We start from the raw sequence: 57,671 nt of genomic DNA on the forward strand, positions 1-57,671 counted from the left end.
AATGAGCCGTTCTGGTCAAATCCCATAGGGACGTCGGAATGACGTTCATCTCGAACAGATATGCGCTTGGAAAGGCAACCAGCCTTCCCGGCACGCCTATCCGTCCGATCTGTTTGCCCTTCCGGCGCCTCGAAGGTGCGGTTAGTGGGTCCTGACCCTAGGGTCAGGACCCATTAAGCTCTGGCTTCGGCATAATCGATCAGCGCCTCGAGCATGGATCGGGCGCGCTGAAGCTGATCAAGGCTCACAAATTCATCGGGCTTATGGGCCTGTTCGATGGAACCGGGGCCGATGACGATGGCCGGAATACCGGAAACCTTCTGAAACAGCCCGGCTTCGGTGGTAAACGATACCGCATGGCTTTCATTGGCCCCGATCAAACGCCGCATCAGTTTTTCCGCATCCTCTGAGCCATCGGCCTCAAGGGATGGCGCGCGGGCGATCTGCTCGAAGCTTATCTCCGCCTCGGGCGCGGTGGCCTGCAATCTTGGCAGAATGATCTTTTGCGCATGGCTTTTCACGCGATCCAGAATCTGATCGGGATCGATGCCGGGCAGCGGGCGAAATTCCCAATCGATCACCGCCCGATCAGCAATGATATTGACCGCCGCCCCGCCGGTCATGCGTCCGGCATTGATGCTGGTGAAAGGCGGCTCGAACCGGGCATCTTGATGTGCGCGCAGTTCCTGCGCCAAAGCATCGAGATAGCCAAGAAAGGCTCCCGCCGCGAAAAGGGCGTTGGCCCCCTCATCGGGGAGGCTGGAATGGGCGGCCCTGCCGATGATCGTGGTGCGCTCCACACAAATACCCTTATGGGCGGTCACCAGCTTCATATCCGTAGGCTCGCCGATCAGGGCAAAGCGTGGCTTGATCGGCAGATGGGCCAGATGATCGACCAAAGAGCGCACCCCGGCGCAGCCCACTTCCTCGTCATAAGACAAGGCGATATGCACCGGCATGGCCAAATCCGCCCGGGCCAGCCGGGGGAGAAGGGCGAGCACAAGGCCGATGAAGCCTTTCATATCGCACGCCCCGCGCCCATAAAGCCGCCCATCGCGCAGTTCGGCCGCAAAAGGATCGCTGGACCAATTCTGGCCCGCCACCGGCACCACATCGCTATGGCCCGAAAGCAGGATGCCCGGCCGATCATCCGGGCCGATGCTGGCCAAAAGATTGGCTTTGGTACCATCCTCATTTGCAAAAAGCTGTGCGGTGATCCCATGTTCGGCCAACAGCTCGCGCACATAAGCGATCAGGTCCAGATTGCTGTTCTGGCTGATGGTGGGAAAAGCGATCAGATTTTTGATGATCGAGAGGCTCGCATCCATTGATTGCACGGGGGAATCCTTGGGCTTTGGGGCATCCATAAAGCTAACATGCCAGTGCCTTTCATGGTGCGCAATGGGCGCGCAATAAGCGCGCAACGATTGACGCTTGATTTCGCCCCGCGTCGGCCCTAGTTTCCTGTCCAGCCTGATGCGGGTGTAGCTCAATGGTAGAGCTCTTGCTTCCCAAGCAAGTGACGAGGGTTCGATTCCCTTCACCCGCTCCATGCTCATCATGGCCACGCATTAATGAGTCATGGCGCAGCCTGTGACCGCTGGCCAGTTTTCCTTTTCACATCTATATTTGCGTTTTGAATAAGCCTGCTGCCTGTGGCAGTCTGCCCGCCAATGGTTTATCGGGGGTTTATCGGGGCTTTATCGGGGCTTTGCCTCTGGTTTAAATGAAAGGCTGCATCCTTCCATGTCTGTTCGCAATGCCGCTGCCGTCATTCTTGCTGCAGGCAAGGGAACGAGAATGAAATCGCGTCGTCACAAGGTTCTGCACCCCATTGGCGGGCGGGCGATGATCGATCATATCTTTGATCGATTGGCGGACATCAGTGTCGCGCGGCAGATTCTGGTCGTGGGATCGGATCGCCAGCAGCTTGAAGCCGCGATGGCGGGCCGGAAGGTGGATTTTGCGGTGCAGGAACCCCAATTGGGCACCGGCCATGCGGTGATGCAGGCCCTGCCCGCCCTTGCTGGCCATCAGGGTCCGGTTCTGGTGCTTTATGGCGATACGCCTTTGATCCGATCTGAAACTTTGGCTTTGATGCTGGCACAGATCGGGGATCGGAAATCCGCAGGCCCGGGCCTTGTGGTGCTGGGATTTCGCCCCGAAGATCCCGGAGCTTATGGCCGCCTTGTCACCGATGATGACGGCAATCTTTTGCGGATTGTGGAATATAAGGATGCCAGCCCTGCCGAACGGGCGATTGGCCTGTGCAATTCAGGGGTGATGGCCTTTGATGGGGCGCTTTTACCCCGGCTTTTGCAGCCCCTGCGCAATGACAATGCCAAGGGGGAATATTATCTCACTGATACGGTGGCGATTGCCCGGGATCTGGGGGTGAAAGCGGCGGTGATCGAAGCCCCGGCCGATGATCTTTTGGGCGTGAATGATCGTGCTGATCTGGCCATGGCGGAAGCCGTGTTTCAAAAACGGATGCGCCGGGCGGCCATGGCGGCGGGGGCCACGCTGATCGCCCCGGATACGGTTTATTTCAGCCATGATACCAAGCTGGGCCGCGATGTGCTGATCGAGCCGCAGGTGATTTTCGGCCCCCATGTAGAGATCGAGGATGATGCGATCATCCGCGCTTTTTCCCATATCGAAGGGGCGAAGATCGCCACGAAAGCCGTGGTGGGCCCCTATGCCCGCCTGCGCCCGGGGGCCGATATCGGCAAGGGGGTGAAGATTGGCAATTTCGTGGAAATCAAAAATGCCCGGCTCGATGAAGGGGCAAAAGCCAGCCATTTAAGCTATATCGGCGATGCCACCATCGGGCCGCGCGTGAATATCGGCGCAGGCACCATTTTTTGCAATTATGATGGTTTCGCCAAATTCCACACCAGCATCGGAGCCGATAGCTTCATCGGATCAAACAGCGCCCTTGTGGCCCCCTTGCATATTGGCGAAGGGGCGATCATCGGGGCGGGCAGCGTGATCAGCCGCGCTGTGGATGATGGCGATCTGGCGCTTGCCCGGGCCGAGCAGACCAGCCGCCCCGGCTGGGCGAAAAAATTCCGGGCCCGCAAAAGCCGCCCGAAATCGGCCCCAAAAATCGATCATGACGATCATAAATCGCGCTGAAGGCGGATCAGGCTTCCAGGACAAGAACAAGGGACGGCAATATGTGCGGAATTATTGGGATCGTGGGGCTAAGGCCGGTTGCAGGCCGCTTGATGGATGCCTTGCGCAGGCTGGAATATCGCGGCTATGACAGTGCCGGGATCGCCCTTATCCAAGACGGCCGGATCGCCCGGCGTCGGGCCAGCGGCAAGCTCGATCAGCTTGATGCCCTGCTCGCCCGCGATCCCCTTGATGGCCTGATCGGGATCGGCCATACCCGCTGGGCTACCCATGGCGAGCCCTCAACCGCCAATGCCCATCCCCATATCGGCAGGCATGTGGCGGTGGTGCACAATGGCATCATCGAGAATTTCAAGGCCCTGCGCGAAGAGCTGATCGCCGCGGGCCATCAGTTTACCAGCGAAACCGATACCGAAGTGATCGCCCATCTGCTGAGCGATCATCTTGCCGCAGGGATAGAACCGCGATTGGCGGTGAAACAGACCCTTGATCGTCTTGAAGGGGCTTTTGCCCTTGCCATTCTGATCGATGGCAAGGATCGCCTGATGTATGGCGCCCGGCGCGGCAGTCCTTTGGTTGTGGGGCTGGCGGATGGGGAATGCTTTTTGGGATCGGATGCCATTGCACTGGCCGGGCTGTGCAACCGCATCTGCTATCTGGAGGAAGGCGATTGGGCCGAGCTTCATGGCGATCATTTTGCCTTATTCGATGCCGCAGGCGATCCGGTGGAACGACCTTTGGTCCACTCATCGGTTTCGGGCGTGATGGTGGACAAGGGCAATCACCGCCATTTCATGCTGAAGGAAATATACGAACAACCCACCGTGGTGGGGCAAACCCTTGGCAGCTATCTTGATCCTCTGGCGGAAACGGTGACGGTGCCGGGCCTGTGTTTCGATCCCAAAGCCCTGAGCCGGATCACCCTCATTGCCTGTGGCACCAGCTATTATGCGGCGATGATCGCACAATATTGGCTGGAACATTATGCCAAAATTCCGGTGACCGTGGATATCGCATCGGAATTTCGCTATCGCCAGCCGGTGATGACCAGGGGCGGCCTGTCGCTCTTTATCTCGCAATCGGGGGAAACCGCCGATACCCTGGCAGCCCTGCGCCATTGCAAGGCCGAGGGCCAGATCACGGCCACCATCGTCAATGTGGCGCAATCCACCATGGCGCGGGAAGCGGATATGGTGTTTCCCACCCATGCCGGGCCGGAAATCGGGGTGGCCAGCACCAAGGCCTTCACCTGCCAGCTTGCGGTTTTAGCAGCGCTGAGCATCGCCTTTGGGGTGGCCCGGGGCCATATCGATCAGACGGAACAGGCGGCTCTGGTGCGGGTGCTCAATGAAATTCCCTCGCGCATGTCGGAAGCCCTGCAGGCGGAACAACAGGTGGCTAGCCATGCCGCCGATCTTTCCCGGGCGCGGGATGTGCTGTATCTGGGGCGCGGTGCTGATTATCCCCTCGCCCTTGAAGGGGCGCTGAAGCTGAAGGAAATCAGCTATATTCATGCCGAAGGCTATGCTGCGGGCGAAATCAAGCACGGCCCGATTGCGCTCATCGATCCCAATGTTCCGGTGATCGTCATCGCCCCCAAAGGGCCACTGTTTGAAAAAACGATCTCGAACATGGAAGAAGTGATCGCCCGGGGCGGCAAGGTCATTTTGATGAGCTGCAAGGAGGGAATCGCAAGCCAGGGCCGAACCGCAGGCAACAGCATCGAAATGCCGGCGGTGCATCCTTTGGCATCGCCCCTTGTTTATGCCATTCCCGTGCAGCTTTTGGCCTATCATACCGCCGTTTTAAAAGGCACCGATGTGGATCAGCCCCGCAATCTGGCCAAATCGGTGACGGTTGAGTGATCTTTTTTCCCGCACAACTGCAACGGATAGGCCGCAATCAAATGAAATAAACACTGGACAGTTGCACGAATCCTTATAATTCTTACCCGCAGGGGGTGCATTTTTTGCATCGCCCCAAATGGCACCGCTTGTGCCTTTTGGCCCGGATTAGGGCCTTGTTGGTGGGAAGGGATTTTCTGTTGCGGATCATGTCGGTCATTGGCACGCGCCCCGAAGCGATCAAGATGGCGCCATTGATTGCATCGATCCAGACTCGGGCGGATTTTGAGCATTGCCTGTGCCTGAGCGGCCAGCATCGCGATCTGGTCCACCCGGTTTTGGCGCAATTCGGGATCAGCGCGGATCATGATCTCGAGGTCATGTCTGCCGATCAAAGCCTCACAAGCCTTGGGGCTGCGATTCTGGAAGGAATTGGCGCGATGATCCAAATCGAACAGCCCGATTGGATGATTGTGCAGGGCGATACCAGCACGAGCTTTGCCGCGGCCCTGGCCGCCTTTTATGCACATATTCCGCTTTTGCATCTGGAAGCGGGCCTGCGCAGTGGGGATCGGCTGGATCCCTGGCCCGAAGAATCCCACCGCAAGATGATCGCGCCTTTGGCCCATCTCCATGCGGTGCACACCTTGGCGGCCCAAAAAAATCTGGAACGCGAAGGGATCGATCCCCGCAGCATCCTGATCAGCGGCAATAGCGGGATCGATGCGGTGCAGCAGATGTGCACCCGCCTTGATCGCGATGAGGCGCTGGCCGCCCAGGCACAGGCGCTGCTGCGCATCATGCCACAAGGTCGGCGGTTGATTTATGTCACCTGCCATCGCCGGGAAAAGCGCTGGATCAGGCTGAAGGCCCTGAGCCGGGCTTTGGTAAGGCTGGCCGCGCGGGGGGATGTAGAGATTATCGTCAGTGTGCATCCTTCGCCCGAAATCGATCATCTGATGCGCACATCTTTGGCGGATGTGGCGCATGTGCATCTTTTAAATCCGCTGGATTATGCCAGCTCCATCCATTTGCTGCGGCAGGCGCATTTCGTGATTTCAGATAGCGGCGGGATGCAGGAAGAAGCGCCCTATCTCGGGAAACCCATCCTTGTTTTGCGCGAAAGCACGGAACGACAGGAAGCGGTGGATGCCGGAGCGGCAATTCTGGTTGGGCATTCCGAACAGCGCATCCATGCCGAAGCCTGCCGCCTGCTCGATCATCCGGCCCATTATGCAGGCATGGCCCGGCGGCGGACTTTATTTGGCGATGGCCACGCCTCAGAACGGATCATTGATCGCATCGCCGGAATGATGACCGATGCATGGGTGCCGGAAACCTACCACGCCGAAAGCGGCTGATGGCGGGTTGTGCGGCCCGGTGCCAAAGCGCCGGGACTTTCGATGAGACAGCGATACTATGCGTGGCGCAGAGGCGAGAAGTGCTTCCGCGTCAGGGCTTCTTACGCCCTGACGCTCTTGTGAGGCATCGCCCGAAAGAATGGATCGAAATACAGACCTCATTAAAATACAGACCTCATTAAAATGCGTGACGGTAGAGTTAGGCTCTAGGCAGAAAGGAAAAGCCTAAAACACAAAGTAGTACAAAAATAAGGCCCTTGATCTGAGGACTCCTTGGCTCCACGCCGCACACTTCCGTGACAAAATGCTCACAATTTTGCAAAAATAGACGATAGGGGCGGCCAATCCGTTGGCGTGCCCTTTGAACAATCTCATATGGAGGAAGATTGCCATCAATACCATGCCTTGTAATCGGCAATCCTTCTGAAAATTCTCCTACTGAGCTTTCCACCACCTTTTCTTGTCGTTTTGAAGCATGAATGACAGTGCCGCGTTCACTGACAATTCCAAAGTGCTGATATCCCGGGAAGAACCAAGCCGAAACGACTTCGCCAACGGAGTAAGTTGATATCATTCATAAGTTCCTTTATAATCTGAAATATGATAGCAATTCAAAATTATATATATAATTCAAAATGAATGCAAATGGTTTTTCACACGCTACGACCTTTTCAATGATCATAGCCCAATTGCTGGCTTTAGAATGTCAGAATAAGGGACTGACATTAAAAGATTTTTTTGAAAAAAGCGGGATCAGCCAGCCGACATGGTCGCGGATCATGCGTGGTCAGTCGAAGATGAGTTTGGAGGATTTAAAAAACGGTTGTGATTCTCTCGAACTGCAAATGTCTATGATTATTGACAGGGCAGAGACCATCGCAAAACAGCTGCCGAAGGAAGATGTGAAAATCGTAAATCCCAAGGATATCCAAGCCGATCAGAATAATGGCGATCTCACCAAATTCGTTCTTGCATCAGCCGCATTGGCTTTTCTGATCTCCAAGCTGATGAAATGATGGCATCCGATTGGAGTGATAGGACCACCTTAGCGTTACAGGACGGATCATAACAGCGTGCATAAGGTACCTTGCTCATGTGCTACCCATCAAAAGCAAACGGACCCGGCCCATGGCGGCGGGTCCGCCATATTGGACTTGGGCTAAAGGTCAGCCGCGCTCGAATTTCTTGAATTTCAGGCGATGGGGGGTTGCAGCTTCATCGCCCAGGCGGCGTTTGCGGTCGGCTTCATAGGCTTCGAAATTGCCCTCGAACCATTCCACATGGCTATCGCCTTCAAAAGCAAGGATATGGGTGGCAAGGCGATCGAGGAAGAAGCGATCATGGCTGATGACCACGGCGCATCCCGCGAAATTTTCCAGCGCTTCTTCCAAAGCCCGCAGGGTTTCCACATCCAGATCATTGGTCGGCTCATCCAGCAGCAAAACATTGCCGCCCTTGCGCAGCATTTTGGCCAGATGCACGCGATTGCGCTCCCCGCCCGAAAGCAGGCCAACCTTTTTTTGCTGATCGGCGCCCTTGAAATTGAAGGCCCCCACATAGGAACGCGTGGGAATTTCGGTCTTGCCGAAATAAAATATATCATCACCGCCGGAAATTTCCTGCCACACGGTTTGATTGGCATCCAAAGCATCGCGGCTTTGATCCACATAGCCAAGCTGCACGGTTTCGCCGATGGAAATGGTTCCGGCATCCGGTGTTTCTTCGCCGGTGATCAGCTTGAACAGGGTGGTTTTACCGGCACCATTGGGGCCGATGATCCCCACAATTCCGCCGGGCGGCAGGGAAAAGCTGAGATCTTCATAAAGCAGGCGATCCCCAAAGGCTTTGGAAACGCCATTAAATTCAATGACATTGCTGCCAAGCCGGGTGGGCGGCTGCATCTTGATCTGGGCCGTGCCCGAAAGCTTTTCCTGCTGTTCTTGCAGCATTTCATCATAGGCCCTGATGCGCGCCTTCGATTTCGCCTGCCGGGCTTTGGGGCTGGATCTGATCCATTCCAGCTCTTTTGCCAAAGCCTTGTCCTTGGCTTCTTCCTTGCGCTCTTCCAGCGCCAGCCGCTTTTGCTTGGCTTCCAGCCATTGGGAATAATTGCCCTCGAAAGGAATGCCATGGCCGCGATCGAGTTCAAGCACCCAGCCCACCACATTATCGAGGAAATAGCGATCATGGGTTACCAGCACCACGGTGCCTTTATATTCCTGCAAGAAGCGTTCGAGCCAGGCCACTGATTCGGCATCCAGATGATTGGTCGGCTCATCCAGCATCAAAAGATCGGGCTTTTCCAGCAACAGGCGGCACAGGGCCACCCGCCGCCGTTCGCCACCGGAAAGGGTGGCGATATCGGCATCGCCCGGCGGGCAGCGCAGGGCATCCATGGCAATCTCGACCTGATTATCGAGTTCCCACAGATTGCCGGCATCGATTTCATCCTGCAGGCGGGCCATTTCATCGGCCACATCATCGGAATAATCGGCCAAAATCTCGTTATAGCGATCAAGAATGGCCTGTTGCGCCGCCACCCCATCACGCACATTGCCCAAAACATCCTTGGCCGGATCAAGCTGAGGTTCCTGGCTCAGATAGCCGGTGCGAATCCCCTCGGCGGCCCAGGCTTCGCCGGTAAAATCCTTGTCGATGCCCGACATGATCCGCATCAGGGTCGATTTCCCCGAGCCATTGACGCCGATCACCGCGATTTTCACGCCGGGAAGGAAATTGAGATGAATATCCTTCAGCACATGGCGGCCACCGGGATATTTCTTGTTGAGTCCTTGCATGTGGAAAACATACTGAACCATGAGACGCACCGAACCTTTCAAAGACAGGGATTTGATGCGCTCCATAGCGCACTCGCGCGGGTGACGCAATCAGCAGGCTTGGCGGATGGATGAACTGCGGCTAGTCTTTCGCACATATTTTGATGATGGAGAGGCATGAGATGAGATTTGCGATGCGGGCCAAGGCCTTGATGACGGCAGCTTTTCTGGCTGTCGGTGTTGATAGCTCCGAAGGCGCTTGGGCGCAGGATTATGTGGTGGCCGAAACCCCTGCCACGCTGATCAAACAGGTGGAAACGCTGCGGACGGCGGGGCTTCATGATCGCATGGGCTATGAGATCATCGAATCTCTGACCACTGAAATCGGCCCGCGTTTGGCGGGGAGCGCGCGGGAAGCCGCCGCCCAGGATTGGGCCGTGGCGAAATTAAAGGCGCTGGGTTTCAGCAATATCCAGGTCGAGCCTTTTGAAATGGAAGGCTGGGCGCGCGGGATCGAAACCGCCCATGTGGTGGGAGCGGCAGCGCAGCCCCTGACGATCACCACATTGGGGGGATCGGTTGCCACCCCGGATGGCGGGATCACCGCTGAAGTGGCGCGTTTTGACGATCTTTATCAGCTTGAAGCCGCGCCCGATGGCAGCCTTGATGGCAAAATCGTGTTCATCGATCTCAAAATGTATAAAACGCAGGATGGATCGAGCTATGGCAACACCAATTATATTCGTGGCAATACGCCCTCCGTTGCGGCCAGAAAAGGCGCGGTGGCCACGTTGATCCGATCCGTGGGCACCGATAGCCACCGCTTTCCCCATACCGGCGGCACCCGCTATGCCGATGATGTGCCCGCCATTCCCGCTGCCGCCTTGTCCAATCCCGATGCCGATCAGTTAAGCCGCCTTTTGGAACGCGGGCCGGTGAGCATCAAGCTTGAGATGACCCCGAAAAGCTTAGGAACGGTGACATCAGGCAATGTGATTGCCGATATCATGGGATCGGAAAAGCCCGAGGAGGTCGTTGTGATCGGCGGCCACCTCGATAGCTGGGATCTGGGCACCGGGGCCATCGATGATGGGGCCGGCATCGGCATCACCATGGCGGCGGCGAAGCGGATCTTGGACCTTGGCATTGCCCCCAGACGCACCATTCGCCTAATTTTATGGGGGGCCGAGGAAGTAGGGCTTTTAGGGGCGCGGGCCTATGCCAAGGCCCATGCGGATGAACTGGCCAATCATGTGATCGCGGCGGAATCCGATTTTGGAGCGGGCCGCATCTGGCGGTTTGAAAGCCGGGTGGGCGCGGAAGATCTGCCCTTTATCCGGGCCATTCACCGGCAATTGCGGCCTTTGGGCATTGGCATGGGGGCGAATGAAGCGGGCGGTGGCCCCGATGTGATCCCCTTGCGCCAAGCCGGGGTGCCGGTGGTGAGCCTGACCCAGGATGGCAGCGATTATTTCGATCTGCACCACACCGCAGATGATACCTTTGATAAGATCGAACTCGACAATATTCAGCAGAATATCGCCGCCTATGCCGTTTTCACATGGATGGCGGCCAATCTGGATGTGGATTTCCGCCCGGATGCTGAACAGCCCTGAACAGCCTTGACGCATAAAAAGCCCGGCAGAAGGATCTGCCGGGCTTTTGGCGGTTTTTTTCGAGCGCGAAGTTGAAACCGGCTCAGCCGATTTCCACCAGTTCCAGTTCGAAATTCAGATCATGGCCGGCCAAAGGATGATTGGCATCCAAGGTGATTTTTTCTTCGCTCACCTTAACGATCATCATTTCAACCTGCTGGCCTTCTTTGGTGGTGCCGGTAACGCGCATCCCTTCTTCGGGGGTCATTTCAGCGGGAAACTGATCGGGCGGAACCGCGAACACCAGATCATCACGGCGGGGGCCATAGGCCTCATCGGCGGGAATGGTGACCTGTTTCGTTTCGCCGGCGGCCATGCCTTCGATCGCGGTTTCAAAGCCAGCGATCACCTGTTGCTTGCCAAGCTCGAAAGCAATGGGTTCGCGCTCGCGCGAGCTATCGAATTGCTGGCCGCTGTTTAATGTGCCGGTATAATGAACCTTGACGGTGTCACCCGTGCTTGCCGTGGACAATATTTCTCTCCTGATCGATCAGTGGGCGTGTTTCATGATGAATATCACAGCCCGAAGGTCGTGCCTTCGCCCCGAAATGTCAATGCATGTGGCAAAATTTTGCCATCCTTGCACTGTTTCATGCCGCCATGGGGTCAATCCTCGGCCCCATGGGGCCAATTTTCAGCAGCGGGAGGCGTTTTCCCTAAAATCAGATCAGCGGCCTTTTCCCCGATCATGATCGCCGGGGCATTGGTATTGCCGGAAACAAGGCGCGGCATGATCGAGGCATCGGCAACCCGCAGGCCATCCACCCCCTTCACCTTCAGATCGGGGGTGCAGACGGCGCGTGGATCATCCGCCCGGCCCATGGCGCAGGTGCCCACCGGGTGATAGATGGTGGTGCCGCTTTCCCTGGCAAAGGCGAGCAATTCGGCGGCACTGCGGGCCTGAGCGCCGGGATCGCGTTCCTTTTCCACAAAAGGCGCCATGGCGGGCTGCGCCATGATCGCCCGCACCATCAAAAGCGCGTCCACCATCAGCTTTTGATCGCTCAGGGCTTCCAGATAATTGGGGGTGATATCGGGATAATGGCGCGGATCGGGCGATTTCAGATGAACCGACCCCCGGCTTTCGGGGCGCAGCACACAGCCGCCCAAAGTCAGCCCCGGGTCCTGATCGAAAATCAATTCGTTGTTTTTATAGGCTTCGCCATCCAAAGTGGCGGGGGTGGCATGGAATTGCAGATCAGGCCACTGTAAGTCTGGCCGGCTGCGGGCAAAGGCGGTGACATGTGCCGGACCGATTGACATCATCCCATCCCGATGCCGCCAATAACGCCACAGCGCCCCCAAAAGCGGCAGGCCCCGGGCCATGGCATTGATCGATGGCGTTCCCGGAACGAATTGAAAGCTTAGGGCCGCATTATAATGATCTTGCAGATTTTCCCCCACCCCCGGCAGATCGCACAAGAGATCGATGCCTTGCGCCTTCAACCTTTGGGCATCGCCAATGCCCGAAAGCTCCAGCAGATGGGGGGAATTGACCGTGCCCGCCGATACAATCACGTCCCTATCGGCGGCGGCATCGATCAGCTTGTGGCCAATGGCATAGCGCACCCCGGTGATCTTGCGCCCCTGCGCTAAAAGCCTGTGCACCAAAGCGCCGGTTTTGATCAGCAGATTGGGTCTAATCGCTGCCTGTTTTAAAAAGCTGCGCGCGGTTGACATCCGCCTGCCCTGATCGATAGTGAATTGGCACAGCCCCGCGCCCACTTGCCGACCATCATTGAAATCATCGAGCAGGGGCAGGCCATAATCCGCGCACGCCTCAAGCAAAACCCGCGACATGGGATGAACATAAGCCGGTTCACGCACCGGCAGCGGCCCGCCTGTAGCATGGCCGGGTTTGGCCCCATGCTCATAATCTTCGGATCGCATGAAATAGGGCAGCACATCTGCCGCCCCCCAGCCCGTGCAGCCCAATTGCCGCCAGCCATCATAATCACCGGGATTGCCGCGAATATAGATCATCGCATTGATCGATGATGACCCCCCCAAGGCCTTGCCACGCGGCCATTTATGGATGCGATCATGGGTATGGCGATCCGGCACGGTGGGAAATTGCCAATTATAGCGGGTGGATTTCAAGGTGACGGCATAGCCCAAAGGCATGTGGAAAAAGGGATTGCTGTCCTTTGGCCCGGCTTCCAGCAAAAGCACCTTATGGGCGGGATTTTCGCTCAACCGATTGGCCAGCACGCAGCCTGCCGATCCTGCCCCTATGATGATGAAATCAAAATGGTCCATGATCATCCCCCCTTCCTGTTTTCACCGCCGCACAAGCTCCAGCGGAAGGCCGCATTTCGGCTTGGTCAGGGGCATGATCTGGAATTCGGCCTGATAATCGGGACGATCAAGCCTGATGCGCCAATGACGCAGCAGATGAAACAGGATGATCTTGGCCTGCATGGTGGCGAAATGCAGCCCCAAACACATATGCGCCCCGCCGCCAAAAGGCACATAGGCATATTTATGGCGTTCGCGCACCCCGCCTTCATCGGAAAAGCGCATGGGATCAAAGCGTTCGGGATCGGGCCATAAGCTGCGCATCCGATGCACGAAGGTGGGGGAAATGCCCACCAATGTGCCCTTGGGGATTTCATAGCCGCCAAAGTCCACATCCTTGATGGTCATTCTTGGCAGGGCAGGCACCGGGGCATTCAGGCGCATGGCTTCCTTGAAGGCATGATCCACCAGTTCCAGCCTGCCCAGATCCTCATGATCGAGATGATCGGTGCCAAGGCCGGCGCACTCATCGGCCAGCCTGTCTTGCCAATCGGGGTTTCGCCCCAATTCATAGATTAAGGTGGTCACCGATGAGGTGATGGTATCATGGGCGGCCATCCACAGAAAATTCATGTGATCGATGATCTGCTGATCGCTGAAACCTTCGCCCTTTTCATCCGTGGCATTGCATAAAAGGCTGAAGGTATCCGATCCCGATGTGCCCCGCCTTTGGGGGATCAGGCGGCCAAAAAATGTGCCCATCGCCCGCCGCCCGGCCACCCCCCGACCATATAAAGTGCCGGGCAAAGGATAGCGAAACATCGCCATCGAAGCCGCCACCATATCGGAAAGCGCTTTATTCACCGCCGCCGCTTCCGCGCCCGGCGCCATCCCTAAAAAAACATCACTGGCCATATCAAGGCTCAGGGTTTTGATGGCATCATAAAACAAAAACCGCCCACCCTTGCCCCATTGATCGATGCGCTGGGGAATACCCGCATTGAGCCGGGTGCAATAATGGCGCATGGCCGGGGTTTTAAAGGCGACCCCCATGATTTTGCGATGGGCGCGATGAACATCGAAATCGAGCAGCATCAGGCCGCGCGGGAACAGATCCTTTAAAAACAGCATCCAGCCCTGTTCCGATGACAGGGCCTTGTCGCGGTCGAGGAAAAAGAATTCATTGGCCTCAGGGCCGATCAGCGAAACCTGATCGCGAAAAAGGATATGATGGCGATAAACCGGGCCATAGCGATCCAGCATCCGCTGCGTATAGGCGCGGGGATCGCGAAAATCTTCCAAGGTATTGCCCAGAATGGGCCAGCCTTTTTCGCCGGGGATGTGATCGAGCCGACCGGCTTTCGATGGTCGCCGCAGCTTTGCAGGGAGACTGGCCATAAAAGGATCTTTCGCAATGAAACCCGATCCCACTATACGCGCTTCCGCCGCTGCCCTCAGCCACCAGAACCGGCGTGATCAAGGGGCGGGCGCTTTCACCGAAACCGGCATCACACAGCGCGGTCGGCATCGAGCGCCAAAGCCAAAGCCCCCAAGGGGCCGGCGCGTTCCCCAAGGCCGGGGGGCATGATCACATCCACCAGATCGCCATCATGGGGCGGATTGGTGAGATAACCATTGAGCCGGGCTTTGGTTTGAGCGCGCAGGGCTTCAAACAGGCTGGCGCGTTTCATCACCCCACCCCCCAGCAAAATCCGCCGGGTGGACTGCATCAGGATCAGATTGGTGGTGAGCACCGACAAATAACCCGCCTCCATCGTCCAGGCGGGATGATCGGCGGATAAAGCCTGTGCAGGCGTTCCCCAGCGGGCTTCAATCGCCGGCCCACAGGCCAATCCTTCAAGGCAATCGCCATGAAAGGGGCAATGGCCTTCATAAGGATCGCTCGTAAGATCATGGGGAACCGGGATATGGCCCAATTCACCATGCATCACCCCGTGCACCAAAGCCCCGCCCGAAACGATACCGCCACCGATGCCCGTGCCAACAGTGATATAGGCATAATCCGAAAGGCCCTGCGCCGCCCCCCAGCGCCCTTCCGCCAAAGCCGCGCCATTCACATCAGTATCGAAAACCACCGGCACCCCCAGCCCGGCCTTGATCGCACCGGCCAGATCGGTGCCGGTCCAGCCCGGCTTGGGGGTTTTGAGCACATGGCCCCAATGGGGGGAATGGGGATTGATATCCACCGGCCCGAAACTTGCCAGCCCCACCCGTGCCAAAGGCCCAAGCTGGGAGTGATAGCCTTCAAAAAAGGCGAGAATATCGGGAATGGTTTCATCCGGCCTGCGCGTGGGCAATTCGATCTGGGCGCGAATATCATCCGGGCCTTTGCCGATCAGGCAGATGATCTTGGTGCCCCCGGCCTCGATCGCCCCATAAAGCGCGCTATCCGTCATGCGTTCGTCTCCTCAAGCCAATGGCAAGCATAAGGGGCCAGCACCAGATCGTCGAGCCCATCAAACCGGCTTTGGCTCAAGCGGTCTTTTAAGGGAAAGCGAAAGCGCGCGGCGATCACCTCATCAGCGGTGATGATCTGAGGGCTGGCGCTGAAATTGGCCAGTAAAAGCAGCCGCCCCCGCGCGCCCGAACGCCGCATCACGAAAATATGGGGATTGGCTGCCGACAAAGGCCGCGAAGGCGTATCCCCATGAAGGGCAGGAAAATCCGCCCGGCAATCGATCAGATGGCGGATCGTGCTATAGATCCTGTGGGTGAGGCTGCCCTTTTCATGGCGTTCATCGGCCTTGGCCCAATCCATGGTTGGGCGATGCAGCCAGCGGGTATCGGCGGCTTTTTGCGGATCGCCCTCGAAACTGTGATCATTGAGCATCCCCAATTCATCGCCCATATAAAGCAGCGGAATGCCGCCAAAAGCAAAGATGATGCTGTGCAGCAGGCTGATCCGGGCCATAGCCTGCGTGATGGCCTGATCATTGCCCGCATCACATGCCGATTCCAGCCCGGCGAGGGACGCGAGCATCCCCGATGTGCCATGCACCGCGCGATCTTCGCCGGTTTGAAAGGATTGCCCCCGGGCAAAGCTGTTGGCGCTGCGACCGGCATAAAAATCCGATAAAAAGCGCACATGATCACTGGGGCCATCCCCTTGCCGTTCCACATCCAGCACCGGCCAGCCAATATCATCATGGCAGCGCACATAGGTGATCCAGCTTGTATTGGCGGGCGGCGATGGCATCCGGCGCAACATGCGGGTGAGCCGGTCAGCCCGGCCTTCCGCCAAAGCCGACCACAGCAAAACCATCAGGGTATTGTGATAGCCAAGCTGACATTCCTTGCCGGCATGGGCCCCTTCCCCCAGATAGGCGGTGAGATGTTCGGGGGCAACGATGGCTTCCGCCTTCAGCGCCAGCGCCGGAGCCGCGATCCGCAATAAAGCGCGAAAGGCCCGCAAAAGCTGATGCGCCTGTGGCTGATTGCGGCAATCCGTGCCCATGGCTTTCCACATGAAGGCCACGGAATCAAGGCGCAGCACCTCGACCCCGCGATTGGCAAGCTGCAGCATGATGCGCAGCATCTCGGCAAAAACCGCAGGATTGCTGTAATTCAGATCCCATTGATAGGGATAAAAGGTTGTCCATACCCAGCGATCCATTTGTGGGATATGGGTGAAATTCCCCGGCGCATTGATGGGAAAAACCTCATCAAGGCTCTGCTCATAAAGATCGGGCAGGCGGCGATCGGGAAAGCAATGATAATAGGCCTGATAGTGCGGATCGCCTGCCTTGGCCGCCTTCGCCCAGGCATGGCTGTCGGCGGTGTGATTGAGCGCCAGATCGCTGACAAGGCTGATGCCGCGATCCCGGCAGGCGGCCGCCAGCCTTTCCAGATCGGCCATGGTGCCCAGGCGGGGATCGATCATTTCATAATCCTCCACCGCATAGCCGCCATCATTTTCCCCGGCACAGGGCTTGGTGATGGGCATCAGATGCAGATAGGTGATCCCCATGTCTGCCAGATAATCAAGGCGATCCGCCACCCCGGCCAAAGTGCCGCCAAAGCGATCAGCATAGGCGGAATAGCCCATCATATGGGGCTTTTGGAACCAATCGGGGATATGCACCCTTTGCTGATCCAGCTTTTTGAGATCATCGGGCCGGGCGGCAAAGCCTTCGGCGATGATGTCGTAAAAGCGTGAAAGCCAATCATCATAATCGGGCTGCTGGCCGTAAAGCGCAAACAGGGCTTCTTCGGCATCTGAGGTAAAGAGTTCGGCCCGGATGGCAAACAAATCCCGATCACCTGCGGGCTGCTGATCGAGAAGGGGATGATGCACTATGGATTGGGAAAAAGACATGATCGATCCGTGTTGCCTTTTCGGGCGAACGCCCTCTTACAAGAATAAGAGCCGCAATCACAAGATCTCAAGGAGCCCAAGTGATTGCGGCTGACACGCATGTTGATCCTAGAAGCTATAACGCAAAGAAACCGAAGCCGTGCGGCCATTGATGGCCCGAGCCCGGATGATATTCTGCGCATTCGGGATGATCGATCCTTCTTCGGCTTCCGTGACCCCCAATGTATCGAACATATTGTTGATATTGGCGGAAATCAAAAGGCCATTCATGATTTCATAATTGGCAAAGAAATTCACCTGCGCATAGCCCGGCAGCTTCAATTCATTGTTGAATTGGGCAAATGAGCTGGTGGTGCCAATGATATTGGCGCCGATTGAAAAGCCATAATCAGTGTAGGATGGGGTGACCTGATAGATCAGATCCGCCTGCCTGCGCGGGATATTGCCCACCAATTCGGGTGAGAGATTATCCTCGATGATATCGGCATCGGTCCATGTCAAACCGGCGGTGATGTCGAACGGCCCATAGCTATAGGCGCCTTCCAGTTCCACCCCATAAGCGCGATATTTACGATCGATGAAGGTGAGGCGGGTGACCTCGAAATTCTGCTCTTCGGTTTTGGCATAAAAGAAGGTGCCGAAAAGATTAAGCCCACCCGTGCGCAATTTCACCCCGGCTTCGGTTTGTTTCACCGTATCCACCGCCGCATCCTGATCCAGAAGCGAGCCATCGGCCCCAATCGCCGGACCAAACAGCAGGCGATCGGCATTGGCGCTGCCGCCCCGGCTATAGCGGGCGAAAACCGCCAGATCATCATTCAAAAGATAATTGGCGCCAAAGGTGTAGGACGCAAAATCATAAGTATAATCAACCGGCGAGGGATTGGCCGTATCCACGAACGAGACATTTTCTTCAGGCCCGGTGATTTCACCATCATTGGTGATATCGAAGGGCCGTTGGACCGTGCCCGCAAAGGTGCCAGAGGCATCGCCAAAGGTCCAGCGCAGGCTGGCATCAAGGGTCAGATCCTCGATCACCCAGGATGCCGAGGCATAAGGCGAATCGGTATCATAATCGGTATTGAACGCCCGTGTGCAACAGCCGCCAAAGGGATCGCCGAAATTGGTTTGACCATTGAGGGTTTGGGCCACGCCATTGGCATCAAAAACATCGAGAAGGGCCGCTTCATCGCCTTTCACTTCCATCAGGAAGGAATTCCAGACCCAATCCATATCGATGTTCTGATTGGCCTTATAATAGCCGAATGTCAGATCAACAATACCGGCCTCATTGAAATCAAAGGATTTCTGAAGCCGCAGATCATTGGCGAAATTATTTAAATTATTCACATCCACATCAAAAAGCGCAATCTGCATGGCCAGACCATTGCCATTGAGCCCCGCGGGATTGCTGATCACCTGCCCCCCATTGGGGCCATTGGCAAAAGCAAGGGTTGCCCCGGCACCGCCAAATTGCTGGGCAATTGATGAGGCACTTCCAACCGTTGCCGGAAAGGGTGCGGTAAAGCTGCCGGAATTATCGGCATAGCGGCCCTTATTGCTGATCCGCCAATCATCGATCAGATCGAATTCAAACTCGATCCCCACGGCAGTGCTGAGAGAACGCAAACCATCGGTCACATCAAAGGTGCGGCGGTTGTTTTCCCCATCGAGCCCCGCACCGGTCAAAAGAAAAGGCGTGTGGGGGGTATCGGATTTGATGTTGAAATTTGCAACCGATTGGAAATTTGGGCTGCTATTGGTACCAGTCGCCAGCAAAGGCATGGGGAGGAAGGTGGTTTCCCGATCATTCAGATGCTTGAAAAAAAGGCGCACATAGCCATTATCGAAATCTTTGGTGATATTCGCCTTGATCTGCCCGCCATCATCGCCATTGAAGCCGGTATCGCGGGTGCCTTCACCCACCCGGTAAAAGCCGCCCACATGGAATCTGAGATCATCGGCCAAAGGCCCGCCATATTCAAAATCGATCTGGGTGCGATCAAAGCCGACGCCACGGGTGATCCCCACCGATCCGCCCTCAACATCCCCGGTTTTGCTGATCATATTGATCACGCCGCCCGGTGAATTCTGGGCAAAGGTGGAAGCCGAACCCCCCCGAATGGCCTGGATTTGCTGGATCGTACTATCGGCCTTCAGAAAATTATCGGCATTGCCAAAAGCAATATCGCCAAATTGCAAAACCGGCAGGCCATCTTCTTGTAAGGAGAGGAATTTTGCACCGCCCGTGGAGATGGGCAGGCCGCGCACGGCGATATTGGCATTACCGCCCCCGCCCGAGCTTTCAGATCGGATACCGGGGATATTGCGGAAAATTTCCGCGGTGGAGCGCGGTGCGAAATTGCGAATCTCTTCGGCGCTCAAAGAACTGGTGGAGACCGATGTGGTCATTTTGGTGCCACTGATGGGCACCGCTGTGACAACGATTTCCTCAAGCATCCCCACCCTTTGGGGGCGTGCGTCATTTCCTGCTTCATCATTATTTTCGGTTTGCCCAAAGGCCGGAAAGGCGGCCATGGCAAAGCCCGCTGCCGACAGCATCAGGGCTTGTTTGATATATCCTGGCATCATTTGATCTCCCCAAAGGTGATAAGGGCAAGGCATCCGTTTGGCCCGGCCGATCTGTTATCCTTAAAGCGCAGGATGGCTTCTTATGCGCTGCTTGCCTGTGCTTCTCTGAGCGGATCATGCATAAACTTGCAATCGATTGCAATAACATATCGACAGTGAAATGCAGTTTTAACGCACCAAAATACGCCAAAAACCCTTGATGTGGCTTAGGCGTCAGCCTTCGGGATGCTGTGCCGCAGTGCGAAAAGCTTCGCTGGAAAGCCTTTCGATTTCAGCCCAATTTTCATGCTGCACTGCACTTTTCGGGGCGATCCAGCTCCCCCCCACGCACAGCACATTGGGCAGGTTCAAATAATCGGCGGCTTTTGCCAGACCAATGCCGCCGGTGGGGCAAAACCGCACATCGGGAAAGGGGCCGAAGAAGTTTTTCACCGCCTGAACGCCCCCCGATGATTCGGCGGGAAAGAATTTCAAATGATCAAAGCCATGATCATTGGCGGCCATGATCTCTGATGCCGTGGCAATGCCCGGCAGCAAAGGCACGCTGGATCGCCGGGCGGCTTTGGCGAGATCGGCGGTGAGCCCGGGGCTGACCGCAAAGCGCACGCCTGCCTGCTCCACCCGGGCGAGATCATCAATCGTGCGGATCGTACCCGCGCCGATGATGGCCTCGGGCACAGAGCGGATCATCTGCTCGATAGCCAAAAGCGCCACATCGGTCCGCAAGGTGATTTCCAGAACCTTCAGGCCGCCCGCGACAAGGGCCTGCGCCAAAGGCACCGCCTGTTCGATCTTATCGATGGCAAGAACCGGGATTACCGGCGCAGTGGTCATGATGGTGTGAAGTGCAGATGACATGGGCTGAAGCCTTTGCAAAGATTGATCGCGATCAGGATAAGATGAAGGATGCGCCTTCTTCGGCGGTGTTGACGGCATGACGTGCCGCGCCGAAAAGATCACGGCCCATGCCAAATCGATTGCCCGTAAGATCGGGCCGGGTGATCGGGCGGGCCAGCAATTCGGCCTCGCTGATCTCCACATCAAGGCGACCGGCTTCAGCATCCAGATTGATGATATCGCCATCCCGGATCCGGGCAATGGGCCCTTCATCCAGCGCTTCGGGGGTGAGATGAATGGCGGCCGGAACCTTGCCCGAAGCCCCCGACATGCGCCCATCAGTGATCAGCGCCACTTTATAGCCCCGCTCCTGCAAAAGCCCCAGAACCGGGGTCATTTTATGCAATTCCGGCATCCCATTGGCGCGTGGCCCCTGATAGCGCACCACGGCCACGAAATCGCGCTCCAATTCGCCGCGTTTGAAGGCCTCGCCCAGTTCATTTTGATGATGAAACACCCGCGCCGGAGCCTTCACGGCGCGATGTTCGGGTGCCACAGCCGACACCTTGATCACACTGCGCCCCAGATTGCCCTGCACCAGAACCAGCCCGCCAGTGGCGCTGAAGGGATTATCCACGCCGCGCAACACATCAGGGTCGCCGCTTTTGAGGGGGGCCGGTTTGAACACCAGCTTATCGCCATCCAGCATCGGTTCACAGGCATGCTGCGACAGCGGTACCCCATGGATGGTTTCGATATCGCCATGCAAAAGCCCGGCATCCACCAGTTCCCGAATCAAAAAGCCGATGCCGCCTGCAGCATGGAAATGATTCACATCCGCCGAGCCATTGGGATAAATCCGGGTGAGCAAGGGCACCACGGCAGACAGATCGGCAAAATCGGTCCAGTTGAGTTCGATCCCCGCCGCCCGGGCAATCGCCACCAGATGCAAAGTGTGATTGGTGGAGCCACCGGTGGCCATCAGCCCCACAATGGCATTGACGATGGCCCGTTCATCAATCACCCGTCCCAAGGGCGTATAGGCATTGCCCAAAGCGGTGATCGCCGCCGCCCGCCGCGCTGTTTGGGCGGTGAGGGCATCGCGCAATTTGGTATTGGGATGGATGAAGGCCGATCCGGGCAGATGCACGCCCATCATTTCCATCATCATCTGATTGGAATTGGCGGTGCCATAAAAGGTGCAGGTGCCGGGGCTGTGATAGGATTGGGATTCGGCTTCCAGCAGATCGTCGCGGGTGGCTTTGCCCTCGGCATAAAGACCGCGAATGCGCGATTTTTCGTTATTGGGCAGGCCCGAAGGCATCGGCCCCCCCGGCACGAAAATGGTGGGGAGATGCCCAAAGCTCAGGGCTCCGATCATCAGGCCGGGCACGATCTTGTCGCAAATCCCCAGCGCCAAAACGCTATCAAACATATTATGCGACAAGGCAATGGCCGTGGCCTGGGCAATGATATCGCGCGAAAACAGCGAGAGTTCCATGCCATCCTGACCTTGGGTGACGCCATCGCACATGGCGGGCACGCCGCCCGCAAATTGCGCCGTTGCCCCCACTTCGCGGGCTGCCAGCTTGATCAGATTGGGAAAGCGCTGATAGGGCTGATGCGCTGAGAGCATATCATTATAAGACGAGACAATAGCGATATTGGGGCTTTGATCCGCCTTCAGGGCGGGCTTGTCTTCTTCTGCGGCGGCAAAGCCATGGGCCAGATTGCCACATGATAAGGTGCCGCGATTGGGGCCCTGCTGGCGCGCCGCCTCGATCCGTTCGAGATAATCGGTGCGGCGATCAAGGCTGCGCTCACGAATACGGGTCGTTACCTCTTGTAATGTATCATGCACCATCTCTCTCCTTCGTCACTGTTTTACGATCGAAGCGCGGCAGGAAATACCGCCTTCAAGGCACGTTTCCGGCTGCACCGGCGAATAAATGCCATAAGCCTTGGGCAAGGGGCGCGTGCCATCCGGCTCGAAGCCGAAATTCACATAAATCTGCGCCAGACTCATGCCCAGAAATCCGCCGCCCATCATCACCGCCAGATCGGCGCGCTCCACCAGGCTTTGCCGGATATCGGGCTGATAAGCCTTATCCCCGGTGATTGTCAGATGCGCGGCAAAGGCGCTATTGGCGGTCCAGCCGGTTTCATGATCCAAAGATAATCCCAAAAAGCCCAGCAGATCGCCCTTCTTACCATTGGCCAAAGGCACCAGAGCCCAATCGGCAGGAGCCTGTGTCGCTTCGCTTTCCGGCGCAGTGCGGCGCAGGGTGATGGTAATTTGCAAAGGCGGAAACACCAGCGGCCATTGGGCTTCCGGTAAAGGCTCCAGCGTCCCTTTTAGATCGGTTTCGGGCACAGATGCACTTTGCGCCAAAGCCAAAGATGCCATGAAACAGGCCAAGAGGATCGAACCCCAGCATAAGGGCGAGGCCGCCCCAAACGGCCCGAAGCGATCCTGTTTCAACCACATCACCTGCGTTAAACCTGTCAAAAGAGCCTCCACCCTAAGCCGGGGCAGCCATATGATTACGGCCTGCCGTCTTGTCGCCACCCATCATAAGCCCTCAAGGCGCCCAATGCACCTCAACAGGCACGCGGTTCTGCTGCAAAATGGCGCGGATGGGCATGGCCGCTTGATCATTGCCGGCCAGCGCCCGTTCATAGGTGGCGCGCTTATCATCCCCATTGATCATCAAAAGGATGAGATGGCTGTTCAATAAAGCCGACACGGTCAAAGACATGCGATCATAGGGAGCATCCTTGGGCAGCGTTCCGGGGGTGATGGCCCGAACGCGGGCCGGGCCTTCCGGATCAAGGGCTGCGGAAAGCGCGGCAGAGCCGGGAAAAAGCGACGCCGTGTGCCCATCATTCCCCATCCCCAAGAGCACAAGAGCCGCAGGCCAGGGAAAAGCCCGCAGGCGATCTTCGATCAAAGCTTCGCCGCCTTTGGCTTGGGGGTCATCGGTCACAAGGCTGATGAAGCGCGCATTTTGCGCTGCATTGTGCAAAAGATCGGCCCGCACCAGCCGTTCATTGCTGGCTTCATGATCGGGGGGCACCCAGCGATCATCGGCAAGGGTGAGGGTGATTTTTTCCCATGCGATCCTCTGATCCTTCAGGGCAGCAAACAAGGGCTTCGGGGTGCCGCCACCCGAAAGGATCAGGCCCGCCGCATTCCGCGTTTCAAGCGCTTCAGCCATGCGCATCGCCACCCGGCCCGCCAAAGCCCGGCCCATGCTGGCGCGATCTTCATAAGCCGTGAAAAGGGGTTCAATCATGCCAGCTATGTCCATAGCGTTCGGTGAGCGCCACAGAGGCCGATGGCCCCCAGCTTCCAGCCGCATAGGGCTTGGGCTTTTGCCCCAATTCCCGCCAGCCTTCGGCGATCTGATCCACCCATTTCCAGGCCGCTTCGGTTTCATCGCGGCGCACGAACAAAGTGCTGTTGGCATTCAACACATCGAGCAAAAGCCGTTCATAAGCGATCCGCCGCCGCCGCGAACGCGCTTCATCCGACATCGAGAGATCAAGGGAGACTTCCTGCAATTTCATGCCATCGCGCCCGAGCCCGGGCACTTTATTCATCATCAAAAGCTTGATCGTTTCTTCAGGCTGCAAACGAATGATCAGCTTATTGGACTGCAAAGTGAGATTGCTTTCTTCAGGGAAGATGGAATGGGGCACATCCTTGAACTGAATGAAAATTTCGCTATAGCGATAAGGAAGCCGCTTCCCCGTGCGCAGATAGAAAGGCACCCCCCGCCAGCGCCAATTATCGATATCGGCGCGCAGAGATATAAAGGTTTCGGTGGTGCTTTCGCCCTCGCCTTCCTCGAAATAGCCGGGTACGGCTTTGCCATCCACAGCGCCTGCGGTATATTGGCCGCAAACGGTTTTGAGCGCATTTTCCTGCTTGCTGATCGGCCGCAAAGACCGCAAAACCTTCAGCTTTTCATCGCGCACGGCATCGGCATCAAGAGAAGTGGGCGGCTCCATCGCCACCAGACACAAAAGCTGCAACAGGTGATTTTGCAGCATATCGCGCAGGGCGCCCGAATCATTATAATAAGACCAGCGACCCTCAACCCCCACGGTTTCTGAAACGGTGATCTGCACCTGTTCAATGCCATTGGCATTCCACAAGGGCTCGAGCAGGGAATTGGCAAACCGCAAAGCAATCAGATTTTGCACCGTTTCCTTACCCAGATAATGATCGATGCGATAAATCCGGCTTTCCGGGAAAACCGCCCCCACCGCATCATTCACCGCCCTGCACGATGTCAGATCATGGCCGATGGGCTTTTCCAAAACCACCCGGCTTTGGGGCCCGGCCAGATCATGCGCTTTTAATTGGGCGCACAGATCGCCATAAAAGCGCGGCGCGGTTGAGAAATAAAAGACCGCTTCGCTGCCATCCCTGATGCGCAAGGCAGCGGCCAGAGCCTCAAAACCGCTGCCATCGGTGGCATCCACCGACTTATAATCGACCTTTTGGGCAAAACGATCCCAAACATCGGCATCATAATATTTTTTGGGAATATGGCTTTTCAGGCGCTTATGCACCTCATCCAAAAAGGCATCGCGGCTCAGATCGCCCCGCGCTGCGCCAATGATCCTTGCATCATCAGCAAGATAGCCATCGGCTTCTAAAAAATAAAGAGAGGGAAAAAGCATCCGCATGGCCAGATCGCCGGTGCCGCCAAAAATGATCAGATCCGTGGGGCGGCCAGTGCCGGAACGGGATGTGCTATCAGCCTGCATAAATCTATCCTGCATTCGTCTCAGGGTTTTGGATCAACGGATCAGCGAAGATCATTGTCGCCAGAAAAGGCATTTAAGGGATTTTCAGCCATAAAAGAAGCGTTTGCAGCTTGCTTATGACATAAAATCTCTGATATGTGTATTACAATCGATTGCAAGATCAAGCACAGTCTTGTGAAGGTCTGTCTGATACTGACCGATCTGCGCATAATGCAAATTTTTGCGAATAATGCAAAAAAATGACTGGAACGTCGGTGTGCAGTGCCTGTAGCGTTTCGTTGCAGGCTATATAATCGACCTGTTGCCGCTTTGGCCTCGTCTAATTTGGCCCGGTAAGACTTTGGGGAGTGATATGGAACTGGGTATCTCGCTTCATCCGATCGATATCGGATTGTTGGTTGCGTATTTCGTGATCGCCATTTCCCTAGGGATTTGGTACGGGCGCAAGCATGAAACTGCCAGTGATTTCTTTCTGGCCGGTCGCGGCATGCTCTGGCCGATTATCGGGCTTTCGCTGTTTGCCTCGAATATTTCCAGCACCACTCTCGTCGGCCTTGCCGGATCGGCTTATTCCACCGGCATATCGGTGTTTAATTATGAATGGATGGCGGCGGTCGTTCTGGTGGTTTTTGCCGTGTTTTTCCTGCCGGCCATTTTGCGCTCGCAGGTCTATACGATGCCGGAATTTCTATCAAAACGCTTTGATAACCGGGCGCGCACCTATTTCTCGCTGCTCACTTTGTTTTTGAATATCGTCGTCGATACTGCGGGTGGGCTGTTTGCCGGGGCGCTTTTATTGCAGATGATGTTTCCCCAGCTCGATATCTGGACCACGGTCACCGTTCTGGCTGTGGCGGCGGGCATTTATACCATTGCCGGGGGGTTGGCGGCGGTGATGCTCACCGATGCCATCCAAGCGGTGTTGCTGGTCTTCGGGTCTGTTTTAATTACCATTTTTGCCCTTGATCAGGTGGGGGGATGGTCGGCGGTGCTGGCGGCGGTTCCAGCGGAAAAGCTTAGCCTTATCCGCCCGATCGGTGATCCCGGCGTGCCCTGGCCGGGGCTGATTACGGGCGTGTTTTTACTGGGCTTTTATTTCTGGTGCACCAATCAGTTCATGGTGCAAAGGCTGCTGGCAGCAAAAAATATCCATCATGGCCGCTGGGGGGCCTTGTTTGCCGGTTTGTTAAAGCTCCCGGTTTTGTTCATCATGGTCATTCCCGGCACCATTGCCATTCTGCTCTATCCCGATCTGGAAGATCCCAATCTGGTTTATCCCACCATGCTGGTGGATCTTTTGCCGGTCGGGATTCTGGGATTGGTATTGGCGGGTTTCGTAGCCGCCCTGATGAGCCAGATCGACAGCACGCTCAATTCCGCCTCAACCCTTGTGGTGATGGATTTCGTGCGCCGTATTCGCCCTGATCTCAATTCCCATCAATTGATGCGGGCCGGGCAGATTTCCACCTTTGTTTTTATGGTTCTGGCGGTTTTATGGGCACCGCAGATCGCCCGCTTTCAATCGATTTTTGAATATCTGCAAGCGGTTCTGGCTTATACTGTCCCGCCGATCGTGGCGATGTTCGTGTTCGGGGTTTTGTGGAAACGGGCGAATGCCTCGGGGGGTTTTGCATCGCTGGTCGTCGGCGGGCTGGCGGGGGCCGCTTTTTTCATTGTCAATGAAGTTGTGCTCGATGCCCCGGCCATCGGCTTTCTTTATGTGGCCCCGATCCTGTTTGTGCTCTCGAGCATCGTTTTAGTGATTGGCAGCCTTTTGACCCCGGCTCCGGCTTTGGAGAAAACCGAAGGTTTGATGTGGACCCCGGCCACCTGGCATGAAGAATCGGCTGATCTGGCGGGCTTGCCATGGTGGCAGAATTATCGCGTTCTTTCGGTGGGCCTGCTGGCCATCACGGCGGTGATCGTGATCAGCTTCTGGTAGGATCAGGGCTTGGCACCGCAAGAACCGCGGATCACCAGTTCGGGGGTCAGCATCACCGGGGCGGTGGCTTCGCCAGCGATTTTCGCCATCATCAGATCCACCAGAAAACGCCCCCCCTGCACGATATGCTGGCGAATGGTGGTGATCGGCGGATTATACCATGTGGCCAGGGCGATATCGTCAAACCCGATGATCGAAAGATCGCGCGGCACACTGATGCCCTGTTCCTGCAGGGTTTTGATCGCTGCCATCGCCAGCACATCGCTGGCCGCAACGATGCCATCCGGGGCCAGCCCGGATCGGGTCATATCGGCAATCACCCGATGGGCATCTTCGCGGGTGAAGCGGCTATCCAGCACCAATTGGGGATCGGCTTCCAAACCAGCGGCATCGAGCGCCGCCAGATAGCCCTGATAGCGCAAATCCACCTCGGGCCAATCGCGATGCCCCATGAAGGCAATATGGCGGCGGCCCTGATCAATCAGATGTCGGGTCGCCATCATACCCCCCGCCAGATTATCGCAGCCCACCGTGGTATAGCGCTGATCAGGAAGCCGCCCCCCCCAAACCACCATGGGCGCCCCGCTATCGGCCATCTTGTTCAGGGTTTGATGCTGGGTGGATTGGCCGATGATGATGGTGCCATCGGCGCGGCCATTATCCAAAGCCATGGCCGACCATTTGGGATTGGTGGCATCGGCGCGGCTGAGCAACAGATCAAAACCCCGGGCATTCAATGCATCGGCGATGGCCCCCAGCAATTCCATGAAAAACGGATCGGAAATCGGCTGTTGCTGAATGGCATCGATAGGGATGACAACGGCAATGGTGCCGGTGCGCTTCAAGCGAAAATTACGCGCCTGTTCATTCACCACATAATGATTTTGCCGGGCGATCTTGCGGATGCGATCTTTGGTTTTGGCATTAACCAGCGGGCTATCGGCCAAAGCGCGCGAGACCGTGGATTCCGAAACTCCGGCAAGCCGGGCAATATCCGCCATATTGAGATTATCGGATCGGGACAGATTCTTGAGGGACGTCATCGGGCGGTATCCTGATACAGAAAGCGGGTCACGGGAAGTGCCGCCACCCGCCGGACGCTCAAAAGGCATGACCTCCGAAAAGCGGCGGCCATGCCTTTTTTTCCTCAGTTTTTCGGCTTGATGAATTTCAAGGTCATGCGATCCGATTCGCCAATGGCGGCATTGCGGCGGCGTTCTTCATCGCTGTTCACCCGCAAAACCGGCGGCAGCCCCCACACCCCGATTTCATAATCCTTGGTATCTTTGGGATTGGCATTGATCTCGCTTTGCGCTTCCAGAACAAAGCCCGCCGCCTCGATCGCCTCGATCACAAAGCTCTGCTTTAAATAGCCACGCCGATCAGCAGGCGTATTGGGGCTGTCTTCATCCTCGCGATGCTGCACCACGCCCAAAACACCGCCCGGCTTTAAAACCGTGTAGAATTCGGCCAGGGCTTTATCGAGCACATCGGAATAAACCCAGCCATGAAGGCTGCGGAAGGCCAGAATGGCATCCACGCTGTTATCGGCGGCGAAATTGTCCTTGGTCAGCATGAAACGGGCAAAGGCCTTGTCGCCAAACAGTTCGCCTTTGGAGGCGATATAGCCATCGCGCCAGGCATGGGTGCGCGCCCGACGATCCGCATTATCATAAAGATGCGGCGGCAGATTAAGGGCAATATAGGTGCCTTCGTCCCGCACCAGATCCCCCAGAATTTCAGTATACCAGCCGGGTAAAGGCTCGGCCACCGTCATGCCGGGGGTGATGCCAAAGAATTCAAGGGTTTCAATAGGATGACGATATTGATCCCGGGCCTTTTGATCATCGGTGCGATAGGGATTTTCCGTCACCGCCTTTTCGATGGCCTGTTGATCCTGAGCAACAGCAGGAAGGGCGGTGGCTAAAAGCAGCCCGCTAAGCATAAGGGGTATGAGGCGCATGGTTTCTTCTCCTCCTTGGGGGGCCGGTGGCTGGCCTTGACATTGGCTTCTATTCTTTGTGGATCAAGCTACCCAAGCCGGGACGCCACCGCAAGGAAAAGGGGATCAGGCCCGGATGATTGACCCAAAATCGGCGGCTTTTATAGCCTCAACGCTGGAGCATCGATTGCGCCGCCTTCACCGCCGCTTCATCATCCAGATTGCGTGGCGGCACCATGACCCCTTTTTCCGCCGCAGGACGGCTGGCAATGCGCTCTGACCAGGCTTTCAGATGCGGCAGGCTATCAATTTCCAGCCCGCACCATGCATGGCTGCGCACCCAGCACCAATTGGCAATATCGGCGATGGAATAATCATCCACCAGATAATCGCGGCCTTCCAAGGCTTTATCCAGCACACTGTATAAACGCATGGTTTCATTCTGATAGCGGGCAATCACCGATGGGATTTTTTCGGGGAAATAGCGGGTAAACACATTCGCCTGCCCCTGCATCGGACCAAGCCCCCCCATCTGAAACATCAGCCATTGAATGACCTGGGATCGCTTTTTGCTGTCGGTCGGCAAAAGCTTGCCGGATTTTTCCGCCAGATACAGCATGATCGCGCCGGATTCAAAAACCGCGAAATCATCATTATCGCGATCAACAATGGCAGGGATTCGGCCATTGGGATTGATCTTTAAAAACCAATCTTCCTTTTGTTCGGCCTTCATCAGATCAATGGCATGAAGCTGATAATCAATCCCCATTTCTTCCAAAGTCACAGAGACCTTATAGCCATTGGGCGTGGGGGCGGTATAAAGATCGATCATGGAACAAGCCTTTCATTTGACGCTGATGTCGCTTCAACATAAGAGACAGCAGGAGCCTGTGCATCGCATATTCACGTTTTTGTGATCACAAGATCCGCCATCTGGAATGTCCGATATCCCACAGGTTCTTGTGCATGATTGATAAAGCGCTTTCAAAGCCAGCCTCCCGCGCTTTTGCCGCCCTGCTTTTGGGGGCGGTTGGGATTGGTTTTGCGCCGATTTTCGTCCGTCTTTCGGATGTGGGGCCGGTTTCCAGCGCCTTTTGGCGGATTGCGCTTTCTATCCCGCTTTTAATGCTGTGGCTGGCTTTGCGGCATATGCGCCGCCACCCCCCAAAGCCCCCTTCAGCGGTTCTTGATCCTGCTGTGGACGCCATTGGCGACTTGAAAGCACAGGGCCACAAGCTTTTGACACGCCATCGCGGGCTTTTGATCCTGTGTGGCCTGTTTTTCGCTGCCGATCTGGGGCTTTGGCATTGGTCGATCACCCTCACATCCGTTGCCAATGCCACTTTGCTGGCCAATCTGAACCCGGTTTTTGTCGCCCTGTTCAGCTTTGTTCTGTTCAAGGAACGCTTTAGCGGCCTGTTTTTGCTGGGCCTTATGGCGGCGATGGCGGGGGCGATCATCCTGATGGGGGTGAGCCTGCGCTTTTCCCCCGAACGGCTTCTGGGCGATGGCCTGGGGGTGGCCACGGCCTTAATGTATGCGGGTTATTTCATGACCGCATCCCGCCTGCGGGCGCATATCGGCGCTTTGGAGGTCTTGTTGTGGACCGCCATCGTCACCGCCCTCGCTCTTTTGCCGGTGGCCTATGGCAGCGGGGAAACGCTGTGGCCCGAAACCCCCCAAGGCTGGCTCATTTTATGGGGATTGGCGGTGATCTGCCAGATCATGGGCCAAGGCCTGATCATTTATGCGCTGGCGCATCTGCCCGCCGCCTTTTCCGCCCTCAGCCTTTTATTGCAGCCGGTGGTGGCCAGCCTGGCCGCCTGGCTTTTATTTGCCGAATCCATGGGCGGACGCGAATTGATCGGGGCCTTGATGGTGCTTTTGGGCATTGGGCTGGCGCGGCTTTCCACCCTGCGCGCCGGAAAAGCCGGATCTTTGCCATTGGCGCCAAAAGATAAGGGCGCCTGATCCCTTTGATCGGCGCCCCCATCCGGCACGAGATGCGACCTCAAAGCCGATCAGGCATCTTTTTTCAGTTCCTGCAGGAACCAGACGAGGATCAGGGCATCGCGCATGGCCCGCTGCTTTAAATTGGCGGCCCCGGCATGGCCCCCCTCGATATTTTCATAATAAAGCACATCATGGCCCTGTTCGATCATCTTAGCGGCCATTTTGCGGGCATGGCCGGGATGCACCCGATCATCGCGGGTGGAGGTGGTGAAGAAAACCGGCGGATAATCGGCTTTGGCCTTCACATTCTGATAAGGCGAATAGGTCTCGATCCAGGCGCGTTCTTCCGCGATATCGGGATCGCCATATTCCCCGATCCACGACGCACCGGCCAAAAGCTTGTGATAGCGCAGCATATCCAAAAGCGGCACGGCCGAAACCACAGCGCCAAATAATTCAGGATTGCGCACCATCGTCGCCCCGGTCAGCAGCCCGCCATTCGATCCCCCATAAATGCCCAGATGGGCCGGGCTGGTGAGGCCCGATTGCGCCAGATCGCGGGCAATAGCGGCAAAATCCTCATAGGCACGGGGGCGGTTTTCATTCAAAGCCGCCTTGTGCCAGCGCGGGCCGAATTCGCCGCCACCCCGAATATTGGCGACGGCATAGGCCCCACCCTGCTTGAGCCATTCAATCGCCAGGGGCGACAGATAAGACGGGGTGAGCGAAATTTCAAAACCGCCATAGCCATAAAGGATGGTGGGGGTGCTGCCATCCATCGGGGCATTTTTATGGACGATCAGAAAATAGGGGATTTGGGTGCCATCGTCGCTGATGGCGAAATGCTGGTTCACCTGATAATCAGCACTATCAAAGCGGGCTGGCATCGCATTGATCACTTTGGCCGCAGTGCCTTCCACCAGAAACAGGCTATCGGGTTCCAGAAAGCGTTCAAAATTGATCAGAAGCTGGCGATTATAATGGCCCGACGAGACCACCGACAAACTGCCGGTTTCGGGCAGCGCCACCGGGCTTTGGACCCAGCCATTATCATCATGCTGTGCCTTGATCAGGCGTCCGCGCACCTGATCGAGCATCGAGATATAAACCGCATCCCGGCTGATCGCGATATTTTCGATGGCGCGGGTTTCGGTGGGGGCGGCCAGAATTTCAAGGCCGCTCAGGTCATCGGCCAAAAGCTGATCAAGGGGCAGGGACACCGCCGCACCCGCCGGCGCACTTTGCCCGCCCGCATCCCATCCACTGCGCAAAAGGGCGATGATCCGGCCCTTATACAGTCCTTGGAAATTCACATCATCGGGCAAAGGCAAAGCCTTCAGCGTGCCATCCGCACCCACATGATAAAGGGTTTGATGGAAAAAATCGGGGGCTCGCGAAACAAAGATTTCAACCCCTTCCGGGCGATGGATCACCAACGGAAAGGTAAAGGCATCGGTTTCTTCGCTGGTGAAAATCGTGCGCGCATCGGCCAAAGGCGTTCCGCGTTCCCAGATGCGGATGGTTCGGGCATAGCCCGATGTATTTTTGGAGCCGCCATCAAGGGGGCTGGCGATCAGCAGCCGATTGGCATCAATCCAATCAATATTCTGTTTTTCTTCTTCCAGAAAAAAGCCGCCATCCACAAAAGCCCCGCGTTCGATATCATATTCCCGCATCACCACGGCATCGGCACCGCCACGGGATAAATTGATCATGCAGCGATTAAAATCGGGGGCAAGGCAATCAGCCCCTTTCCACACCCAATTCTGATCTTCGGCTTTGGCCAAAGCATCCAGATCGATAATGGTTTCCCATTCGAGATTGTTGCTTTGATAATTTTCAAGGCTGGTGCGCCGCCAGATGCCCCGCACATGGGTCTCATCCTGCCAGAAATTCCGCACTTCATCGCCAATGATCCGGCCATAGGGGATGCGGTCGGATGCAGTAAGCAGCTTCTCGGCTGCCGCCCGGATCGGCTCATAGCGGGGATCATCGGTCAGGCGCGCCAGCGATGTTTCATTTTTGCCACGCACCCATTCTAGGGCATCCTCGCCCTCGACGGTTTCCAGCCACAGATAGGGATCATCGGTGGCGGCAATCTGATCCTGATCCCGGCTGTTTTGTGATGTCTGCTCAGGCACGTTTTGCTGATCCTGCTCGGTTTGCTGGGGGCCGCCATCGCAGGCGGCAAGGCCGAAAGCGATGAGAACCGCTAAGCCCATTGATCGCGTGCGGCCGGAAAAGGGCGGATGCCATTGTCCATATCCGGCGGGCATTTGGCGGCGTTCGGTGATGCATATCCCCATGGTTTTATCCTTATGCTTTTGTTGCGATGGCTATAATGATGCAAGCAGGCGATTAAAGCGCTCTTTTCGTGCAATCTCAAAAAGAATCCTTGGCTTTGCGGATGGCACCGAAAATTTCGGCATCATTGGCGCTTTCCATCCCAAAATGCGCCCGGATTTCCGGGCTGTGGGGTCGAAGAAAAGGATTGGTGGCCCGCTCGATACCGATATTGGATGGCACCGTGGGCTGGCCCTCAAGGCGCAGGGCCTTCACCTCGTTCATCCGGGTGTGCAGGGCCTTGTTCCCCGGCTCGATCGTGAGGGCAAAGCGGCCATTGGCTTCGGTATATTCATGGGCGCAGCACATCAGGGTTTCATCGGGCAGGGCGGCCAATTTCGACAGGGATTGCCACATCTGCGCAGCCGTGCCTTCAAATAATCGCCCGCAGCCCAGCGAAAACAGCGTATCGCCGCAAAACAGCGCCTTTTCCTTTGGGAAATGATAGGCCACATGGCCAAGGGTGTGGCCGGGCAAGGCAATCACCTCGCCCCGAGCCTCGCCAATATGCACGCTTTCACCCTCGCGCACCCATTCATCGGCATGGGGGATGCGATGGCGTTCGGCATCGGGGGCGATCACCCGCGCCTGATAGCGATCTTTCAACTCTTTTGTGGCCCCGATATGATCGGCATGATGATGGGTGAGCAAAATAACATCGGGCGTCCATCCCCGCTTTTCCAAAGCCTTGATGACCGGAGCCGCCCAACCGGGATCCACCACCGCCACATGGCCGCTTTGGTTTTCGCGCAGCAGATACACATAATTGGCCAAGGGCTGTTCGATGAATACAAGCTCGATTGCGAATTCGGCCATCCTCACTCCCTTATGTTTTTGTGATATGTGATGTTGTCTCAAGCACGAAACCACCCTCGGCTGAGGGGATGGCCCGGCGATAAAAGCAGCTTTCATGGCCCACATGGCAGCAACCATCCCCATGCTGGTGTACCTCTAACCAGATGCAATCCTGATCGCAATCCACCCGCAATTCCACAACATCCTGAATTTGCCCCGATGTTTCGCCCTTTTTCCAAAGAGATTGCCGGGATCGGCTGAAATAATGCGCGATCCCGGTTTCAAGGGTAAGCTGCAAAGCTTCGGCATTCATATAGGCCATCATCAGGGCCTTGCCGGTTTTGTGATCCGTGGCAATGGCGGGGATCAGGCCATTATGATCAAAACGCGGGCTAAGCACCGGGCCGGTTTCAAGGGCCGTGGCATCATCTGGCGGCGGTGGGAAATAAGAGACGGGTTTTTCTGTCATGCCGCATTATTGCAAAATTCAATCCGCCTTGGCCAGCGTCATGAAGCGGGTAGCCAGATGCACATCTTTGGCAAAAAGCCCGGTCATGCGCTGGGTATGGGTTGAAACCCCCACCTTATGCACGCCCCGGCTGGCCATGCAGAAATGTTCCGCCGAGAGCCAAACCGCCACCCCGCGCGGGGCCAGCGCCCGATCGATGGCGCTGGCAATCTGCGCGGTCATGCGTTCCTGTACTTGCAGACGTTTGGCAAAAACATCGACCACGCGGGCGATTTTCGACAGGCCCACCACCCGATCAGACGGCAGATAAGCCACATGGGCGACGCCGATGATCGGCTCCAGATGATGTTCGCAGCGACTTTCAAAACGAATGCCCTGCAAAAGCACCATATCATCATAGCCCTCCACCTCATCAAAGGTGCGGGCCAGAATGGCATCGGGATCAAGATCATAGCCCCGGCCATGTTCAAGAAGGGCATCCACCACCCGGCGCGGCGTTTCTAATAGGCCCGAACGTTGGGGGTTTTCGCCCATGAAGGCAAGCAGGGTCTCGACCGCCTGCATCGCTGCCTGACGGTCGGGCCGCAGCTGGCCATTCAGCACATCATCGCCTCGGTTTTCATCAGAGATCGCTTTTGAATCATAGGGCCTGTGCAGGGCCGTCCCGTCCCGATCACCCGATGCCAGCCTGATCAGTTCATCCACGCTTTGCCCCTTTTCGTCAATTTTTTCGCCATCTTGCCGAGATTTTGCCCCAAGCAGAGGATCGAGTTACACCAAAACCAAGAATACGCAGGGAAGACCGCGTTGGATTGCGCCGCATCCCCTTTAACAGGGGCTACTGCCTAGGATGTGATGAGGCTTGGATTTTATCAGGCGGCAGCTTATCTGTGGGGTATGAACACTCTTTACAGCACCGATATCTTGCGTTTAGCGACGCAAATTCCTTTTACCGAGCGTTTGCTGACGCCCGATGTCAGTGTTGTGCGCACCAGCCGCATCTGTGGGTCGCGGGTTAGTCTTGATGCCTGTTTTAAGGGGGATCAGATCGCCCGGCTGGGGCTTGATGTGCGGGCCTGTGCCCTTGGTCAGGCATCTTCAGCCCTGGTGGCCCCCTTGCTGATCGGCCGAAGCCGGGATGACATCGCCCGGGCGGCCGCCGAATTTTCTCAGATGCTCACTCAGGATGGTGAGGCCCCGGCCCCGCCCTTTGATCGGCTTGCTCTGTTGGAACCGGTGCGGGCGCATAAGGCCCGTCATGCCTCGGTCATGTTGATTTTCGATGCGGCTTTGGCGGCTTTCGATGCCCGGGCCTCTATCTAGCGCTTAGGCGGATAGATCGGATCGATCAGACAGGCGCGCGGCCCGCTCAGGGCAATGCCGGTAAAAATGGCCCGGGTCAGCCGGGAATAAAGCACCCTATCGCATTGGGCATCGCCGCGCACAGCCGTGGCCTGAAACAGGGTTTCATAAATGCGAATGGATCGCGCAAGATCTTCGGATGTAATGGCCGCCATGATAAAATATTCCCACTGAAAAAAACGCGCCCCCCAGCACGACTCTCTGTGGCGATCTATCATCACAAATTCGTGATAATCAAGATTAATTTTCTGTAAATTACATCTTTAAAGAGATTATCTTATATTTTTAACGAATATCTCTCCTTTAAAGGGTAAATAATTTATCGGGCAAAACTTTGCGCGATGATCTGCTCCAACCATCTCTGGTCGGTCTCATCAAAATTTCCAAGCTGTTCGGAATCGACATCGAAAACGGCAATCAACCTGTGTGTGGCATCAAAAACCGGGACGACGATTTCCGATCTCGATCTTTGATCACAAGCAATATGGCCCGGAAAAGCATCCACATCGGCAACGATCTGCGTGCGCCCTTCGCTGGCTGCCCGGCCACAGACCCCTTTACCGAACGGGATTCGCAAACAGCCCAAACTGCCCTGATAAGGGCCAACCACCAGTTCGAGCGGTTTTTTGGGATCCACCATGTAAAACCCGGTCCAGAAATAAGTTTCAAAACCCTGCGCCAGAAGGCATGAGACGGTCGCCATGCGGGTGACGAGATTGTCCTCATGTTCGAGAACGGAGGCAATCTGCGCCGCAATCTCCTGATAACGGCGGTTTTTTTCGTCCTGCGTCATGAACGGCTCCGTTTGCGGGGCTATGGGGGAAGATGGTGGGCCCGGCAGGACTCGAACCTGCGACCAAACCGTTATGAGCGGTTCGCTCTAACCAACTGAGCTACAGGCCCCCAAATGTGCGAAAGGAACAAACAGGCGTCCCACATTCTGGCTCTAGATAGCAATGCCTGATCCCCGCGCCAAGAGCGATCTTGCAACAGCCTGATGCTTTCTGGTCCTTAGCGTTTTTCAAAGACCATGATCCCGGTCAGAAAAGCGGTGATGTGATCAATCTGAACAAGGCCATGGGCAGCAGCCAGCGCGCCAAGATCGGTTTTCAGATAGCTTTCATAATAGGGTTCGTGAAAGCGCGTGGGAAAGCGGGCCAGCAACCCATCAAAGGCGGGCTGATCGCCATATTGCAAAGAATCCGCCAGCACGAACAATCCACCGGGCTTTAAAACACGCGCAATCTCGGCCATCGCCTGGCGGCGGATTTTGGGGGGCAATTCATGAAACAGATAAACCGCGCTTAACCCATCGAACCGCGCCGGTTCAAAGGGCATGGCTTCCGCAAAACCGGCATGAAGGCGGGCGGATGGCACGGCTTTTTGCAAAACCGCCCCATAAGCGGGCGATGGTTCCAAAGCATTGAGCCGGGCATGGGGCAGGATCTGGCGCAGGGCTTTCAAAAATCGGCCGGTGCCGCTGCCGATATCCAAAAGCCGGGGCCGGGGGGTGATCTGCGGCTCGCGCCTTGATCCGAAATGTTTTTTAAAGGGCACCAGCGCCTGCCGGCGCATGGCATCGGCGGTGCCGCTGAACAAAACCTCAACCTGATGATCATAAAGCCGGGCACTGTCATCGGTGAGCCAACCGCCGCTTTGATAATGGAAATTCTGCAGATAATAGCGCGGATAGCGATCATCGGGGCTGACCTGCTTTTGCACATCGCTATGGCCATGCTGGCGGCGTCTTTTTGTAACGCTGGGCAGATCGGCAAAATAGCTGCGCAAAACGCCAAATGTTGTAAAGGGATTGTCGTCGATCAGCTTGGGCGACGGATAATAACCGGCGTCGATATTCGCCAGATCCTGCCGCACCAGATCGCGCATCGCCGCCCGGATCGCGGCTTTGGATGGCAGATCGGGGGCATCACGATCCCTGCCATCAGACCCCATGGACGGGTGATGATCGGTTTCATCATCGGCGCCCGCCAATTTTCGGGTCATCATATATTGGCTGGCAAAAAAGCCCATGCGGGCCGATTGTCCAACAAGATAGCGGGCTTTTTGCAGACGGGTGATCATGGGGCTATTCTGCGCAAAAAGCGGCCTTTCGGCAATATGGGATGCACAGCAAAGGGCGGTTGGCGACTATCTGACGCGGATGGACGCATCGCGCCCCTTGCACTTCGTGGCAAAGCCGTGAATGTTATGCGGGATAAGGGGGGGCGCATCCATTGAGAGCACCCTGATCTGTGAAGCCGGGATATGTAAAGCCGGATTGAAAAAGAAAGGGTGTTTCATGCTGCGTGGTTGGCTAAGCGTGCTGCTGCTTTTGGGGCTTTTGATAGGCTCGGCCCGTGCCGATGGGGTGTTTACCGCCTGGCCCGATACCCGGTTCGATCCGGCCATTCCAAGCTTTGAAGCGGTTCTGGGCTATGAACCGGGCAGCCGCATCACCCGCCCCGATGAGGCCCTGCGCTATCTTGAGGCTTTGGAGGCCGCCGCCCCCGATCGCATGAAAATCATCGATTATGGCACCACATGGCAGGGCCGCCGCCTGGTTTATGCGATCATCGGCACGCCGCAAACCATTGCCAATCTCGATGCGATCAAGGCCGATATCAAGGCTTTGAGCGATCCCCGCAGCCTGCCAAAAGCCGATGCCGATGCCATGATCGAGCGCCTGCCGGGCACGGTGTGGTTATCTTATGGCGTGCATGGCAATGAAATTTCATCCACCGAAGCCGCCCTGCTCACGGCATGGCATGTTTTGGCCGGGCAATCGGTGCAGCTTGAAAATATTCGCAACAATACCGTGCTGTTCATCGATCCCATGCAAAATCCCGATGGTCGGGCGCGGTTTTTAGCGGCCTATGAGCAGGCCTTGGGGCTGGAGCCCCAGGGCGACCGGATTTCAGCAGAACATGATCTGGGCTGGCCCGGCGGGCGCACCAATCATTATCTGTTTGATCTCAATCGCGATTGGTTTCGCATCAGCCAGCCCGAAACCAAGGGCCGGGTGCCCGCACTTTTGGAATGGCTGCCGCTGGTGATGGTGGATGCCCATGAAATGGGGGGCGACAGCACCTATTTCTTTGCCCCCGAAGCCGTGCCCTATAATCCCCATCTCACCGCCAGCCAAAAACAGAACCTGCATCTGTTTGGGGAAAATCACGCCCGGCATTTCGATCGCTTTGGCATTCCCTATTTCACCCGCGAAATTTTCGATGCCTTTTATCCCGGCTATGGGGCAAGCTGGCCCAGCTATTATGGCGGCATCGCCATGACCTATGAACAGGCGAGCAGCCGGGGGCTGGTTTACCGCCGATATGATGGCAAGGATCTCAGCTATGCCGAAACCATCCGCAATCATCTCATCACCTCTCTTTCCACGGCCGAAGTGGTGGCCGATAACCGCCGCAAGCTTTACAGCGATTTTTACAATTATCGTAGTTCTGCCATCGAAGAAGGCCGTAAGGGGGATGTGAAAAGCTGGCTGATCCCCACCCAAAGCGATCAGGCGGGCGCCGATGAACTGGCGCGTCTCTTGGCGTTTCAGGGGATCGAGGTGGCGCGAGCGTCCGCCTCTTTCCGGGCCTGTGGCGTGGATTATAAAGCCGGCGCCTATGTCATCGATATGGCCCAGCCGGAAAAACGCCGGATCAGTGTTTTGATGAACCGGCAGGTGCCGATGGCGGCGGATTTCATTGCCGATCAGGAAGCCCGCCGGGCGCGTAATCTGCCCGATGAGATTTATGATACCACCGCATGGTCCCTGCCTTTGATGTTTAATCTGGAGGCCACAGCCTGTGCCGATAAGCCCCGGGTGGAAACCATCGCGGTGGCGGGCGATACGCCGCATCAGGGCAGACTTGAAAACCCCGATGCCACGGTGGCGTTCCTTGCCCCTTGGGGTGAAGCATCAGCAGCCCGACTTTTGAGTGCTGCCCTGCGCCATGGGCTGAAGGTGAAAAGCAGCGATGAGCCTTTCACGCTTCTCGACAAGCGCTATCCCTCGGGCACGCTGATTTTTGAAATCGGCGACAATGATCCCGGGCTCAACACGAAACTGGCCGCACTGGTCGAAACAACCGGCGCACGGATTGTGGGGGTGAATACGAGCTGGGTCACCGATGGGCCCAGCTTTGGATCAAACAAGGTTCTGCCGCATCTGCCCATCCGCATTGCCATGGCCTGGGATGAACCCACCAACAGCTATAATGCCGGAAACAGCCGTTTCATCATCGAACGCCGCTATGGCTATCCGGTCACACCCATTCGCACCGATCGTTTGAAATCGGCGGATTTGCGCCATTATGATGTGCTGATCCTGCCCGATAGCCGGGGCCGCTATCAAAGCCATCTGGGCGAAGCCGGGGCCAAAAACCTGAAAGATTGGGTGCAGGATGGCGGGGTGATCATCGGTTTGGGATCGGCAACCGATTGGCTGGCTGACCCCAAAGTGGATCTGTTGTCGATCCGCAAGGAAAAAGAAGCCCAACCCGATGGCCTGCCCGATTATCCCAAAGCGAAAGAGGATGAGAGCACGGTGGCAGGTGTGGTGATCAAGGATCGCGAGGCTTATGATGCCCTCACCCATGCCCGGGATCGGGCCCCCGATCAGATCCCCGGGGCCATCGTTCGCGCCCTTGTGGATGAAACCCACTGGCTGGCCGCCGGTTTGAAACCCACAGTTTATACCCTTGTCACCGGACGCGGCATCTATACCCCCGTGGCCATCGGCGAAGGGGTGAATGTGGTGCGCTTTGCCGGACCAGAAGATCTGGTGGCCAGCGGGCTTTTATGGCAGGAAAGCCGCAATCAACTGGCCTATAAGCCCTTAATGGTGAATGAAGAAGAAGGCCGGGGGCAGGTCATTGCCATTACGCAGGAAAGCACCACAAGAGCCTATCAAGATGGCCTTGATCTGCTGTTGATCAATGCCATTTTCCGGGGCGCCCAACATGCAAGGCCGCCGCGCTGAGCCCATAAAACAGGGGGCGGCTCCCGGGTCGCCCCCGCCTCTAAAGCGTGATCAATTTACCTGCCGATCCTGTTGATCCCAATAAGGGGCGCGCAGATCGCGCTTTAATATCTTACCCGATGCATTGCGCGGCAGGGCCGTGATGAAATCGACAGAGCGCGGGCATTTAAAGCCCGCAATCTGCGCGCGGGCAAAGGCGATCACATCTTCGGCCTCAAGGCTGGGGTCATCAGATACGACGATGGCTTTCACCGCCTCACCCCATTGGGGGGAGGGAACGCCGATCACTGCCACATCGCGAATGCCGGGATGGGCAAAAAGGCAGCTTTCCACCTCGGCGGGATAGATATTTTCCCCGCCCGAGATGATCATGTCTTTTATGCGATCATGGATATAAAGATAGCCATCTTCATCAAGCAGCCCGGCATCGCCGGTATGAAACCAGCCATCCGAAAGCACCGCTTGGGTGGCATCGGGGCGTTTCCAATAGCCGCGCATCACCGTATCGGTTTTGATCAGCACCTCCCCCACCTGATGGGGGGGCAGGCTTTGGCCCAACTCGTCGATGATCTTGATCCGCGCCCAGGGAAAGGGCTTTCCTGCTGATCGCATGCGCGGGTTATCGCCGCTGGGATCATGATCTGCGGCCGGCAGATAAGTGGCCGAACCGCTGATTTCGGTCATCCCATAAAGCTGGATGAAATCGCTTTGAAACAGTGACAGGGCGTGGCGCAACAGATCGAGCGGAATGGGCGAGGCCCCATAATAAATCGCAACAAGGCTTTGATAATCGGTGGTTTTCGCCCGAGGATGCTGGACCATCGCCATCAGCATGGCCGGAACGAAAATGGCATGGCTGATCTTTTCACGCTCGATATCGTCAAAGATGCGATCCATATCGAAATCGCGATGCACCACGAGGGTCGCCCCCACATAAAGCCCGATCATGGCCCACACATTGCCGGTCAGGTGAAAAACCGGAGCCTGCACCAATTGCACTTCATCGCCGGTCCAGCGATGCCATTCCCGGGCATCGATCAGATCATCCATCTGGCGGGGCAAAAGCACGCCCTTATGGGTAATTTCCGCCCCCTTGGGATGGCCGGTGGTGCCCGATGTGTACATCTGATAGAGCACCGCATCGTCATCCACAGCAATTTGGGGGTCGCTTTTGGCATGAGGGCGGTAAAAGGCCATGAGGCCGCTTTCATCCCCGGCCCCGATCAGAATGCTGCGGCAAGGCTCGTTATCAGCCTGATCATCGGCTTCCAAAAGCGGCGGCATATCGCGATCGCTGAACAGCAGGCGGCTTTCGCTATCGATCAGGATATAGCGGGCTTCCGCAGGGCTCAGCCGCCAATTGATCCCCACCAGCACAGCACCGATCTTGGCGGCGGCAAAAACCAGCGCAAAATAATCGGCACTGTTTTTCCCGAAATGGGCGATCCGCTGCCCCGGCTTTATACCTGCCGCCAAAAGGGCATGGGCGATCTGGTTGGATCGGGCATCTAGGCTTTGATAATCGATCCGCTCGCCCTGAAAAATCAGTGCAATTTTATGGGGATGGAGGCGGCCATGATGGCGCACGATATCGCCAATCGTTTCTATGCCTTCGATCCTCGCCATGCCGATCTCCCCCAAGCAATCTTGAACCTATGATCCTTAAAGGATAAAGAGCAAAGGATGATGTGCAAAGCCACAAACGCCGGGGATAGCCATGATGATCTATAAAATTCTCACCGCACGAGATTGGCAGGTTTTTGCCGATCAGGGCCATTTCACAGGCTCGGCGGTGGATCTGGCGGATGGCTATATCCATTTTTCAACCGCCAAACAGCTGGCGGAAACGCTGGCGCGCCATTATGCGGGCGCGCCCAATCTGGTGCTTTTAACGGTAAACCCGGATCGCCTTGATGCCGCCCATTTACGCTGGGAAGAAGCCCGTGGCGGCCAGCTTTTCCCCCATCTTTATGCCCGACTCGATCTGGCGGCAGTTGAAAATACGATGCCTTTGTCATTGGATGCAAAGGGCCGGCATATCCTGCCTGCCGATCTAAACGGCGATGATCCAAAGCCATGAGCCTTTTCTGGGGCCTGTTGCAAGCCGGGCTGTTTCAGCTTGATCCCGAACGGGCACACCGGCTTTCCATCGCGCTATTGAAGGCCGCGCCCGCGCCAATATTGGCAAAAATCGCGGGGCATGGGCAAAAACACGGGCAGGCTGATGATCCCTCTCTTGCCATCGATTTTGATCGGATTGGTCTGCATTTCAAAAACCCCGTGGGCCTTGCCGCCGGATATGACAAGGATGCCGAAGCGCTGCCCGCCCTTTCGGCTTTGGGCTTTGGCTTTGTGGAATGTGGCTCGCTCACACCGCGCCCACAGGCGGGCAATACCCGCCCCCGGCTTTTTCGTTTGGCCAAAGATCGCGCCGTGATCAATCGCATGGGTTTTAATAATCAGGGCCATGAAGCGGCTTTGGCGCGGATAGAAAAAGCTAGGCGCCAAAAGATCGCACCTTTGGGGATCAATCTGGGGGCCAATAAAGACAGCCCCGACCGGATCGGCGATTATGAAAGCGGGATCAGGCTTTTTGGCGGGGTGGCGGATTATTTCGCAGTCAATATTTCCTCGCCCAATACCCCGGGCCTGCGCGATCTGCAACAAGGTGATGCCTTGCCCGCCTTGCTGGCGCGGCTTGTGGCGGCACGCGATCTTTATGCCCGCCCGAAAGATCGCCCGCCGGTGCCGATATTCCTGAAAATCGCCCCCGATCTTTCGCCCGATGCCCGCCTTATGATCGCGCAGATCGCCTGTGAACGCGGGATCGAAGGGCTGATCATTTCCAATACCACCATCACCCGCCCAGCCCATTTGCGCGATGACGCGAAAGATGAGGCCGGCGGGCTATCGGGTGCGCCTTTGAAAGATTTATCGGCCGAGATTCTGGCGGATTTTTATCGGCTGAGCGGGGGCAGGCTGATCCTGATCGGTGTGGGGGGCATAGCCTCGGGGGCCGATGCCTATGCCCGCATCAGGGCAGGCGCAAGCCTTGTGGCCCTTTATACCGCCCTTGTTTATGAAGGGCCGGGACTTGTGAACCGCATCAAGGCCGATCTGGCCGCGCTTTTAAAACGCGATGGCTTTGCCTCGGTCACTGAGGCCATCGGGGCCGACCATCACCACTGAGGCCATCGGGGCCGATCACCGCTGATGTGCAGGGGCCTTGCTGCGCGCCACCCCGGCCTTATCGAGCCATGGCCCCAGCCGCCCGGTGAGCCAAAGCCATGTCATCACATAATCGGATATCAAGGACCAGCCGGGATATTGAAAGGTGGCGGGGCGGTTTTTTTCGATGAAAAAATGCGCAAACCATGCAAGACCATAGCCCGCCAAAGGCATCAAAAGAACCAGCCATAAAGGCCCGATGACAAGACCATAAAAAAGCACGGCCAAAGAGGCAAAGGCCGCCGCATAATGGAGGGCCCGGGTGAGGGGCCTCGCATGTTCGCGCAGATAAAACAAAAAGAACGCGCCATAGCTTTCGATCCGCTCGCTCATCTGCTGTCTCCTGATCAACCGGGCATCAGCTTAACAAAACAGGAAGGAGAAGGCGACCCACCTGATTGCGGGGGCGCTTTCAGGGTTCGCCCTCGATGATATGATCTTCCAGATCGCCCGCTTTTCGCTCATCGATCAGCCAGCGATGGCGCATGGATTTCCGGGCTTCATGAATGGTTTCGCGATCGCCGGATACCAAAGGATGCCAATCGGGCAGGTCGCGGCCTTCATGAACAAGACGATAGCCGCAGCTTTTAGGCAACCATTTGAAATCGGCAATCTGTTCGGGCTTTAGCACGGTGCAATCGGGCACCCACCGGGTGCGGCTGGCATAGCGGGTGCAGCGCATGGAGTGATGATCAAGCAAACGACACGCCACATTGGTATAATAAATCTCGCCGCTTTCCGCATCTTCCAGCTTGTGCAGGCAGCATTTACCGCAGCCATCGCACAGGGATTCCCATTGGTCTCGTGTCATTTCATTGAATGGCACGCTTTTCCAGAAAGGGGGATCGGCGGGATCGTTTTTCATCAGGATGCGTTGGCAGACTGGGGTGGCAATAAAGGGGCGAGGGTCGCGGCAATCTCATCGGCACTTTCTCGCGATGAGAAGAAATCCATGAATTGATTGTTTTGATCCATCAACAAAATCATCGAGGCATGATCCACCAGATATTGATCGCTGTCCACGTCCCCGCTTTTCACCGAATAGATGCGATAGGCATCTTTGGCCTCCTGCACCTGTTCCGGGGTGCCGGTCAGCCCGATGAGACGGGGGTGGAACATCGTCACATATTGGGCCATTTGCGCCACCGTATCGCGTTCGGGATCAACGCTGATGAACAAAGGCTGGATGGGATCGAGATCAAGACCCTTGGCCTCCAACACATCAAGGGCGCGGGTCATTTTCGCCAATTCGGTGGGGCAAACATCGGGGCAATAGCTATAGCCGAAATAGATCAGCAGATAGCGGCCACGAAAATCGGTGTCGGTCACCGGATCGCCCTGATGCGAGACCAGGGCGAATGGCCCGCCGATGGGCACCGAACTGTCGGCTACAGGGCTTTTCGAGGCGCGATCCGGGGAATCGGGCGCGGCCATCAACAAAAGTCCGAGAGCCCCAAGACAAACGATCAGCGCTGCGATAAGAATACGGGGAAGTGTCATGGATGGCGTCCTTCGTCTTGGTATCTTGGGGTTTTCGCCCTGATCCTGTCGGGTTTAATCTTGGGGCTTGGCTTCATGATGTTATACAAGGGCCGGGTCGCGCTGTCGATGTGACGATCTGACTTTAGCCGATCCAGATCTTTCGGGAGAGTAATGCAATGCACGAGATGAGACCAAACCGGATAGCCCCGCTATTATGGGCAAGGCGCGCGGATGCCGTAAAAATGAAGCGGGTGCAAAAACGGGCGATGGGGCTGTGTTTGTTCATGCTTGCCGCGATGCTTGGCAGCACCCCGGCAGCGGCGCAATTTTCGGCAGCCTATGAACTGATCAAAGCGGTGGAGGAACAGGATTATGGGGAAATGCGCACCCAGATGCTGAAATGCCGCTGCCCCAATGTGCGCAATGTGGATGATGTGCCGGTGCTGGTGATGGCCGCCCGCAATTCTGATAGCAAAATCATCGAATACTTGCTGGAAATGGGGGCCAATCCCGATGCCACGGATCGCAATACGCGCAGCACGGCCTTGATGGAACTGGCGCGTCGCGGTGATCTGAATGGGGTGCAGATGTTGATCAAGAAGGGGGCCGATCTCAATGCTGGCAATAATACCGGGCAAACAGCCCTGATGCTGGCAGCCCTCTCGCGCAATGGACGGGTGGTGAGCGCCCTTCTCGAAGCCGGAGCCGACCCCGATATGCCCGATTATCAGGGGCAAACGGTTTTCGATATCGCCCGCAATAACCGCTATCGTGATATTGAGCGCCTGCTGGAAAGCGCGGGCTGATCGGCCCATGGCACGCTTTTTATGGCCGTTGTTCCCGGATCGGTCGGCTGATCGCGATCCCATGGATCGGGCGGGCATCGGCTTTGATAATCGCGTGCGTTTGGGCAGCCTTGTCACTTTGCGCTGGATTGCCCTTCTCGGCCAGGGGCTGGCTCTGCTCGTCATCTATTATGGGCTGGGCTATGATTTTGAAATTTTCTGGGCGGCGATGGTGGTGGCCGTTTCGGTGGCCTTCAATCTGTTTTTGATCATCCTGTTTCCTGCTGCTCATCAACTGCCCGATAAAAAGGCGGCGATGCAGCTAGGTTTTGATCTCGTGCAATTGGCGCTGCTCTTGTCGTTCACCGGGGGGCTATCCAATCCTTTTGCCATCCTCTTGCTGGTGCCGGTGACCATTTCAGCCACTGTGCTTTCGCGCAAAAGCACATGGGCTTTGCTGGTTCTCGCTTTGGGGCTCAGCATTCTGATGGCGCGCTGGCACCTGCCTTTACCCTGGCCCGATGCATCCTTTAGCCTTCCCACCGTATATATGCTGGGCTTATGGGTGGGTTTGGCGGTGGCGATGATTTTCCTCACCCTTTATGCCGCCCGCATTTCTGTGGATACCCGCAAACGATCGCAGGCGCTGGCCGCCACCGAAGCCGCCCTTGAACGGGAACATAAGCTGGCGGAATTGGGCACATTGGCCGCTGCCGCCGCCCATGAATTGGGCACCCCTTTGGGTACTATCACCTTAGCGGCACGGGAATTATTGCGCGAAACACCCGAGGGCGATCCCCGCCATGAGGATGTGGCCCTGATCAATGATCAGATTTCGCGCTGTCGGGGCATTTTGGAGCGCCTGTCTTATAAGGATTTATCCGATGAGGCCTTTCCCTTTTCCATTCAAACCATCGAGGCGCTGGCCCTTGAAGCGGCGCGGGCTTTTGAATATCTGACCGATGTGGTCATCAATGTCGAGGCCGCCCCCCTCAATCAAGACAGTGCTCCGCAGCCGGTAATCAGCCGCCGCGCCGAAATATTGCATGCCCTCACCAATTTCATTGAAAATGCGGTGGGCTTCGCGCGCAGCCGGGTGCTGGTCAGGATCGGCTGGTCCTCTTCGGTGATCGAGGTGATCATCAAGGATGATGGCCCCGGCTTTGATCCTTCGGTGCAAAAAAATCTGGGCGAGCCTTATGTCACCACCCGCAGGCGCGGGACCGAGGCCATGGGGGCGCATCATGTCAATGCCACGGGGGATACTGGCCTGGGTTTGGGTGTTTTTATCGCAAAAACTCTGCTGGAAAGAACCGGAGCCACGGTTCGCTTCGTAAATGATATGGAATCCGGCGGTGCTGTGGTCAAAATCCTGTGGCAAAGAGAGATGCTGGCGCCGGAAGACAAAAACCCCGGATGACCCCAATATTGTCGGCCATCGCGGGCACCGGAAGTGAGGGCGGGTGCAGGCTGGCGCTGCAAGAGAAAGGCTTGAGATGAGTGACGATCAGAATGCGGGCAGCCGAACGCTGCTCATTGTCGATGATGATCCACCCTTCAGGATTCGATTGGGACGGGCGATGGAAAGCCGGGGCTTTAGCGTACAGCTCGCGGAAGGTGTGAGCGATGCCCTCACCCATGCCCGGGCGATGAAGCCTGCTTATGCCATTGTCGATATGCGGCTGGATGATGGCTATGGCCTTGATCTGGTGCCCGCTTTGCGCGAAGTGCGCCCCGATATCCGCATTGTGGTGCTGACCGGCTATGGCAATATCGCCAGCGCGGTTTCAGCCGTGAAAACGGGGGTCGTGGATTATCTGGCCAAGCCCGCCGATGCCGATACCGTGGCCGCCGCCCTTCTGGCTGGTGAAGATGAAGCGCCGCCGCCGCCGGATAATCCAATGTCGGCTGATCGCGTGCGCTGGGAACATATCCAACGGGTTTATGAATTATGCGGACGCAATGTTTCGGAAACCGCTCGGCGGCTTGATATGCATCGCCGGACCTTGCAGCGCATCCTTGCCAAGCGGGCACCGCGCTGATCACCGTCTCAAGACGCTGATATCACCCATCACCATGGGCATGATCGCTGATCAGCGTGGCTTGCCGGGCATCGAGATAAAAAAGATGGCGGCCATAGCGAGCGGTTTGGCGCATGGATTTATTCCAGCTGGGCGAGACATAATCGGCATGATAATGGGTCGCCTGATCCGATATATCATCCCAGATCTGCTCCAATGCCACCAAAGCCACCAGCTTTGATTTTTGCCAGGCCAAAGGATTGCGAGGATTATCCGAACGGCCATCGCAGGCAAAAGAAAACTGGCAGGCATGGCGGCGATGCTCATTTTGAAAGACCACCGCGCAAATGGATTGCGGCCAAAGCGGGCTGCTCACCCGATTGAGCACCACCTGCGCCACCGCAAGCTGGCCTTTGACCGGCTCGGATCGCGCTTCGAAATAGATTGCCTGCGCCAAACAGCGGGCATCATCTTCAAATTCCGCAGGCATCCGCGCCTCTACATACTGCAGGGCATCTTCAAGATTTTGGGGGATAACAGGCCGTTCCGATGCGCGATCAGCCACAATGGGTGCGGCCCGCATAGGGGCTTTTTGGGCCGGGGCGGGCAAAAGAGCGGGCAAAAATAAAGCGCTCAAGCCTGCAAGCAGAGCAAAGCGGGACATGGCCTTCCTTCCGAAACTGTCGTTTCTCGATGCCTGATACGCACGATAGCGATGATCGGGACTGAAGCCTTGATCGTCCCGCGCTTTGGGCTTTTCTGCCCATGGCTATTGATCAAAAAAATCACCCCACATTCAGGATAAAGCCTGCCATGGGGTGGGCACGAATGAATGTTGGGCGCATTATAGCGATGAATAAGACGATAATATGGCAAATTTGAATTAAAATCAGAATCTATGAACTGCCGCTGTGCCTTGCTTTCGGGGGTGGCTGTCAGCTAAACCCTTCGATCAGGTAGCAATGGAATGATCCAAGGAGACTCTTCGTGACCCCAACCGAAATTGCCCGCGTTCAGAAATATCTGCGCAGCACATTTGATAATAATCGTCTCAATCTGAAGCGCCGATCGCGGGATGATGCCTCGGTCGAGGTTTTGCTCGAAGATGAATTCATCGGCCTGATCTATAAAGATGATGATGAAGGCGATGTTTCCTATGCCTTCAATATGGCCATTCTGGATATGGATCTGCCAGAGTTGGATTGAACTGGATTGAATTGGATTGAGCTGGATTGAAAGAAACCCCGGCAGCGGGTCGGAGTGACACGGCATGACGACAGATCAGGGGGCTGGCGGCATTCTCATCCGGCGCCATGATCGGGCCCGGCGGCTGGGCTTGCGGATTGATCGCCGCCGCGCCCTGGCCGTGTGCACCGCCCCCATGGGCGCATCGGCGCGCCAGATCGACCAGTTCATCAGCCATCATCAGGGCTGGATCAAAGCCCAGCTTGACCGCCTGCCCCAGCGCCTGCGATTCATTCCCGGCAGCTTCGTGCCTTTGTATGATGTGCCCCATCTCATCCAGCATGGGGATCATCTGCCCCGCGCCCCTCAGATCATCGAAGGCGCTATCCATGTGGGTGGCCCGCCTGATCGGCTGGAAGATCGGATCCTGCGCTGGTTACGGGCCATGGCCCAGGATCATCTGGCCACGCAGGCCCGCCAGCATGCCAGCCGTCTTGATGTTGAACTGGGGCGGGTGCGGGTGCGCGATACCATCAGCCGCTGGGGAAGCTGCACGGCGGCAGGCGATCTGAGCTTTAATTGGCGGCTGGTTCTGGCCCCGCCGCTGATCGGCGATTATGTGGCGGCCCATGAAGTGGCGCACCGCCTGCATATGGATCATAGCCCACATTTCTGGGCTGTGGTGGATCGGCTTGTGCCCCATCGCCATGAAGCGCGGCTATGGCTGCGCCAGAATGGCGAGGCTTTGATGCGCATGGGGCCGCCGCCGGGCTGAGGGGCCATCGCCCTTAATTTTGCGGATTTTGCAAGGCGGGCAAGGGCCGCACCGGTCGCCCCACATGGGCATCGATCATAAAATCATGCCAAATCTGTGCGGGCAGGCTGCCGCCGGTGACCTGCTTTGTGGGCCGATCATCATCATTGCCCACCCACACGCCCGCCACCAGATCGCTGGTGAAGCCCACGAATAAAGCATCGCGATAATCCTGACTGGTGCCGGTTTTCCCCGCCGCCGGACGATCGATGCGCGCCGCCCGCCCGGTGCCCTCGGTGATCACATTCCCCATCATGGATACAATCGCAGCCACCTGATCGGGCTTTGCCACCCGGCGGGGTGCGGGGGGTGAAAAGCGATAAAGGGTCTGGCCCGTGCGATCATGGATTTCGATGATCGCATAGGGTTTGACCGCCTCGCCGCCATTGGCAAGGGAGGCGGTGGCCGATGTCAGTTCAAGCAGAGTTGTCCCCGAGGCCCCTAAAGCAAGGCTGGGCACGGCCTGCATAGGGCTTTCGATGCCAAAACGCCGGGCAAGAGCGGCCACCGCCTTGGGGCCCGCATGTTGGGAGACCCGCACCGCCACGGTATTCAGGGATCGCGCAAAGGCCTGACGCAGGCTGATGGGCCCGGCATAACCTTCGGAAAAATTCTGGGGCGACCAGCCATCGACCGTCACCGGGCCATCGACAAAAATGGTTTCGGGGGAAAGCCCGGCTTCCAATCCCGCCAGATAAACGAAAGGCTTGAAGGCCGATCCCGGCTGTCGGCGGGCCTGGGTCACCCGATTATACTGGCTTTGGCCATAAGACCGGCCCCCCATCAGCGCCAGCACCGCGCCATCGGGGGCAAGGGCCACCAGCGCCCCCTGCTCGACCCCCAATTTTTTGCCGCGCTCATCGAGATGGGCGCGCAGCACCTGTTCGGCAGCCGTTTGCGCGGTGAGATCAAGGCTGGTGAGAATGGTAATCCCCCCCGCCGGATGATCCAGCAACGCATCGGCGCGGCTGCGTACCCAATCGGTGAAATAGCGAATATCGGGCCCGGCGGCATCTTCGGCCAAAGGGGGGGGCTGATTGCGGGCGCGATCCGCCGCAAGGGCTGTGATAAAGCCGGTATCCACCATCGCCGCCAGAACCTGTTCAGAACGCTGCAAGGCACCGGCATAATTATGGGAGGGCGCAAGCCTTGAAGGCGCCTTGACAAGACCCGCCAGCATGGCCGCCTGCGCCAGGCTCAGGCGTCGGGCACTATGGCCGAAATAGGTTTCACTGGCCGCATCGATGCCATAGGTTCCGGCTCCGAAATAAACCCGGTTCAAATAAAGCGTCAGGATCTGCTCCTTGCTATAGGCCCGCTCCAGCCAAAGGGCCAGCAGCAGTTCCTGCGCCTTGCGCTTCAGGCTGCGTTCCGAGCTTAAAAACAGATTTTTCGCCAATTGCTGGGTGAGGGTCGAGCCCCCCTGCGATACGCCGCCAGCGCGGAGATTGGCGAGAACGGCCCGGCCGATCCCCAGAATATCCACACCGCTATGATTGAAAAACCGGCGATCCTCGATCGAGAGCAGGGCGAGGATCATCACTTCGGGGATCGACTCATAAGCCAGCCATTGGCCCCGCACAGGACCATAATTGGCAAGGGTGGCCCCGGTCACGCTTTTCACGGTTACTGTGCGTTCCTGGCCCGGCGGCGGCAGATTGCTCACATCGGGCAGATCATGGGCGATCCAGATAAAGCTCAGCACCCCCAGAATGCCCCCCCACACCAGCAGGATGGCAAACCAGTAAAGCACCCGCCTGATAGGCCTGCGACGCGGCACGCGCGCCCCTTTGCTGGCGGCAGAAGGGGGGTTGGAATGGGGCGGCCCCCCTTTTTCTGGTGGATTGGTGGCCCCTTGTGATCGTGCCGCGCCGGATTGGCGCTCCCGCCCCTGCTTGCGGCCCCGGCCCCGCCCCGTTGCCGGTGGCACGGGCCGATCACGGGTATCGATCGGATGATTGCGGGTTTTTCTGGCCATCAGGCTTGAGCTTCAGGAACAAATATGGCTTTGGCAAGGATAGCGGGGCGATTTCCGCCCGGATCACACATCCAGATTGGCAACATTCAAGGCATTATCCTGAATGAAATTGCGCCGGGGCTCCACCAGATCGCCCATCAGCCGGGTGAACATCTCATCGGCTTCATCGGCCTGATTGATTTTCACCTGCAAAAGCGAGCGGACATCGGGATCAAGGGTGGTTTCCCAAAGCTGGCCGGGGTTCATTTCCCCCAAGCCCTTATAGCGCTGGATCGATAAGCCTTTGCGACCAAAGGCAAGCACGCCGTCATAAAGCTCGGTGGGACGCACGGCTTTCACCGCCCCTTCCTTGCGGCGCAGGGTCACGGCATTGGTAAACAGCGCCGCCAGCGGGCGCACCCGTTCATCCAGGCGCCGGGCCTCGGCAGAATCGACGAGGGCCGCATCCACCATATGATGATCCGCAATCCCCCGCACATCCTGAATGAAATGATAGCCGCCATCTGCGGCCAGTTCGCCGCTCCATCCCGCCTGATCTTCGGTGCTGGCAAGCTGGTTCATCCATGCGGCGGCTTTGGCGGCGGCGGCACGGGCGCGGTCGGGGTCATTCAGGGTCTGGCTGTTCAAGCCGCCAACAAGGCTCAGGGCTTCGACCAGAATTCTGCTATAGCGGCTGGGCAGCCCATCGAGAAGGGCGCGGATCTGCCGCCCTTCGCTGACCAGTTGAGCCAGATCCTCGCCGGTGCGCTGCACACCGTCGCCATCTTCGAGCAGGGCATCCACAAGGCCATTGCCCATCAGATAATCTTCCAGCGCCTTGTTATCCTTCAGATAAACCTCGGATCGTCCACGGCTCACCTTATAAAGGGGCGGCTGGGCGATATAAAGATGCCCGCGCGCGATCAACTCATGCATCTGGCGATAAAAGAAGGTAAGGAGCAAGGTGCGGATATGGGCGCCATCCACATCGGCATCGGTCATGATGATGATCTTGTGATAGCGCAGCTTTTCGATATTGAAATCATCGCGGCCGATCCCGGTGCCAAGGGCGGTGATCAGCGTGCCGATTTCATTGGAGGCAAGCATCCGATCAAAGCGCGCCCGTTCCACATTCAAAATCTTGCCGCGCAGGGGCAAAATCGCCTGAAAGCCGCGATGGCGGCCCTGCTTGGCTGAGCCACCGGCGGAATCGCCCTCGACGATAAACAGTTCCGATTTGGCCGGGTCGCGTTCCTGACAATCGGCAAGTTTTCCGGGCAGAGAGGCGATGTCGAGCGCACCTTTGCGGCGGGTCAGTTCACGCGCTTTTCGCGCGGCTTCGCGGGCAGAGGCGGCATCAACGATTTTCTGCACCACCGAACGGGCTTCATTGGGATGCTCTTCAAACCACTGGCCGAGCTTGTCGGCGACGATCTGCTCCACCGCCGGGCGCACCTCGGATGACACCAGCTTATCTTTGGTCTGGCTGGAGAATTTCGGGTCCGGCACCTTCACGCTCAGCACCGCAGACAGCCCTTCACGGGCATCATCCCCCGACAAGGTGACTTTCATCCGCTTGGCCAGACCCGACTCATTGGCATAATTATTGACCGTACGGGTCAGCGCCGCGCGGAAAGCCGCCAGATGGGTGCCGCCATCGCGCTGGGGAATATTATTGGTGAAGCAAAAGACATTCTCGTGATAGCTGTCGTTCCATTGCATCGCCACCTCAACGGTGATGCCTTCACGTTCGCCGATCATCGATACCGGCTCGCCGATCACCGAATTGCGGGTGCGATCGATATATTTCACAAAGGCCGTGATGCCGCCTTCATAAAACAGATTAACGATTTTGGGTTCCACATGGCGCTTGTCTTCTATCTGGATGCGCACCCCGGAATTAAGAAAGGCCAATTCGCGAAAGCGATGTTCGAGCCGGGAAAAATCAAATTCGGTATGAACAAAGGTATCCTTGGATGGCAGGAAGGTGATGCGGGTGCCGCTTTGGCCATGGGCACTGCCCCGTTCCACCAGATCGGCCACCGGCTCGCCGCGCTCGAAGCGCATCCAATGTTCCTTGTCATTGCGCCAGATGGTCAATTCCAGCCAATCCGACAGGGCATTCACCACCGAAACACCCACCCCATGGAGGCCGCCCGATACCTTGTAGGAATTCTGATCGAATTTACCCCCGGCATGAAGCTGGGTCATGATCACCTGCGCGGCTGAAACGCCTTCTTCTTCATGGATGGCGGTGGGGATACCCCGGCCATTATCGGATACCGTGCACGAGCCATCGGGATTGAGAAGGATGGTGACCTGATCGCAATAGCCCGCCAGCGATTCATCGATGGCATTATCGGTGACTTCAAACACCATATGATGCAGGCCCGAGCCATCTTCGGTATCGCCGATATACATGCCGGGGCGCTTGCGGACCGCATCCAGCCCCTTCAAGACCTTGATCGAGTCGGCGCCATAATCTTCTACGGCTTGATCCCGTTCACTTTTTTTCATATCGCTCATATTTTCTCTCAGTCTCGATAAAGGTCAAAAACGTGCTTGTTGCGGGCCGGATAGTCTGGCCCGGTTTTCCCACTACGGCGCGCCGCTCCCCAGCCGCACCTGCCCATCGCCAATATGGAAAATATCGGCACGCCCGCCAAGGGCCGCAAACAAGGCGGCATCGGTTCCGGTCATGAAAGCCTGGCCGCCAAGAGCCAAAAGCCGCTCGAACAAAGCAGCGCGGCGGTCTTCATCCAGATGGGCGGCCACTTCGTCGAGCAACAAGATCGGTGTGTGCCCGGTTTGATCAGCGGTCATATCAGCATGGGCCAGAATGATAGAGATCAATAGCCCTTTCTGCTCGCCGGTGGAACATAAATGCGCCGGCATGGCCTTTTCCTGATGCACTACGATCAGATCGGAGCGATGCGGGCCATCCCCCGTACGACCCGCAGCCGCATCGCGCCGACGCATGGCGGCCAGATGGCTTTTGAAGGCTTCTTCGGCTTCCAGCGCGCTGCTGATCGCCAATTGATCTTCGATATAGCCCTGAAGGCTGATCAGGGGCAGGGGAAAAGGCCCCTTGGGGATTGCTTTCAGCCGCTGGCCAAGATCATCAAGCGTTTCCAGCCGGGCCGCCGCAATAGCGACCCCATGCTCGGCCATCCGGGTTTCCAAGGCCGAGAGCCAGGCATGATCAAAGCCCGGTCCGCGTTCGCTCAAAAGCCGGTTGCGTTCGCGCATGGCCCGCTCATAGGCATTCACCTGCCGGCTGTGATCGCCATGCAGGGCGAGCACGATACGATCCAGAAAGCGCCGCCGCCCCGATCCCGCCTCCACAAACAGCCGATCCATAGCCGGGGTTAGCCATAAAACCGATAAAATCCGGGCCAGATGCCCGCTGCCCGAGACCGTTTCTCCATCAATCCGCACCACGCGGCGGCTTCCACCGCCCTCATCATCGCCATCAGAATCGGCATAAACACCGGGGGCAAGGCCGGTGCCGATTTCAAAAACATCATCCGGGCGATGCAGCCGCGCATGAACGGCCCAGGGCGCCGATGATCCCATCGCGGTGATTTCATGAAGAGCAGCCCCGCGCAGGCCCCGGCCCGGAGACAGGCACGACAAGGCTTCCAGCAAATTGGTTTTACCCGCCCCATTGGGGCCCACCAGCACCACCGGCGCGGGGGCCGTTTCATGGATCGGAAGGCGCAAGGATAAATGAGGATAAGAGCGGAAATGCGCCAGATCGAGGCGAGCAATGAAACAGGGCGAAGCCCGCCGAGGCCCGGATTGCTGCCGGGCTTCCGCCTGCTGATAAGCAACCGCATCCCCGGGCTTCAAGGAATGGGCCTGATGTGTTGATCGGGGCATCGCGCTGATCGCTGTTATCCCTGTTTCATCACCGTTTGAATGGGCCTTGTCGATGGCCTGGCTGATCATGTGGCCGATATTGTGGCGGCTGGCCATCACACCCGCATGGGCATCAGCACATAAAGCGCCGTTTCATCGCTGCTATCGCGCAAAACCGTGGGCGAGGCGGCATCGGCCAACCGGGCTTCCACCTGATCGCCATCCACCTGATCGAGAATATCCAGCAGATAACGCGAATTAAAGCCGATCTCCATGCTATCGGCGCTATAGCTGGCGGCCAGTTCTTCGGTGGCGGTGCCATTTTCCGGGCTGGTCACCGATAAAGTGATCTTGTCGCCATCCAGCGCCAGCTTCACGGATCGTGATTTGTCGGAACTGATGGTGGAAACGCGATCCACGGCTTCAGCAAAATCTTCGCAGCCGATGGTCAGCACGCGATCATTGCCTTCGGGGATCACCCGCGAATAATCGGGGAAGGTGCCATCGATCAGCTTCGAGGTGATTTCCGCATGGCCATAATGGAAACGGATCTTGGTATCCGACAGATCGATCCCCAGATCGCCATCATATTCATCAATCAGCTTCTGGATTTCCAGTACCGTTTTGCGCGGAATGATAATGCCGGGCATCCCTGCCGCACCATCGGGCAGCGCCGCATCCACCTGCGCCAGACGATGGCCATCGGTGGCCACGGCGCGCAGCCTTGGCCCCTGTGCCCCTTCGGCCACATGCAGATAAATGCCATTGAGATAATAGCGGGTTTCTTCCGTGGAAATGGCAAACCGGGTTTTATCGATCAAACGCTTCATGTCGCGGGCGGGCAGCTTGAAGCGGTGCGGCAGATCACCGGCGCTCATCACCGGGAAATCTTCCTTAGGCAGGCATGACAGGGTAAAGCGCGACCGACCGGCCTTCAAAACCAGCTTGCGATCATCGAGGGCAACCCCCACCTGCGCCCCATCGGGCAGCT

At 57.0% G+C, this 57,671-nt stretch carries 49 protein-coding genes and 2 tRNA genes (1 of these 51 running past the window's edge); 17 read left to right on the forward strand and 34 right to left on the reverse strand.

Annotation, left to right across the window (positions count from 1 at the left end; genetic code table 11):
* Nucleotides 1-173: 173 nt before the first annotated feature.
* Nucleotides 174-1,328: an acetylornithine deacetylase gene (gene argE, locus AQ1_RS00005; protein WP_042082728.1), complete on the reverse strand. Its 1,155-nt coding sequence runs from the start codon at nt 1,326-1,328 to the stop codon at nt 174-176.
* Between the two features lie 150 nt (nt 1,329-1,478).
* On the opposite strand from argE, the gene AQ1_RS00010 reads away from it, so the two are divergent.
* From AQ1_RS00010 to wecB, 4 genes are all read left to right on the forward strand, one after another.
* A tRNA-Gly gene (locus AQ1_RS00010) sits at nt 1,479-1,552 on the forward strand.
* Between the two features lie 194 nt (nt 1,553-1,746).
* Nucleotides 1,747-3,138: a bifunctional UDP-N-acetylglucosamine diphosphorylase/glucosamine-1-phosphate N-acetyltransferase GlmU gene (glmU, locus tag AQ1_RS00015; RefSeq protein WP_042082612.1), complete on the forward strand. Its 1,392-nt coding sequence runs from the start codon at nt 1,747-1,749 to the stop codon at nt 3,136-3,138.
* A gap of 41 nt (nt 3,139-3,179) precedes the next feature.
* Nucleotides 3,180-5,003, forward strand: coding sequence for a glutamine--fructose-6-phosphate transaminase (isomerizing) (gene glmS, locus AQ1_RS00020; RefSeq protein WP_042082615.1), 1,824 nt, complete (start codon nt 3,180-3,182; stop codon nt 5,001-5,003).
* 161 nt (nt 5,004-5,164) lie between these two features.
* Nucleotides 5,165-6,343 (forward strand): non-hydrolyzing UDP-N-acetylglucosamine 2-epimerase, encoded by a 1,179-nt coding sequence (wecB, locus tag AQ1_RS00025; protein ID WP_313978516.1) that lies wholly within the window; start codon nt 5,165-5,167, stop codon nt 6,341-6,343.
* 199 nt (nt 6,344-6,542) lie between these two features.
* Here wecB and AQ1_RS14785 read toward each other — a convergent pair whose 3' ends face one another.
* Nucleotides 6,543-6,917, reverse strand: coding sequence for a lecithin retinol acyltransferase family protein (locus AQ1_RS14785; RefSeq protein ID WP_081836936.1), 375 nt, complete (start codon nt 6,915-6,917; stop codon nt 6,543-6,545).
* 61 nt (nt 6,918-6,978) lie between these two features.
* Here AQ1_RS14785 and AQ1_RS00030 point away from each other — a divergent pair, with 61 nt between their 5' ends.
* Nucleotides 6,979-7,359, forward strand: coding sequence for a helix-turn-helix domain-containing protein (locus tag AQ1_RS00030; RefSeq protein ID WP_042082618.1), 381 nt, complete (start codon nt 6,979-6,981; stop codon nt 7,357-7,359).
* Nucleotides 7,360-7,509: 150 nt separating this feature from the next.
* On the opposite strand, the gene ettA is transcribed toward AQ1_RS00030, so the two are convergent.
* Nucleotides 7,510-9,162 carry an energy-dependent translational throttle protein EttA gene (gene ettA / locus AQ1_RS00035; RefSeq protein ID WP_042082732.1) on the reverse strand — a complete coding sequence of 551 codons (1,653 nt, stop codon included), beginning with the start codon at nt 9,160-9,162 and terminating at the stop codon, nt 7,510-7,512.
* A gap of 152 nt (nt 9,163-9,314) precedes the next feature.
* Between ettA and AQ1_RS00040 the strand changes: the two genes are divergently transcribed.
* Nucleotides 9,315-10,736: a M20/M25/M40 family metallo-hydrolase gene (locus AQ1_RS00040; RefSeq protein ID WP_042082734.1), complete on the forward strand. Its 1,422-nt coding sequence runs from the start codon at nt 9,315-9,317 to the stop codon at nt 10,734-10,736.
* Between the two features lie 82 nt (nt 10,737-10,818).
* Here the strand turns inward: AQ1_RS00040 and AQ1_RS00045 are convergent, their stop codons facing one another.
* From AQ1_RS00045 to zwf, 11 genes are all read right to left on the reverse strand, one after another.
* The gene (locus AQ1_RS00045) at nt 10,819-11,247 is read right to left on the reverse strand and encodes an FKBP-type peptidyl-prolyl cis-trans isomerase (protein ID WP_042082619.1); all 429 of its coding nucleotides are present in this window, start codon (nt 11,245-11,247) and stop codon (nt 10,819-10,821) included.
* A 134-nt stretch (nt 11,248-11,381) separates the two neighbouring features.
* The gene (locus AQ1_RS00050; RefSeq protein ID WP_313978398.1) at nt 11,382-13,034 is read right to left on the reverse strand and encodes a GMC family oxidoreductase; all 1,653 of its coding nucleotides are present in this window, start codon (nt 13,032-13,034) and stop codon (nt 11,382-11,384) included.
* A gap of 21 nt (nt 13,035-13,055) precedes the next feature.
* A complete protein-coding gene (locus AQ1_RS00055; protein WP_042082736.1) occupies nt 13,056-14,411 on the reverse strand; it encodes a cytochrome P450 in 1,356 nt (451 codons plus the stop codon).
* A gap of 110 nt (nt 14,412-14,521) precedes the next feature.
* The gene (locus tag AQ1_RS00060; RefSeq protein WP_042082627.1) at nt 14,522-15,430 is read right to left on the reverse strand and encodes an ROK family protein; all 909 of its coding nucleotides are present in this window, start codon (nt 15,428-15,430) and stop codon (nt 14,522-14,524) included.
* Nucleotides 15,427-17,349 carry an alpha-amylase family protein gene (locus tag AQ1_RS00065; protein WP_042082630.1) on the reverse strand — a complete coding sequence of 641 codons (1,923 nt, stop codon included), beginning with the start codon at nt 17,347-17,349 and terminating at the stop codon, nt 15,427-15,429. The genes AQ1_RS00060 and AQ1_RS00065 overlap by 4 nt, the downstream gene beginning before the upstream one ends.
* A gap of 108 nt (nt 17,350-17,457) precedes the next feature.
* On the reverse strand, nt 17,458-19,938 hold the full coding sequence (locus AQ1_RS00070) for a TonB-dependent receptor domain-containing protein (RefSeq protein WP_390624369.1): 2,481 nt from the start codon (nt 19,936-19,938) through the stop codon (nt 17,458-17,460).
* 216 nt (nt 19,939-20,154) lie between these two features.
* Nucleotides 20,155-20,799, reverse strand: a complete 645-nt coding sequence (locus AQ1_RS00075; protein WP_042082632.1) for a bifunctional 4-hydroxy-2-oxoglutarate aldolase/2-dehydro-3-deoxy-phosphogluconate aldolase — start codon at nt 20,797-20,799, stop codon at nt 20,155-20,157.
* Nucleotides 20,800-20,830: 31 nt separating this feature from the next.
* Nucleotides 20,831-22,642: a phosphogluconate dehydratase gene (gene edd / locus AQ1_RS00080; RefSeq protein WP_042082635.1), complete on the reverse strand. Its 1,812-nt coding sequence runs from the start codon at nt 22,640-22,642 to the stop codon at nt 20,831-20,833.
* Between the two features lie 12 nt (nt 22,643-22,654).
* Nucleotides 22,655-23,287 (reverse strand): hypothetical protein, encoded by a 633-nt coding sequence (locus AQ1_RS00085; RefSeq protein ID WP_150006715.1) that lies wholly within the window; start codon nt 23,285-23,287, stop codon nt 22,655-22,657.
* 73 nt (nt 23,288-23,360) lie between these two features.
* Nucleotides 23,361-24,074 (reverse strand): 6-phosphogluconolactonase, encoded by a 714-nt coding sequence (pgl, locus tag AQ1_RS00090; protein WP_042082639.1) that lies wholly within the window; start codon nt 24,072-24,074, stop codon nt 23,361-23,363.
* Nucleotides 24,067-25,557, reverse strand: coding sequence for a glucose-6-phosphate dehydrogenase (zwf, locus tag AQ1_RS00095; RefSeq protein WP_042082642.1), 1,491 nt, complete (start codon nt 25,555-25,557; stop codon nt 24,067-24,069). The genes pgl and zwf overlap by 8 nt, the downstream gene beginning before the upstream one ends.
* 352 nt (nt 25,558-25,909) lie before the next feature.
* Here zwf and AQ1_RS00100 point away from each other — a divergent pair, with 352 nt between their 5' ends.
* The gene (locus tag AQ1_RS00100; protein ID WP_042082645.1) at nt 25,910-27,499 is read left to right on the forward strand and encodes a sodium:solute symporter; all 1,590 of its coding nucleotides are present in this window, start codon (nt 25,910-25,912) and stop codon (nt 27,497-27,499) included.
* Nucleotides 27,500-27,501: 2 nt separating this feature from the next.
* On the opposite strand, the gene AQ1_RS00105 is transcribed toward AQ1_RS00100, so the two are convergent.
* From AQ1_RS00105 to AQ1_RS00115, 3 genes are all read right to left on the reverse strand, one after another.
* Entirely contained in the window at nt 27,502-28,542 is a 1,041-nt protein-coding gene (locus AQ1_RS00105; protein WP_042082647.1) for a LacI family DNA-binding transcriptional regulator, read from the reverse strand.
* A gap of 104 nt (nt 28,543-28,646) precedes the next feature.
* Nucleotides 28,647-29,462: a class I SAM-dependent methyltransferase gene (locus tag AQ1_RS00110; RefSeq protein ID WP_042082650.1), complete on the reverse strand. Its 816-nt coding sequence runs from the start codon at nt 29,460-29,462 to the stop codon at nt 28,647-28,649.
* Nucleotides 29,463-29,610: 148 nt separating this feature from the next.
* Nucleotides 29,611-30,273, reverse strand: a complete 663-nt coding sequence (locus AQ1_RS00115; RefSeq protein ID WP_042082652.1) for a glutathione S-transferase family protein — start codon at nt 30,271-30,273, stop codon at nt 29,611-29,613.
* Nucleotides 30,274-30,407: 134 nt separating this feature from the next.
* On the opposite strand from AQ1_RS00115, the gene AQ1_RS00120 reads away from it, so the two are divergent.
* Complete coding sequence (locus AQ1_RS00120) at nt 30,408-31,412, forward strand: DMT family transporter (protein WP_042082654.1); 1,005 nt, start codon at nt 30,408-30,410, stop codon at nt 31,410-31,412.
* Nucleotides 31,413-31,462: 50 nt separating this feature from the next.
* On the opposite strand, the gene AQ1_RS00125 is transcribed toward AQ1_RS00120, so the two are convergent.
* From AQ1_RS00125 to folE, 4 genes are all read right to left on the reverse strand, one after another.
* A complete protein-coding gene (locus AQ1_RS00125; protein ID WP_462686896.1) occupies nt 31,463-33,700 on the reverse strand; it encodes a prolyl oligopeptidase family serine peptidase in 2,238 nt (745 codons plus the stop codon).
* Nucleotides 33,701-33,776: 76 nt separating this feature from the next.
* On the reverse strand, nt 33,777-34,553 hold the full coding sequence (gloB, locus tag AQ1_RS00130) for a hydroxyacylglutathione hydrolase (protein WP_042082657.1): 777 nt from the start codon (nt 34,551-34,553) through the stop codon (nt 33,777-33,779).
* A gap of 10 nt (nt 34,554-34,563) precedes the next feature.
* Nucleotides 34,564-35,001, reverse strand: a complete 438-nt coding sequence (gene hisI, locus AQ1_RS00135; RefSeq protein WP_042082660.1) for a phosphoribosyl-AMP cyclohydrolase — start codon at nt 34,999-35,001, stop codon at nt 34,564-34,566.
* Nucleotides 35,002-35,019: 18 nt separating this feature from the next.
* The gene (gene folE, locus AQ1_RS00140; RefSeq protein ID WP_042082742.1) at nt 35,020-35,631 is read right to left on the reverse strand and encodes a GTP cyclohydrolase I FolE; all 612 of its coding nucleotides are present in this window, start codon (nt 35,629-35,631) and stop codon (nt 35,020-35,022) included.
* Between the two features lie 225 nt (nt 35,632-35,856).
* Here folE and AQ1_RS00145 point away from each other — a divergent pair, with 225 nt between their 5' ends.
* Nucleotides 35,857-36,324 (forward strand): iron-sulfur cluster assembly scaffold protein, encoded by a 468-nt coding sequence (locus AQ1_RS00145; protein ID WP_052370578.1) that lies wholly within the window; start codon nt 35,857-35,859, stop codon nt 36,322-36,324.
* Here AQ1_RS00145 and AQ1_RS00150 read toward each other — a convergent pair.
* The 4 genes from AQ1_RS00150 to AQ1_RS00165 all read right to left on the reverse strand — a co-directional run bounded on the left by AQ1_RS00150 (nt 36,321) and on the right by AQ1_RS00165 (nt 38,445).
* Entirely contained in the window at nt 36,321-36,518 is a 198-nt protein-coding gene (locus AQ1_RS00150) for a hypothetical protein (RefSeq protein WP_042082662.1), read from the reverse strand. The genes AQ1_RS00145 and AQ1_RS00150 overlap by 4 nt on opposite strands.
* 164 nt (nt 36,519-36,682) lie before the next feature.
* Entirely contained in the window at nt 36,683-37,156 is a 474-nt protein-coding gene (locus AQ1_RS00155) for a GAF domain-containing protein (protein WP_042082665.1), read from the reverse strand.
* A 33-nt stretch (nt 37,157-37,189) separates the two neighbouring features.
* Nucleotides 37,190-37,266: transfer RNA gene (locus AQ1_RS00160), tRNA-Ile, on the reverse strand.
* A gap of 108 nt (nt 37,267-37,374) precedes the next feature.
* On the reverse strand, nt 37,375-38,445 hold the full coding sequence (locus AQ1_RS00165; protein ID WP_042082667.1) for a class I SAM-dependent methyltransferase: 1,071 nt from the start codon (nt 38,443-38,445) through the stop codon (nt 37,375-37,377).
* 217 nt (nt 38,446-38,662) lie between these two features.
* On the opposite strand from AQ1_RS00165, the gene AQ1_RS00170 reads away from it, so the two are divergent.
* On the forward strand, nt 38,663-41,347 hold the full coding sequence (locus AQ1_RS00170; protein WP_052370581.1) for a M14 family metallopeptidase: 2,685 nt from the start codon (nt 38,663-38,665) through the stop codon (nt 41,345-41,347).
* A 51-nt stretch (nt 41,348-41,398) separates the two neighbouring features.
* Here AQ1_RS00170 and AQ1_RS00175 read toward each other — a convergent pair whose 3' ends face one another.
* Nucleotides 41,399-42,973: a long-chain-fatty-acid--CoA ligase gene (locus tag AQ1_RS00175; RefSeq protein ID WP_042082670.1), complete on the reverse strand. Its 1,575-nt coding sequence runs from the start codon at nt 42,971-42,973 to the stop codon at nt 41,399-41,401.
* Nucleotides 42,974-43,064: 91 nt separating this feature from the next.
* Between AQ1_RS00175 and AQ1_RS00180 the strand changes: the two genes are divergently transcribed.
* Together AQ1_RS00180 and AQ1_RS00185 are read left to right on the forward strand one after the other, a co-directional pair.
* Nucleotides 43,065-43,427, forward strand: a complete 363-nt coding sequence (locus AQ1_RS00180; RefSeq protein WP_042082673.1) for a DUF952 domain-containing protein — start codon at nt 43,065-43,067, stop codon at nt 43,425-43,427.
* Complete coding sequence (locus tag AQ1_RS00185; protein WP_042082675.1) at nt 43,424-44,536, forward strand: quinone-dependent dihydroorotate dehydrogenase; 1,113 nt, start codon at nt 43,424-43,426, stop codon at nt 44,534-44,536. Before AQ1_RS00180 ends, AQ1_RS00185 begins: the two co-directional genes overlap by 4 nt.
* A 15-nt stretch (nt 44,537-44,551) precedes the next feature.
* On the opposite strand, the gene AQ1_RS00190 is transcribed toward AQ1_RS00185, so the two are convergent.
* The 3 genes from AQ1_RS00190 to AQ1_RS00200 form a co-directional block, all read right to left on the reverse strand.
* Nucleotides 44,552-44,908, reverse strand: a complete 357-nt coding sequence (locus tag AQ1_RS00190) for an Mpo1-like protein (protein ID WP_042082676.1) — start codon at nt 44,906-44,908, stop codon at nt 44,552-44,554.
* A gap of 79 nt (nt 44,909-44,987) precedes the next feature.
* Nucleotides 44,988-45,440, reverse strand: coding sequence for a YcgN family cysteine cluster protein (locus tag AQ1_RS00195; RefSeq protein ID WP_042082678.1), 453 nt, complete (start codon nt 45,438-45,440; stop codon nt 44,988-44,990).
* Nucleotides 45,440-46,075 carry an SCO family protein gene (locus AQ1_RS00200; protein ID WP_042082680.1) on the reverse strand — a complete coding sequence of 212 codons (636 nt, stop codon included), beginning with the start codon at nt 46,073-46,075 and terminating at the stop codon, nt 45,440-45,442. Before AQ1_RS00200 ends, AQ1_RS00195 begins: the two co-directional genes overlap by 1 nt.
* A gap of 224 nt (nt 46,076-46,299) precedes the next feature.
* Between AQ1_RS00200 and AQ1_RS00205 the strand changes: the two genes are divergently transcribed.
* The 3 genes from AQ1_RS00205 (at nt 46,300) to AQ1_RS00215 (ending at nt 48,884) form a co-directional block, all read left to right on the forward strand.
* Entirely contained in the window at nt 46,300-46,863 is a 564-nt protein-coding gene (locus tag AQ1_RS00205) for an ankyrin repeat domain-containing protein (RefSeq protein WP_161760328.1), read from the forward strand.
* Nucleotides 46,864-46,870: 7 nt separating this feature from the next.
* Entirely contained in the window at nt 46,871-48,262 is a 1,392-nt protein-coding gene (locus tag AQ1_RS00210) for an ActS/PrrB/RegB family redox-sensitive histidine kinase (RefSeq protein ID WP_052370586.1), read from the forward strand.
* Between the two features lie 76 nt (nt 48,263-48,338).
* A complete protein-coding gene (locus AQ1_RS00215; protein WP_042082685.1) occupies nt 48,339-48,884 on the forward strand; it encodes an ActR/PrrA/RegA family redox response regulator transcription factor in 546 nt (181 codons plus the stop codon).
* A gap of 22 nt (nt 48,885-48,906) precedes the next feature.
* Here AQ1_RS00215 and AQ1_RS00220 read toward each other — a convergent pair whose 3' ends face one another.
* The gene (locus tag AQ1_RS00220; RefSeq protein WP_052370588.1) at nt 48,907-49,527 is read right to left on the reverse strand and encodes a cell wall hydrolase; all 621 of its coding nucleotides are present in this window, start codon (nt 49,525-49,527) and stop codon (nt 48,907-48,909) included.
* 323 nt (nt 49,528-49,850) lie between these two features.
* On the opposite strand from AQ1_RS00220, the gene AQ1_RS00225 reads away from it, so the two are divergent.
* A complete protein-coding gene (locus tag AQ1_RS00225) occupies nt 49,851-50,069 on the forward strand; it encodes a DUF3126 family protein (RefSeq protein ID WP_042082688.1) in 219 nt (72 codons plus the stop codon).
* Nucleotides 50,070-50,133: 64 nt separating this feature from the next.
* Nucleotides 50,134-50,823: a M48 family metallopeptidase gene (locus AQ1_RS00230; protein ID WP_042082690.1), complete on the forward strand. Its 690-nt coding sequence runs from the start codon at nt 50,134-50,136 to the stop codon at nt 50,821-50,823.
* Nucleotides 50,824-50,836: 13 nt separating this feature from the next.
* Here the strand turns inward: AQ1_RS00230 and AQ1_RS00235 are convergent, their stop codons facing one another.
* From AQ1_RS00235 to dnaN, 4 genes are all read right to left on the reverse strand, one after another.
* Complete coding sequence (locus tag AQ1_RS00235) at nt 50,837-52,840, reverse strand: transglycosylase domain-containing protein (RefSeq protein ID WP_052370591.1); 2,004 nt, start codon at nt 52,838-52,840, stop codon at nt 50,837-50,839.
* Between the two features lie 63 nt (nt 52,841-52,903).
* A complete protein-coding gene (gene gyrB / locus AQ1_RS00240; protein ID WP_052370605.1) occupies nt 52,904-55,336 on the reverse strand; it encodes a DNA topoisomerase (ATP-hydrolyzing) subunit B in 2,433 nt (810 codons plus the stop codon).
* Between the two features lie 81 nt (nt 55,337-55,417).
* Nucleotides 55,418-56,797, reverse strand: coding sequence for a DNA replication/repair protein RecF (gene recF, locus AQ1_RS00245; protein WP_462686897.1), 1,380 nt, complete (start codon nt 56,795-56,797; stop codon nt 55,418-55,420).
* Nucleotides 56,797-57,671: the 3' portion of a DNA polymerase III subunit beta gene (dnaN, locus tag AQ1_RS00250; protein ID WP_042082694.1), read on the reverse strand. Its footprint extends 238 nt past the window's final position; 875 of the gene's 1,113 nt are visible here — the last part of the coding sequence; the start codon falls outside the window, past its right edge — the gene reads right to left on this strand; its stop codon occupies nt 56,797-56,799. The genes recF and dnaN overlap by 1 nt, the downstream gene beginning before the upstream one ends.

Origin of the sequence: Iodidimonas nitroreducens (genome assembly GCA_000710935.1) — a bacterium.
Lineage (GTDB): Bacteria > Pseudomonadota > Alphaproteobacteria > Sphingomonadales > Rhodothalassiaceae > Iodidimonas > Iodidimonas nitroreducens.

Excerpts from the sequence above, each read along its gene's own strand:
- argE (WP_042082728.1), bottom strand. The coding sequence starts at position 1,328 with ATGGATGCGAGCCTCTCGATCATCAAAAATCTGATCGCTTTTCCCACC.
- glmU (WP_042082612.1), top strand. The coding sequence starts at position 1,747 with ATGTCTGTTCGCAATGCCGCTGCCGTCATTCTTGCTGCAGGCAAGGGA.
- glmS (WP_042082615.1), top strand. The coding sequence starts at position 3,180 with ATGTGCGGAATTATTGGGATCGTGGGGCTAAGGCCGGTTGCAGGCCGC.
- AQ1_RS14785 (WP_081836936.1), bottom strand. The coding sequence starts at position 6,917 with ATGATATCAACTTACTCCGTTGGCGAAGTCGTTTCGGCTTGGTTCTTC.
- AQ1_RS00030 (WP_042082618.1), top strand. The coding sequence starts at position 6,979 with ATGAATGCAAATGGTTTTTCACACGCTACGACCTTTTCAATGATCATA.
- ettA (WP_042082732.1), bottom strand. The coding sequence starts at position 9,162 with ATGGTTCAGTATGTTTTCCACATGCAAGGACTCAACAAGAAATATCCC.
- AQ1_RS00040 (WP_042082734.1), top strand. The coding sequence starts at position 9,315 with ATGCGGGCCAAGGCCTTGATGACGGCAGCTTTTCTGGCTGTCGGTGTT.
- AQ1_RS00050 (WP_313978398.1), bottom strand. The coding sequence starts at position 13,034 with ATGGACCATTTTGATTTCATCATCATAGGGGCAGGATCGGCAGGCTGC.
- AQ1_RS00055 (WP_042082736.1), bottom strand. The coding sequence starts at position 14,411 with ATGGCCAGTCTCCCTGCAAAGCTGCGGCGACCATCGAAAGCCGGTCGG.
- AQ1_RS00060 (WP_042082627.1), bottom strand. The coding sequence starts at position 15,430 with ATGACGGATAGCGCGCTTTATGGGGCGATCGAGGCCGGGGGCACCAAG.
- AQ1_RS00065 (WP_042082630.1), bottom strand. The coding sequence starts at position 17,349 with ATGTCTTTTTCCCAATCCATAGTGCATCATCCCCTTCTCGATCAGCAG.
- AQ1_RS00070 (WP_390624369.1), bottom strand. The coding sequence starts at position 19,938 with ATGCCAGGATATATCAAACAAGCCCTGATGCTGTCGGCAGCGGGCTTT.
- AQ1_RS00075 (WP_042082632.1), bottom strand. The coding sequence starts at position 20,799 with ATGTCATCTGCACTTCACACCATCATGACCACTGCGCCGGTAATCCCG.
- edd (WP_042082635.1), bottom strand. The coding sequence starts at position 22,642 with ATGGTGCATGATACATTACAAGAGGTAACGACCCGTATTCGTGAGCGC.
- pgl (WP_042082639.1), bottom strand. The coding sequence starts at position 24,074 with ATGATTGAACCCCTTTTCACGGCTTATGAAGATCGCGCCAGCATGGGC.
- zwf (WP_042082642.1), bottom strand. The coding sequence starts at position 25,557 with ATGCAGGCTGATAGCACATCCCGTTCCGGCACTGGCCGCCCCACGGAT.
- AQ1_RS00100 (WP_042082645.1), top strand. The coding sequence starts at position 25,910 with ATGGAACTGGGTATCTCGCTTCATCCGATCGATATCGGATTGTTGGTT.
- AQ1_RS00105 (WP_042082647.1), bottom strand. The coding sequence starts at position 28,542 with ATGACGTCCCTCAAGAATCTGTCCCGATCCGATAATCTCAATATGGCG.
- AQ1_RS00110 (WP_042082650.1), bottom strand. The coding sequence starts at position 29,462 with ATGCGCCTCATACCCCTTATGCTTAGCGGGCTGCTTTTAGCCACCGCC.
- AQ1_RS00115 (WP_042082652.1), bottom strand. The coding sequence starts at position 30,273 with ATGATCGATCTTTATACCGCCCCCACGCCCAATGGCTATAAGGTCTCT.
- AQ1_RS00120 (WP_042082654.1), top strand. The coding sequence starts at position 30,408 with ATGATTGATAAAGCGCTTTCAAAGCCAGCCTCCCGCGCTTTTGCCGCC.
- AQ1_RS00125 (WP_462686896.1), bottom strand. The coding sequence starts at position 33,700 with ATGGGGATATGCATCACCGAACGCCGCCAAATGCCCGCCGGATATGGA.
- gloB (WP_042082657.1), bottom strand. The coding sequence starts at position 34,553 with ATGGCCGAATTCGCAATCGAGCTTGTATTCATCGAACAGCCCTTGGCC.
- hisI (WP_042082660.1), bottom strand. The coding sequence starts at position 35,001 with ATGACAGAAAAACCCGTCTCTTATTTCCCACCGCCGCCAGATGATGCC.
- AQ1_RS00145 (WP_052370578.1), top strand. The coding sequence starts at position 35,857 with ATGAGGCTTGGATTTTATCAGGCGGCAGCTTATCTGTGGGGTATGAAC.
- AQ1_RS00150 (WP_042082662.1), bottom strand. The coding sequence starts at position 36,518 with ATGGCGGCCATTACATCCGAAGATCTTGCGCGATCCATTCGCATTTAT.
- AQ1_RS00155 (WP_042082665.1), bottom strand. The coding sequence starts at position 37,156 with ATGACGCAGGACGAAAAAAACCGCCGTTATCAGGAGATTGCGGCGCAG.
- AQ1_RS00165 (WP_042082667.1), bottom strand. The coding sequence starts at position 38,445 with ATGATCACCCGTCTGCAAAAAGCCCGCTATCTTGTTGGACAATCGGCC.
- AQ1_RS00170 (WP_052370581.1), top strand. The coding sequence starts at position 38,663 with ATGCTGCGTGGTTGGCTAAGCGTGCTGCTGCTTTTGGGGCTTTTGATA.
- AQ1_RS00175 (WP_042082670.1), bottom strand. The coding sequence starts at position 42,973 with ATGGCGAGGATCGAAGGCATAGAAACGATTGGCGATATCGTGCGCCAT.
- AQ1_RS00180 (WP_042082673.1), top strand. The coding sequence starts at position 43,065 with ATGATGATCTATAAAATTCTCACCGCACGAGATTGGCAGGTTTTTGCC.
- AQ1_RS00185 (WP_042082675.1), top strand. The coding sequence starts at position 43,424 with ATGAGCCTTTTCTGGGGCCTGTTGCAAGCCGGGCTGTTTCAGCTTGAT.
- AQ1_RS00190 (WP_042082676.1), bottom strand. The coding sequence starts at position 44,908 with ATGAGCGAGCGGATCGAAAGCTATGGCGCGTTCTTTTTGTTTTATCTG.
- AQ1_RS00195 (WP_042082678.1), bottom strand. The coding sequence starts at position 45,440 with ATGAAAAACGATCCCGCCGATCCCCCTTTCTGGAAAAGCGTGCCATTC.
- AQ1_RS00200 (WP_042082680.1), bottom strand. The coding sequence starts at position 46,075 with ATGACACTTCCCCGTATTCTTATCGCAGCGCTGATCGTTTGTCTTGGG.
- AQ1_RS00205 (WP_161760328.1), top strand. The coding sequence starts at position 46,300 with ATGAAGCGGGTGCAAAAACGGGCGATGGGGCTGTGTTTGTTCATGCTT.
- AQ1_RS00210 (WP_052370586.1), top strand. The coding sequence starts at position 46,871 with ATGGCACGCTTTTTATGGCCGTTGTTCCCGGATCGGTCGGCTGATCGC.
- AQ1_RS00215 (WP_042082685.1), top strand. The coding sequence starts at position 48,339 with ATGAGTGACGATCAGAATGCGGGCAGCCGAACGCTGCTCATTGTCGAT.
- AQ1_RS00220 (WP_052370588.1), bottom strand. The coding sequence starts at position 49,527 with ATGTCCCGCTTTGCTCTGCTTGCAGGCTTGAGCGCTTTATTTTTGCCC.
- AQ1_RS00230 (WP_042082690.1), top strand. The coding sequence starts at position 50,134 with ATGACGACAGATCAGGGGGCTGGCGGCATTCTCATCCGGCGCCATGAT.
- AQ1_RS00235 (WP_052370591.1), bottom strand. The coding sequence starts at position 52,840 with ATGGCCAGAAAAACCCGCAATCATCCGATCGATACCCGTGATCGGCCC.
- gyrB (WP_052370605.1), bottom strand. The coding sequence starts at position 55,336 with ATGAAAAAAAGTGAACGGGATCAAGCCGTAGAAGATTATGGCGCCGAC.
- recF (WP_462686897.1), bottom strand. The coding sequence starts at position 56,797 with ATGGCCAGCCGCCACAATATCGGCCACATGATCAGCCAGGCCATCGAC.